Annotated in this window: 41 protein-coding genes and 2 pseudogenes (1 of these 43 running past the window's edge); 24 read left to right on the top strand and 19 right to left on the bottom strand. The window is 68.7% G+C overall.

Translation table 11 applies throughout. From position 1 onward, the window contains the following. The 3 genes from EAS64_RS00205 to EAS64_RS00195 form a co-directional block, all read right to left on the bottom strand. On the bottom strand, positions 1 to 406 hold the 5' end (the start) of the coding sequence (locus EAS64_RS00205) for an NAD(P)-dependent oxidoreductase (protein WP_145850689.1). The gene continues 470 nt to the left of window position 1, outside the view; 406 of the gene's 876 nt are visible here — the first part of the coding sequence; the start codon lies at positions 404 to 406; its stop codon lies off the left edge, out of view. Between the two features lie 20 nt (positions 407 to 426). Then, positions 427 to 927 carry a nuclear transport factor 2 family protein gene (locus EAS64_RS00200; protein WP_222848891.1) on the bottom strand — a complete coding sequence of 167 codons (501 nt, stop codon included), beginning with the start codon at positions 925 to 927 and terminating at the stop codon, positions 427 to 429. A gap of 450 nt (positions 928 to 1377) precedes the next feature. Beyond that, positions 1378 to 1707, bottom strand: a complete 330-nt coding sequence (locus EAS64_RS00195) for an antitoxin Xre/MbcA/ParS toxin-binding domain-containing protein (RefSeq protein WP_187365581.1) — start codon at positions 1705 to 1707, stop codon at positions 1378 to 1380. Between the two features lie 926 nt (positions 1708 to 2633). On the opposite strand from EAS64_RS00195, the gene EAS64_RS00190 reads away from it, so the two are divergent. The 3 genes from EAS64_RS00190 to EAS64_RS43140 all read left to right on the top strand — a co-directional run bounded on the left by EAS64_RS00190 (position 2634) and on the right by EAS64_RS43140 (position 6520). Beyond that, positions 2634 to 4775 carry a putative bifunctional diguanylate cyclase/phosphodiesterase gene (locus EAS64_RS00190; RefSeq protein ID WP_145850687.1) on the top strand — a complete coding sequence of 714 codons (2142 nt, stop codon included), beginning with the start codon at positions 2634 to 2636 and terminating at the stop codon, positions 4773 to 4775. A gap of 602 nt (positions 4776 to 5377) precedes the next feature. Beyond that, positions 5378 to 6217: an NAD(P)-dependent alcohol dehydrogenase gene (locus EAS64_RS00185; protein WP_222848890.1), complete on the top strand. Its 840-nt coding sequence runs from the start codon at positions 5378 to 5380 to the stop codon at positions 6215 to 6217. A gap of 126 nt (positions 6218 to 6343) precedes the next feature. Beyond that, a complete protein-coding gene (locus EAS64_RS43140; RefSeq protein ID WP_187365580.1) occupies positions 6344 to 6520 on the top strand; it encodes a hypothetical protein in 177 nt (58 codons plus the stop codon). 74 nt (positions 6521 to 6594) lie between these two features. Here the strand turns inward: EAS64_RS43140 and EAS64_RS00180 are convergent, their stop codons facing one another. From EAS64_RS00180 to EAS64_RS00150, 7 genes are all read right to left on the bottom strand, one after another. Then, positions 6595 to 6801 (bottom strand): hypothetical protein, encoded by a 207-nt coding sequence (locus tag EAS64_RS00180; protein ID WP_145850686.1) that lies wholly within the window; start codon positions 6799 to 6801, stop codon positions 6595 to 6597. Next, the gene (locus EAS64_RS00175; RefSeq protein ID WP_145850685.1) at positions 6798 to 7511 is read right to left on the bottom strand and encodes a DUF4386 domain-containing protein; all 714 of its coding nucleotides are present in this window, start codon (positions 7509 to 7511) and stop codon (positions 6798 to 6800) included. Before EAS64_RS00175 ends, EAS64_RS00180 begins: the two co-directional genes overlap by 4 nt. After that, positions 7508 to 8047 (bottom strand): nitroreductase/quinone reductase family protein, encoded by a 540-nt coding sequence (locus EAS64_RS00170; RefSeq protein WP_145850684.1) that lies wholly within the window; start codon positions 8045 to 8047, stop codon positions 7508 to 7510. Before EAS64_RS00170 ends, EAS64_RS00175 begins: the two co-directional genes overlap by 4 nt. Then, on the bottom strand, positions 8040 to 8555 hold the full coding sequence (locus EAS64_RS47275; RefSeq protein ID WP_145852200.1) for a flavodoxin domain-containing protein: 516 nt from the start codon (positions 8553 to 8555) through the stop codon (positions 8040 to 8042). The genes EAS64_RS00170 and EAS64_RS47275 overlap by 8 nt, the downstream gene beginning before the upstream one ends. Further along, positions 8552 to 10732 (bottom strand): MMPL family transporter, encoded by a 2181-nt coding sequence (locus EAS64_RS00160; RefSeq protein WP_187365579.1) that lies wholly within the window; start codon positions 10730 to 10732, stop codon positions 8552 to 8554. The genes EAS64_RS47275 and EAS64_RS00160 overlap by 4 nt, the downstream gene beginning before the upstream one ends. A gap of 574 nt (positions 10733 to 11306) precedes the next feature. Beyond that, entirely contained in the window at positions 11307 to 12377 is a 1071-nt protein-coding gene (locus EAS64_RS00155) for a porin PorA family protein (protein WP_145850682.1), read from the bottom strand. A gap of 151 nt (positions 12378 to 12528) precedes the next feature. After that, positions 12529 to 13932 carry a wax ester/triacylglycerol synthase domain-containing protein gene (locus EAS64_RS00150; protein ID WP_145850681.1) on the bottom strand — a complete coding sequence of 468 codons (1404 nt, stop codon included), beginning with the start codon at positions 13930 to 13932 and terminating at the stop codon, positions 12529 to 12531. 200 nt (positions 13933 to 14132) lie between these two features. Between EAS64_RS00150 and EAS64_RS00145 the strand changes: the two genes are divergently transcribed. Then, the gene (locus tag EAS64_RS00145; protein WP_145850680.1) at positions 14133 to 15884 is read left to right on the top strand and encodes a GMC family oxidoreductase N-terminal domain-containing protein; all 1752 of its coding nucleotides are present in this window, start codon (positions 14133 to 14135) and stop codon (positions 15882 to 15884) included. A 93-nt stretch (positions 15885 to 15977) separates the two neighbouring features. Beyond that, positions 15978 to 16784 carry a 4'-phosphopantetheinyl transferase family protein gene (locus EAS64_RS00140; protein WP_145850679.1) on the top strand — a complete coding sequence of 269 codons (807 nt, stop codon included), beginning with the start codon at positions 15978 to 15980 and terminating at the stop codon, positions 16782 to 16784. A gap of 7 nt (positions 16785 to 16791) precedes the next feature. Here EAS64_RS00140 and EAS64_RS00135 read toward each other — a convergent pair whose 3' ends face one another. The 3 genes from EAS64_RS00135 to EAS64_RS00125 are packed head-to-tail and all read right to left on the bottom strand — an operon-like array spanning position 16792 to position 32184. Continuing rightward, on the bottom strand, positions 16792 to 22437 hold the full coding sequence (locus EAS64_RS00135; protein ID WP_145850678.1) for an ATP-binding protein: 5646 nt from the start codon (positions 22435 to 22437) through the stop codon (positions 16792 to 16794). A 28-nt stretch (positions 22438 to 22465) separates the two neighbouring features. Beyond that, positions 22466 to 30454, bottom strand: coding sequence for a type I polyketide synthase (locus EAS64_RS00130; RefSeq protein WP_145850677.1), 7989 nt, complete (start codon positions 30452 to 30454; stop codon positions 22466 to 22468). Continuing rightward, positions 30451 to 32184 (bottom strand): acyl-CoA dehydrogenase family protein, encoded by a 1734-nt coding sequence (locus EAS64_RS00125; RefSeq protein WP_222848889.1) that lies wholly within the window; start codon positions 32182 to 32184, stop codon positions 30451 to 30453. The genes EAS64_RS00130 and EAS64_RS00125 overlap by 4 nt, the downstream gene beginning before the upstream one ends. 167 nt (positions 32185 to 32351) lie before the next feature. Here EAS64_RS00125 and EAS64_RS00120 point away from each other — a divergent pair. Beyond that, positions 32352 to 33941, top strand: a pseudogene (locus EAS64_RS00120) (long-chain-fatty-acid--CoA ligase); the annotation flags it as partial. 30 nt (positions 33942 to 33971) lie between these two features. Here EAS64_RS00120 and EAS64_RS00115 read toward each other — a convergent pair. Further along, a complete protein-coding gene (locus EAS64_RS00115) occupies positions 33972 to 34724 on the bottom strand; it encodes a MerR family transcriptional regulator (protein ID WP_145850676.1) in 753 nt (250 codons plus the stop codon). 135 nt (positions 34725 to 34859) lie between these two features. Here EAS64_RS00115 and EAS64_RS00110 point away from each other — a divergent pair, with 135 nt between their 5' ends. Next, positions 34860 to 35750: an SDR family NAD(P)-dependent oxidoreductase gene (locus EAS64_RS00110; RefSeq protein ID WP_246115472.1), complete on the top strand. Its 891-nt coding sequence runs from the start codon at positions 34860 to 34862 to the stop codon at positions 35748 to 35750. Next, the gene (locus EAS64_RS00105; protein ID WP_145850674.1) at positions 35751 to 37262 is read left to right on the top strand and encodes a flavin-containing monooxygenase; all 1512 of its coding nucleotides are present in this window, start codon (positions 35751 to 35753) and stop codon (positions 37260 to 37262) included. On the opposite strand, the gene EAS64_RS00100 is transcribed toward EAS64_RS00105, so the two are convergent. Then, positions 37213 to 38223, bottom strand: coding sequence for an NAD-dependent epimerase/dehydratase family protein (locus EAS64_RS00100; RefSeq protein WP_222848888.1), 1011 nt, complete (start codon positions 38221 to 38223; stop codon positions 37213 to 37215). The two genes, EAS64_RS00105 and EAS64_RS00100, sit on opposite strands and share 50 nt — an antisense overlap. A 198-nt stretch (positions 38224 to 38421) precedes the next feature. On the opposite strand from EAS64_RS00100, the gene EAS64_RS00095 reads away from it, so the two are divergent. After that, on the top strand, positions 38422 to 39825 hold the full coding sequence (locus EAS64_RS00095) for a WS/DGAT/MGAT family O-acyltransferase (protein ID WP_187365578.1): 1404 nt from the start codon (positions 38422 to 38424) through the stop codon (positions 39823 to 39825). 11 nt (positions 39826 to 39836) lie between these two features. Here the strand turns inward: EAS64_RS00095 and EAS64_RS00090 are convergent, their stop codons facing one another. Further along, positions 39837 to 40676, bottom strand: coding sequence for an alpha/beta fold hydrolase (locus EAS64_RS00090; protein ID WP_222848887.1), 840 nt, complete (start codon positions 40674 to 40676; stop codon positions 39837 to 39839). Positions 40677 to 40825: 149 nt separating this feature from the next. Here EAS64_RS00090 and EAS64_RS00085 point away from each other — a divergent pair, with 149 nt between their 5' ends. From EAS64_RS00085 to EAS64_RS00070, 4 genes are read left to right on the top strand one after another with little or no spacing between them, the layout of a single operon-like run. Then, positions 40826 to 41935, top strand: coding sequence for a 3-oxoacyl-ACP synthase III family protein (locus EAS64_RS00085; RefSeq protein ID WP_145850671.1), 1110 nt, complete (start codon positions 40826 to 40828; stop codon positions 41933 to 41935). Next, positions 41919 to 42842 (top strand): 3-oxoacyl-[acyl-carrier-protein] synthase III C-terminal domain-containing protein, encoded by a 924-nt coding sequence (locus EAS64_RS00080; protein WP_145850670.1) that lies wholly within the window; start codon positions 41919 to 41921, stop codon positions 42840 to 42842. The genes EAS64_RS00085 and EAS64_RS00080 overlap by 17 nt, the downstream gene beginning before the upstream one ends. 14 nt (positions 42843 to 42856) lie before the next feature. Next, positions 42857 to 43831 carry an alpha/beta fold hydrolase gene (locus EAS64_RS00075; protein WP_145850669.1) on the top strand — a complete coding sequence of 325 codons (975 nt, stop codon included), beginning with the start codon at positions 42857 to 42859 and terminating at the stop codon, positions 43829 to 43831. Further along, positions 43824 to 44315, top strand: coding sequence for an SRPBCC family protein (locus EAS64_RS00070; RefSeq protein WP_145850668.1), 492 nt, complete (start codon positions 43824 to 43826; stop codon positions 44313 to 44315). The genes EAS64_RS00075 and EAS64_RS00070 overlap by 8 nt, the downstream gene beginning before the upstream one ends. 13 nt (positions 44316 to 44328) lie before the next feature. On the opposite strand, the gene EAS64_RS00065 is transcribed toward EAS64_RS00070, so the two are convergent. Beyond that, positions 44329 to 46131: an AMP-dependent synthetase/ligase gene (locus EAS64_RS00065; protein ID WP_145850667.1), complete on the bottom strand. Its 1803-nt coding sequence runs from the start codon at positions 46129 to 46131 to the stop codon at positions 44329 to 44331. Positions 46132 to 46276: 145 nt separating this feature from the next. On the opposite strand from EAS64_RS00065, the gene EAS64_RS00060 reads away from it, so the two are divergent. The 6 genes from EAS64_RS00060 (at position 46277) to EAS64_RS00035 (ending at position 50544) form a co-directional block, all read left to right on the top strand. Then, the gene (locus EAS64_RS00060) at positions 46277 to 47134 is read left to right on the top strand and encodes an alpha/beta fold hydrolase (protein WP_145850666.1); all 858 of its coding nucleotides are present in this window, start codon (positions 46277 to 46279) and stop codon (positions 47132 to 47134) included. A gap of 106 nt (positions 47135 to 47240) precedes the next feature. After that, entirely contained in the window at positions 47241 to 47705 is a 465-nt protein-coding gene (locus EAS64_RS00055; protein ID WP_222848886.1) for an Hsp20/alpha crystallin family protein, read from the top strand. Positions 47706 to 48175: 470 nt separating this feature from the next. Then, on the top strand, positions 48176 to 48706 hold the full coding sequence (locus EAS64_RS47270) for an AAA family ATPase (RefSeq protein WP_145850665.1): 531 nt from the start codon (positions 48176 to 48178) through the stop codon (positions 48704 to 48706). Continuing rightward, a complete protein-coding gene (locus EAS64_RS00045) occupies positions 48643 to 48834 on the top strand; it encodes a hypothetical protein (RefSeq protein WP_145850664.1) in 192 nt (63 codons plus the stop codon). The genes EAS64_RS47270 and EAS64_RS00045 overlap by 64 nt, the downstream gene beginning before the upstream one ends. 86 nt (positions 48835 to 48920) lie before the next feature. Then, complete coding sequence (locus EAS64_RS45390; protein WP_145850663.1) at positions 48921 to 49499, top strand: transposase; 579 nt, start codon at positions 48921 to 48923, stop codon at positions 49497 to 49499. Positions 49500 to 49626: 127 nt separating this feature from the next. Next, positions 49627 to 50544, top strand: coding sequence for an aminoglycoside phosphotransferase family protein (locus EAS64_RS00035; protein WP_145850662.1), 918 nt, complete (start codon positions 49627 to 49629; stop codon positions 50542 to 50544). Positions 50545 to 51044: 500 nt separating this feature from the next. Here the strand turns inward: EAS64_RS00035 and EAS64_RS00030 are convergent, their stop codons facing one another. Continuing rightward, positions 51045 to 51956 carry a LysR family transcriptional regulator gene (locus EAS64_RS00030; protein ID WP_145850661.1) on the bottom strand — a complete coding sequence of 304 codons (912 nt, stop codon included), beginning with the start codon at positions 51954 to 51956 and terminating at the stop codon, positions 51045 to 51047. A 274-nt stretch (positions 51957 to 52230) separates the two neighbouring features. On the opposite strand from EAS64_RS00030, the gene EAS64_RS00025 reads away from it, so the two are divergent. From EAS64_RS00025 to EAS64_RS00015, 3 genes are all read left to right on the top strand, one after another. Beyond that, the gene (locus tag EAS64_RS00025; RefSeq protein WP_145850660.1) at positions 52231 to 52851 is read left to right on the top strand and encodes an NADPH-dependent F420 reductase; all 621 of its coding nucleotides are present in this window, start codon (positions 52231 to 52233) and stop codon (positions 52849 to 52851) included. Between the two features lie 50 nt (positions 52852 to 52901). After that, a complete protein-coding gene (locus EAS64_RS00020; protein ID WP_145850659.1) occupies positions 52902 to 53837 on the top strand; it encodes an SDR family oxidoreductase in 936 nt (311 codons plus the stop codon). A 73-nt stretch (positions 53838 to 53910) separates the two neighbouring features. Next, positions 53911 to 54579 (top strand): NADPH-dependent F420 reductase, encoded by a 669-nt coding sequence (locus tag EAS64_RS00015; protein ID WP_222848884.1) that lies wholly within the window; start codon positions 53911 to 53913, stop codon positions 54577 to 54579. Between the two features lie 649 nt (positions 54580 to 55228). Here the strand turns inward: EAS64_RS00015 and EAS64_RS00010 are convergent. Continuing rightward, complete coding sequence (locus EAS64_RS00010; protein WP_145850658.1) at positions 55229 to 56149, bottom strand: hypothetical protein; 921 nt, start codon at positions 56147 to 56149, stop codon at positions 55229 to 55231. Between the two features lie 1029 nt (positions 56150 to 57178). Between EAS64_RS00010 and EAS64_RS00005 the strand changes: the two genes are divergently transcribed. Together EAS64_RS00005 and EAS64_RS48045 are read left to right on the top strand one after the other, a co-directional pair. Then, on the top strand, positions 57179 to 57562 hold the full coding sequence (locus EAS64_RS00005; RefSeq protein ID WP_222848883.1) for a reverse transcriptase family protein: 384 nt from the start codon (positions 57179 to 57181) through the stop codon (positions 57560 to 57562). 40 nt (positions 57563 to 57602) lie between these two features. Beyond that, positions 57603 to 57671: pseudogene (locus EAS64_RS48045) on the top strand (DUF5372 family protein); the annotation flags it as partial.

Here is a 57671-nt window from a genome sequence, read left to right as displayed (position 1 = left end):
TGTCCGCACCGATCATTGTGCACACGAACGGCCCCTCGGGGACCCCGTACCGCGTCACGGTTACCGGGGCGTCGATGACATCGACGCCGCGTGCAGCGCCATCTTTGGCCAGGGCGAGGACGAGATCGGGGCTGATCGTGCTGTGGATCATCAGCATGCTGCCCTCCGGCATCACCGGCAGCAGGGCATCGGCACAGTCGCGGACCTGCTCGCCCGTCCGGACACACACGCCGACCACGTCGGCTCCGGCGCTGACCTCGGCGATGCTGTTGGCCACGTGCGCCCGGCCGCGGAACGCCTCCCGGGACGGCTCGTCGACGTCGTACACGGTCAGGTCGCCCACGCCGACCAGGCGCGATGCGAGACGGCCGCCCATGTTGCCCAGCCCGGCGAATCCGATCTTCACGGTGCCCTGCCTCCAGTCCTCTAGCTGTCTGGGGTCGCTGCCCAGCGTGGGTTCGGTATCTCGTCGACCCGCAGCCGCTGGTTGCGTTTCGAGCTGATGCGCCACTTGCCGTCGTCGCACTTGCGGTAGGTCTCGTGGTAGTGGCCGTAGCCCTTGATCCCGGTCGGCCGGTCCGGGTAAAGCACGTAGTCGAACATCGCCCACACCCCCGTGGCCTCGGTCGAGGTCACGAGGGTGATCTCGGGCATGTGGCCGTGATGCGTGGTGAACGCATTCGCGAGCTGCCGCGGCACGAGTTCGAGGTACTCCGCGTTGGTCTGCGGCGGAGCGTTGAGCTCGGCCGGCAGATGATGGACGCAGTCCTCGGTGAACAGGTCCTTCCAGCCGTCCCAGTCCTTGGTGTCCATCAGCCGGAAGTACCGCGCCTTGAGCTGCTTGATCTGCTCGATATCCCACAACTGCTTGGCGAGGTCAGCTGAGGAGTCGCCCGTCGGGGGGATCTCCGAGTTCTTCGATGTCAACGCATTCCTTTCAGTGGACGGCGCGGCGGGCCTCGCCCTGCGCCGCCGGCGCGCTGCCGTGGCAGGCAGGGCTCACGGTTCCGTTGTGAGCCTCGGACACGGGCAGCGCAAAGATTCTGCCTGGCGCCAGACCTCGCAAGACGGAAGTGAGAAGGCCCTGCAGCCGATTCCTTGGTGGGCGCTGCGGGTCGCGGCGCTCGGGGGTCCCCTGCTCATGGCCCATTGCGCTCGGCGGTAGGCGCTCTGATCTTGCAGCTCGCCGCATTGTCAGATCGCCAGCTATCGCGGCAATGGGCCAGGAGCGGCTGATCTGCGCTTACGCAGTTGGACGGCCTTTTCCGCTGTCCGCGGCCGACCGCCATCCGGGCCGTCGTTCAGGGCAGCGGACAAGGCCTGCAGGGAGGGCAGGCGCGGAACGTTGGCTCGCTACTGGAAGGTGTCGAGTGCTTCCTAAATGTTGAGCTCGGTGCGGAGCCGCGCGACGTCCATGCCTGCGAATCCGGCGGCTTCGGCCAGCCCCGCCTGGTACTCGAACTGGCGCAGCAGGGACTCGATGCGGAAGACGTCCATCTGGTCGTCGCTGGCGGCGGCCCCACGCGGGGTCAGCCCTCGCAGGGCGGGGACGGGTTCGTCCAACCAGGCCCTAGCCCAGCCTTCGGGCGCCGCGTTACCCCTGCCCGCCAGCGCAAGCAGCTGGGCCGTGCTGCCGAAAACCATCTCCTGTGCCGGGTCGACGTGCGTCTCCGACACGACCATCTGGTCCGCTCCGAGCTTGGACAAGATCCGCAGGAGACGTTCCAGCCGTTGCGGGAGTTCACCGAGACCCGTACCAGCCCGTCGGAGATGGCCAAGGCGCCGCGCACCCATCGCTGCTCTTCTGGCAGCTTGACCGGGCCCGCAGCGGCGCCGAGCTGCGCCGCCTGACCCCAAAGTCCCGCGCCCTCAAACGCCATTGCAAGACCACTCGCAAGCAGGTGGTGCGTGTCCCTCATCGATCGGGCACGGAACGCCCCGCGCTGGATGCAGGCACTCGAAATCAAATGCAAAAAGGCTTCGTTAAGCTGGAGCGGCTGACGGGAATCGAACCCGCATGACCAGCTTGGAAGGCTCTGGATCTGGCTGCGTTGAGCTGCGCCGACGCAGGTCGGCGGCGTTTTCGCTTTGTCCCTGAGTGACCGCGAATGACTCCAGTTCACCTTCCTGTCGGACATACAGCGGGCACGCTGTCCGGCCTTTGGGCGGCCCGTCGCCGCAGTTACCCGCGGTCGGCCCGGCCTCCCTTTCCGTGTCTTGCCCGCCTGCAGGGAGTCGCATCCGTGTGCGTCAAGGTACGGGTGGTCAAATGAGCGGACGCGCCCCTGGTCAGTGGTGGCCGTAGCGGAAGACCGAGAGACGCGGCTGCTGTCCGCGCCTGGCTCGCATGAGTGGCCAGGGTTCGCCCGCTGGTGCGGCTCTGCGGGGGTTCCCCGGCTGTGGTCCTCGTCCTGCCGGGCGCAGCACTCAGGATCGGTGGCGTTGATCGTCTACTGGGGTGTGGACGTGAGCGGTACGCGCCCGACGTGAGTGCTGGGCTACCGACGGTTCACGTGGCCCGGTGGGGTTGGTTGCGCGGCCGTGAATTAGTGTCCAGCCATGGGGGCAATTGTTGGGGTAGCCGAGCGGGTGGGCTGTCTGGGCCTGTCCGGCTCGTGGGAGTGCTTGCGCCGGTGAGCGCGCCGGCTGCTCCCCGCGGGCCGTTTCCTGTCAATGGCCTGGTGGCCGGCTATGTCGTGGTGGCCGTTGCGGCGGGGCTGGGCCGGTGGTGGTCGCCGGCCGGGGCGTCGCTTCTGCTCGGGCTGGCTACCGCCGTGGTCCTGGCAGCGGCGCCGGTGCTGTACCCGGTGAGGGACGCGGCGGGGTGGCTGGCGCTGGCCGCATCGGCGGTTTTGTTCACCACGGTCGATGTGATCTACCCGCTGCCGTCGGCGCCGGTGCACCTGGTCGACGTGCTGTACGTTCCGGTCTACGCCCTTTACGTGGTGGCGCTTCGCCGGATGACCCGCGGTGTCGCCAGGTCGGGGGACTTCTGGGATGCCGGGGTGCTGGCCGCGGGGCTGGTGGTGGTGCTGGTCCTCTTGACGCTGACCGGGCGGGCCTCGCGGGCCGATGCCCGGAACTTGTCACTGTTGTATCCGCTGGCCGACCTGGTAATCCTCGCCTTGTCGGTCCGGTTGACGATGGTGTCCCGTCGCCCGTCGGCGTGGCTGCTGATCGCGGCCGCGATCTGGCTTCTGGCCAGCGGCTTTGTAACGGCGTTGTCCGCGGATCCGGTGGCGGACTGGCTGTATCAGACGCTGCGCACCGGGTTCCTAGCCTGCTGGGGCCTGGCGGCGCTGTGGCCGCCGCCGCAGCGGTTTGGAGCCGACGGGGAGCTCGACCGCGGCCCGCGGGTGTGGCTGTTCGCGCTGGTCGTGCTACTGGTCCCGGCCGGGCTGCTGATCCAGGCGGCGAGGGCCGATCACACCCGGGGGATGGTGGTCGCCGTGGCCTGCGCCGCCGCGGGCATGTTCGTGGTCGCCCGCCTCGGGGCCGCGGCCCGCGCGACCGCCACCGATCCGGTGACAGGGCTGATGGTCCTTCCCGTGCTGCTGACCGACGCCCGCGCGCAGCTGGCTGCCGGGAAGGACCCGACGCTCTTCCTGGTCGAGCTGGACCAGTTCCATGTGGTGAGCGAGACGGTCGGCCGCCGGGGGGCCGATGAGGTGCTGCGGCGCATAGCACGACAGCTGGTCCGCGCGGCCGGCGACGCCCGGGTCGCCCGCGGCAGCCTGGAACGGTTCGCGGTACTCGCCGACCTGCCCGCGGCCGAGGGCGCCGGTGACCGGCTGGCGGCCGGGCTGGCCGCCGCGGTCGCCCGTCCGATGATTGTGGACGGGCAGCGGGTGCACCCGGCATATAGCCTCGGCTATGCCACCGCGGCTACCGGAGATGTCGACGATCTGATCCTCAACACTGAAGTCGCGCTGCACGCGGCCAAGAACGCCGGGCCCAGCGCCCGCATCGCTTACCACCCGGGGTTGCGTGAGACCGGGCGGCAGCAGGCGATGCTCATCGCGGACCTGCGCGAGGCCATCGGCGGAGGGCAGCTGCTGCTGGAGTACCAGCCGATCGCCGTGCTGGCCGACGGGCTGATCGTAGGGTTCGAGGCGCTGGTCCGCTGGCAGCATCCGCGGCTCGGGCGGCTGGGCCCGGACCGCTTCGTGCACCTGGCCGAGTCCGAGGGCCTGATCGGTGACCTGGGCGCCTGGGTGCTCAGCCAGGGCGTCGCCGGGGCCGTCACCCTGAACACCGCCGCCGGACGGCCGGTCTTCGTCGACATCAACGTCTCCCCTGTTCAGTTCGGCCCCCGGCTGACCCAGGACCTGCACCACGCCCTGACCGGCCATGCGGTCGACCCGGCGATGGTCGTGCTGGAGGTGACCGAGACGATGCTGGGCTCCGACCGGCAGTGGCTGGCGGGCGAGCTGGGCAAGCTGAAGGCGACCGGGGCACGGGTCGCCGTGGACGATTTCGGGACCGGCTACTCCTCACTGGCGCGGCTGCGGGACCTGCCGGTCGACATCATCAAGATCGACAGGATGTTCGTGAGCGGGCTTACGCCGGGTGCGCCTGCCCAGATGATCGCGGGGATCTTGCAGATCGCCGCATCGCTGGATATGGACGTCGTGGCCGAGGGCATCGAGCAGACCACTGAGCGCGACCTGCTGGCCGAGCTGGGCTGCCGCCTCGGACAGGGCTACCTCTACAGCCGGCCTATCGGGCTGGCCCAGGCCCAGGCCATGATCCTGGCCGGTCCGCTCATCAGGTAGCCCCAGGGGCCCTTTAATAGGTAGCTAAGCCCTCGGGTCCGGCTTCACCTGGACGTTCAATTAAGCGTCATCTCTATAGGTACTGAGCGTGACCACTCCCGGCACCTTGATGTCCTCCGCCAATCTCGCCCTCGACCCAGGGGTTGCCTTCGGCCGCGCGGGTGAGGGATAAGGCACTGCGAAGCATTGCCGCCTCGCCCGAACTGGCGCAGTCACCGCCAGCGCCCGGACGTTAAAGCGACGAATGGCCAGGTCGGAAATCACTTCCGACCTGGTCCTTTTGTCATGTGAGCGGATGACGGTGCACTGGCTCACCAGATCGGGTTTGTCGGCGCGGTAGCGGGTGCGGGAGGCTGCAGCGGTTGCCCGATCACGGCGTTCGCTCGTTGCGACGGGTGAGGCCGGACCCCGCCTGGTGACTTGTGGCCCTGTGCTGCCCGGCGGTGGCGGAACATGCTTTTGAGATGACCCGGATAAGCCAGGTAAGGGTCGAGAAAACGGCTGGCAGGGAACTCGGAAAGGCGGAAGGGGTTCACTGGGTGAAAGCGGTTGTGTGTACGAGGTACGGGCCGCCGGAGGTCCTTCGGGTCGAAGATGTGCCGATGCCGGTTCCCCGCAGGTACCAGGTCCGCATCCGGGTTGCGGCGACGGCGGTGACATCAAGCGACTGTTATGTGCGGGGCCTGAACCTGCCGGCCCGCTACCGGGTTGCCGCCCGGCTGGCACTGGGCCTGACTAGGCCGCGGCGGCGCATCCTGGGTATGGTCCTGGCCGGTGAGGTCGAGTCCGTCGGCGCGGATGTCACCATCTTCGGCAGGGGTGACCAGGTGTTCGGGTTTGACCGTCATGTTTTCGGCACCTACGCGGAATACGTGTGCTGGCCCCAGGACACGGTTCTGGCGGCAATGCCGGGCGGCCTGACGCATGAGGAGGCCGCGGCCATTCCCTATGGTGGCCTGCTGGCCTTGCACTTCCTGCGGCGTGCGGGCGTACGCGGCGGCCAGCGGGTGGCCGTGTACGGGGCTTCCGGCGCGGTCGGCACCAGCGCCGTCCAGTTGGCCAGGCACTTCGGAGCCGACGTCACCGGCGTGTGCAGCGGCGCGAACCTGGAACTGGTCAGGTCGCTGGGAGCCGCCACCGTGATCGACTACACCGCAGATGACTTCACGCAGAACCAGCGGCCCTACGACGTCATCTTCGACGCAGTCGGCAAACGGAAGAGCGCAGCCGCGCTCCGGCAGGCCCGCCGGGCGCTGGCCCCCGGCGGGACCTGCATCTCGGTCGACGACGGAACGCCGAAGCTGCTCGCCAGGGACCTGACTGTGCTGAAGGAACTGGCCGAGACGAAGGCGATCAGGCCGGTCATCGACCGGTGCTACCGGCTGGAGCAGATGGCCGAGGCGCACGCTACGTTGACGGCGGGCACAAGAAGGGCAACGTGATCGTGACGGTTAGCACATGACGCGCCGACCGGCTTCATGCCGGAGCGAATGGCCCCGGGCAGCGGGTCCTTGGCCCCTACCCGCCCGGAGCGCCCGCGGGCAGCGTGACTGTCCGGAGGTGCCGGGGTGAACGCGATCCGGCTGGTGCTGATCGTCCTTGAGGTGGTGGTGGGGCTGACGGCGATAGGGGTTGGTATCGCCCTTGCCTGCGGGCTGGAAGGCCAGCGGTTCCCGGTCGAGTGGCTCAGCGGAGCGGCGTTCAGCGGTTACCTGGTCCCCGGCCATCCGGCGCCATCGATGTAGACGAGGTGTTCTGTGCCTCTACACGCATTGGCCGGGGCCCAACGCCCGGATCTGCTGAGTTCAGGGGGCGGACCTCAGGGAGCCGGTGGCCTCAGGTGCTCATCGAAGAAAGCGACAATACGGGCTGTAGCGTCGCCCGTTGCCTGCTCGTCGAAGCCCATCCCGATCAGCGGTCCGCTGAGCAGGCTGACGACCGTGAACACCCGGGGCAGCGCCGCATCCTTACCTGCCTTACCTGCCGCGCCTGCGAAGGCGGCCAGCTTGCCGGGATGATCATTCATGAAGGAGTGACCGACGCCCGGGTAGACCTTGATGTCATTGTCGATGCCGGCGTCGCCTCGGGCCGGAATCCCTTGATGATCAGCCATACTGCCAGGACAAGCTCCTGCGCGGCGATGGGGAGGTTGAGCGCTAGCTGCGTGCCGGACATCGCAGCGGTGGACCGGTAAAGGACCAGCAGGCCGGCGGCGAGGCCGAGAGCCGTGCCGGCCAGGCCCCAGGCCGACAGCCAGCGGGGGATCAGCTGTGACCGGTAGAAGACGAGGTAGTACAGGGTGGCGCCGGTGTAGAAGGCGAGGATTCCCACACAGCTGGCGGAGTCGCGCAGGTCTCGTACGAGGTCGGCCGACGCGTTTGCGGACGCGCCGGCCGTGAGCTGGTCGGACAGGCTGACCAGGATCAGCGTGGCCGCCGCTGACAGGGCGTAGAACACGCCCTCGATGATCCGGAAGGCGACTGCGCCGAGGGCCATTCCGGCGGCATGCTGGCGCAGTACCGGGTAAAGCGTGACCGCGATGGCGGTGCTGGTGAAGGCTGCGAGGAGCTGAAACAGCGCCGTCGTCAGCAGCCGGTTCTGGTGGAGGGCCACAGTGGCCAGGAAGCCGGGTCCGTCGAGGAGAGAGCCTTGGAGCGCAGTGGCCACCAGGCTCGCGGCCGTTGCCCCGATGAGCAACAGCCCGGTGGTGGTGGCCCGGGCGTCGCGTGCTTTCATGGCGTGCCGCCCTCTGGCGAGCCGGCAAGCTCGGCTGCCGGGCCGGCAGTGTCTCCTGGCTCGAGTACGACCACGGCGGTTTCCGCTGGCCGCAGCGCGGCGTAGGCGTCGAGGTCCTTGTCGATCTCGGCCCAGCGGGACCACAGTTGCTCGCGCTCGCCTCCTTGCGCACGACGCGCCCGGACCGGTCGTGCTCCGTCGCTAGTCTGGGCGATGGCGTCGGGATGAGCCTGCAGGTTCAGCCACCACGCGGGCTCGGCCGCCCCCCACCCGTTCATTGCCATGGTGACCAGGTTGCGGCCGTCTTCGAAGTAGCCGACGACGACCGGTCGCGGCCGCCCGGTGCGCCGGCCCGTCGCGGTGAGCCGCAGCGCTCCCCAGCCGTCGGGCTTCGGCCGCCACAAGCCCAGCCGGCCGCGCGTCACGCGCACGAGCGCGCGATGGCCGTGCCAGGCCAGCACGATGAACCACCGCGGCGGCAGCCGGGGCGGCCGGTTACGCGTAGCCGACGCCCGCGCCTCACGAACCTTAGACATAACTGGAGCATGAACTTCTTGAGGAACAAGAAGTAAGGGCCGAAGGGCGCCACCTGTCAGGCCCATGGGCCTGAGCCCACTGCCTCACCTGTGCAGAACCGGATAACAGGAGCAGAGGACGCGCGCCGAAGAAGACCTGCTCGCCCCGCGGGTGCAGCAGCTTGGTAAGTTCGTCGAACTCTTTCGGCCGCGTGGCCTCCAGGACGTTCTTCCCGTCCTTGTCCACCAGTTCGGTGCCGAGCGGGCCGCTGCTGAACACCCATACCGGCCGCGCCGCGAGCTCCTTGCGGTGCCGCCGGGCAAACGTCACGGCCGGCCTCAGCCAGTGGAACATGTACGCAGCACCGCCGATGACAACCGCCTCGTACGGCTCGACGTCCTTAACATCCTCGACCGGCCGCGCCTCGGCCGGCAGTCCCGCCGCCGTGAGGGCAGCCGCGACCCGGCTGGCGATCCCGGCAGTGGCGCCGTGCCGGGTGGCGTAGGCAACAAGGACACTTCGGCTCAGGCCGGGCTGGGTGCTCCTGCGGCTCTGGGATGGTCGATAGGGGGTGCCTCGGGTGAATCCACCTGGAGGTGCGGCAGCCAGTCCAGCCAGCGCGGCAGGTACCAGCTGCGTTGACCGAGCAAGCTCAAGGTGCTCGGGAGGATGACCAAGCGGATCAACGTGGCATCCAGGATCAAGGCTACCGCCACGCCGAAGCCCATCTCCTCGAACTGCAGGAGCTGCCCGCGAGCGAAGCCGGCGAACACCGCAACGATGATCAGCGCCGCGCCGGTGATGATCCTGGCCGTGGACGCGACACCGCCCGCCACCGCCTCGCGTGTCGAGCCGCACTGGTCATAGCGCTCCTTGATCCGGCTCATCAGGAAGACCTGATAGTCCATCGAGAGGGCAAACAGCACCGAGAACATGAACAGCGGGACCCACGCATCTATGACGGGAACCTTCTGGAACCCGAAGATGCCCGCGCCGACCCCGTGAATGAACACGAGTGTGAGGAGGCCGTAGGCGGCCCCGGCAGACAGCAGGTTGAGCAGCACCGAGACGGCCGCGATCGTCAGCGACCGGAAGGCCAGCATCAGCAGAAGGAAGCTGAGTCCCAGTATGAATGCCAGCACGTACGGAGTCGGGCTGCTAACGGCATGGAAGTAGTCGGCCTCATCGGCGGTCTTTCCTCCGACGTACACCTTTGCGCCGGAACCGGCGAACGCCGATGGGATCAGCTGCTGGCGCAAGCTGAGTACAGCCGCTACGTCCTGGCTGGAGACGACGTCACCCCGGATGGGAACGGTCAGTGTGAGGATCTTGTCGTCAGGCGAGGCCTGAACGACACCGGGCCCGAAGCGCGGGTCGGCGGCGAGCACGGCTTCGAGCTTCGCGAGGTCTGACCGGGCACTGCCGGTCCCTCCCACCGAGACGATCTCGACCGGATCCTGGCTCTGGCTCGGGAAGTAACGCTGGACGGCCAGGTACCCCTGTTTGGACGGCAGGTTGTCAGGCAGCGTGGCCACTCCGCTCTGACCGGTGTGAAGGCCGAGCGCCGGTACCGCAGCCAGGACCATGAGTCCTCCCGCTAGTGCCAGGCTCACGGCTGGACGGCGCATCACCCTACTGGTCACGGCTGTCCAGATCCGGGCCTCGGCAGCGTCGGAGCGCCCGAGGTTCTTGCCCACGATGGGTAGGCGCAGCGAGTTCACCCGGTCGCCCATGAGGCTGAGCATCGCCGGCAGGAGGGTCAGCGCGACGGCGACGGATACCACGCCGACGATCACCGCTCCGGCGGCCAGGCTGCGAAGGATGGTCACCGGTACCAGGAGCATGCCGAGCAGGGCGACGACGAAAGTGCTGCCGCTGAAGAGCACGGCGCGGTTAGCGGTGGCTCCGGTCACCCGGATCGCCGCCTGCTTGCCATGGCCGTGGCCGCGTTCCTCCCGGAAGCGCGAGATCATGAGCAGCGAGTAGTCGATGCCGAGGGCCAGGCCCATCCCGGTCATCATGTTGACGATGAAGACGGAGAGGCTGAACTCGCGGGCGAGGAGCGCAGCGATACCCAGGCCGACGATGATGGAGAGCAAAGCCATGAGCACCGGCACCAAGCCGGCGACCACGGCGCCGAACACGAGCAGCAGGATGACGATGGCGATCGGCAGCCCGAAGTCCAGTTCCCCGTGCTGGAGGTCGCTCGCCGATAGCGTCGTGAAGTCATTCCCGACCGTGTGGTCGCCGTAGACGGCCACGGAGAACTCGCCGCTGCCGTTTGCCGCTTGGACGTCCCGCACCACTGGCTTTATGTCCGCGTCATTCGCGGCCCGCAGCGCGATCAGCGCCGCGTGCTGGTCGGAGGAGACGAACTGGCTTCCAGCACTCAGATCCGCCGCCACATGCGTGACGCCCGGGCTCGTCCGGACCTGAGCCACCAGATCGGCCACGGACTTCTGGAAGTTGCGGTCGCCGACAGCTGAGCTTTTCGAGCTGACCACGATCACATCGGTCGGCCTTTGGCCAGCCGAGGCACCCATCGCCTGGCCGTAGAGGGCTGCGGCCTGGCTGGACTGCGTGGTCCCCACCACATGGGCACTAGTCGACAGGCCGCTGAGCGAGGTGCCGATGAGAATCAGCGCCACCACCACGGCAGCCCCCCAGATCACAAGCACGCGGCGCGCTCGGCTGGCGCTCGCCACGGCAATTCTTTCTGTCAGGCCGGCCGGACCCCGGCTTGTCGGCGTAATAACAGCATCCGTTTTCGCGGCGGCATCGGGGCCAACGACCCGCGCAGCCCTTGGATGCGTTTGGCCTACCTCATCCGACTCACTCATCTTGGCCTCTCACGGCATGGGAACGAGCATGGCGAATCCGTTACCAGCCAACGACGGACGGGAGCGAAAGATAAGAGTCGTAGGTCACATTCTGCGATCGCAATTGTCGAGGCAGTCAAACGCGACCCGAGCCTCGACGGTGACGTTCACCATGGCCCGACGCTGGCAAACGACCACGCGGGACAAGCCGAAAACGTACCCGCAGGTCCATGCGATCGGGCACGCATGGCGAAGGCCCGCGCGCCGGCGGGAGGCTCTTCGGGGTGGGCGAGTAGGCGCCGGCCCGCCGCATCGGCCTCACCCTCGGAGCCGACCGGTCCGCCTACGTCCTGGTCATCGTGGGGGGCGGCGGACGTGACCGTGCGAGCGCGGGTCTGCGCTCGCACGGTCCTGCCTGTCGTTGACCTGAGGCGCAGGCGCCCAGGTGGGAGGGTGGCAATCAGCGGCTACCGCTTGCGGGGGCGGGGTGGCGCTCAGTGCTAGCCGTCCTGGCAGGGCGGCCCTTGCTGCCGCCCCGTATCCACAGCAAGGCGGCGAGGACCAGGAGGACGAAGCCAACCGCCGCCGCGGTGATCGGCCCGGTCACTCCCAAGGTCGTGATCGTGCTGCTGCCGCTGTTAGCGTCGTTCACGGCGTCCGACAGGCTGGCGGGGGTGGCGTGGTAGGTGTACGCCAGCACCGGCAGCACGGGGAGGATCTGGCCGTTAGGGAGCGCGATGCCGCCCATCTCGGTCTCGTTGTTGCTGACGTTCACGACCAGCCCGGTGGCGGGCGCCACGTAATAGGTGTTGGCTGACTGATAGGTGTAGGCGAGCGGAACCGAGGTGGCGTTCGGGAACGCATGAGCCAGGCTGGTCAGGACGGTCGGCGAGATAAGACCGGCCGCGCTCAGGCCCGGCAGCAAAGACACCGGCAGCGACTTGGGCAGGCTCGCCAGCAGCTGCGGGTTCTTGATCGGAGTCGGAGCGACGGTCGCCTGGTACTCGTAGGTGTTGATGCCACCCTGCTGCGCCTGCTTGACGTACCTCAGGGTGGTGGTGGTGTTCGTCTGGTAGACCCACCCGGTATAGTTCTGCTGCTTCGCGCCGAACGGCCAGCTCACCGCCAGGCCCGTGGCGGGAATCACGCTCCAGCTGCCTGGGTGACTGCTTGTGGCCTCGAGGGTCTGCCTGTCGAGCGCGTAAGGCGAGACGGTCTGCCCCACGGTGCTGCCGGCCACCGTGATGTTCCTGGTGTCCTGCACGAGGGCGGTGTTGCCCGACGTCTGCTGCACCTTGACGGTCTCGGAGATTGTCGCGGGCAGGCCTGTCTTGATGGCGCCGGCCAGGTTGCCGGTCGCCAGCGCCGCCGGGTTGAACAACGTGCGGATCGTGGCGTCGTAGGTCCGCGTCTTGTTGAAATCGCTCGGCACGCGTGCGATGTACGACGGCGTGATCCACCAGGCCATCAGGCCGGCGGAGATGAGCAGGACCAGCCCGATCACACCACTTGAGATTGCGGTCTTGCGCATGATGACTCCTGTCACGCATGCCGCCCAGGTCGCCCCGTTGCCGTTCTGGTCCAGACGGCACGCTTAGTGCCACCTGCCGGGGTCATGTCCCCGTGCTAGGTGAGAGAGCTGATGATGTTCGCCAGTAATGTGAAATTTCACCCCCCTTGCCTCATGGCTGCGCCGGAACCGGCTCGGCGGCGCTCGGGACCGTAACCTCGGCGAGGCTTTCCTGAAGGCAGGCCAGCAGTACGTCCGGGTCTGGCACCGCGGCGGTGTCGATGTTGATGCCGATATGGCAGGTGCCGGCGTACGACAGCAGCGTCGTGTTGAGTGAGGCCCCGATGGTGGGCCCGAACGCGAACAAGCCGGTGATCTTGCCGCCGGCCAGGTAGACCGGAGCCTGGGGGCCGGTTACGTTGCTTGCCAGGAAGTCGACGTGCTTGAGTATCCCGCCCACATAGCCGACCGGCAGCATGTTGAGCGCCCCCGCGATCATGCCGGTAACGGGAAGAGACGGCTCCCTGCGTGCCGCTTCGATGACGCGGTGCAGGGCGCGCATCCGGACGCCAGGCTCTAGTTCCCCGACCGGCAGAATCAGCCGCTGCAGGGTGATCCTGTTTCCCCAGCCCGTGTCGTCCTCGGTCCTGAGACTGACCGGAACGACGGCCCGCAGGGACTCGGCGGACGTGCCGTGGCGCTCGTGGTATCTGCGCAGTCCCCCCGTCACCACCGTCAGGTAGGCGTCGTTGACGGTCCCGTCGGCCGCCTTGGCCGCCGCCTTCATGGCATCAAGGGAGACCTCCATCACGGCGAGATGGCGTGCCGTCGCCCGCTCCCGCATCAGGGGTGACATGGCACCAGAACTCGGCCCTGCTGTCCGGTAGACGGAGCGGGCCATCGCGACAGCGCCGCGGGCGAGGCCGGCCGGGTCGCGTGCGGAGCGGAGCAGAGCCGGGATGGCTGCCTCGGCTCCGCGCCAGGCCAAGCGCGTGAGCTGCGCGGTCATCAGGCCCGCGGCGTCGGCGACAAGGGTGAGGTGGTCCACCTTCTCGCCTAGCGGTGCCGGCGGCATCTTGCCCAGGGCGCGGGGCTTGCGCTTCGGGTCGGCCATGGCCGCCAGCAGGCGCATCCCGCTTACGCCGTCTGACAGAGAATGGTGGACCTTGACGATGAGCGCCGCCGCTCCGTTTTCGAGGCCTTCGACCAGGGTGAGTTCCCACAGCGGACGAGCGCGATCGAAGGTATCCATCGCCGGCCCGTGTGCGAGCCGGAGAACCGCGTCCCAGGTCCGGGGCTCGGGAGCGGGGACGCGGCGCATGTGCCAGGTCAGGTCGAAGTGGGGATCGTAGGTCCACCGGGGGGCGACGGCGGGGACCGGGCTGTCGATGACGCGCTGGCGCAGCGAGGGCATGAGCCGGGATGTCCGCTCGACGCGCGCCACGAGCGCATCCCAGTCGGGCGGGCGGTCGAGCAAGACGGCCACCACGATGGACGGCCTGAGCACGGGATCGCGCTCCATGTGCCAGGAGAACGCGTCGCTCGCGCCCATATACGCGCCGCTAGGTGTCGTCATCTTCCGAACATATGGCGGGACCGCTGGCCCTGGCAGGGCCCGAGGTCCCGAGGTCCGTGGGCACAAGACCCCTGGCGGCTCGACGTCCGTAGGTTACTAGGGGGTAGCATTCGCTGGTCCGGCCTTCTAGGCTGGCAGGGGACGACGGTCACGGATGCCGGCTGCGGCCCCGGCCGTGGTCCCGGGGGGCTGAAGATGCGATGAGTGGTCTTGATTATGACGTTCTGGTGATCGGGTCAGGCTTCGGCGGCAGTGTCGCAGCCCTGCGGCTGACGGAAAAGGGATACCGGGTCGGCGTGCTTGAGGCTGGCCGCAGGTTCGATGATCCAGCCGAGCCCCTCCCCGGACAGCGTCATAGCGCTCTGCCGAAGACGTCGTGGCGGGTTTCCAGGTACATGTGGGCACCGCAGTTCGGCATGACCGGCATCCAGCGCATCCATCTGCTGCGCGGTGAGAAGGACTCACGGGTGCTAATCCTGGCCGGGGCCGGGGTCGGCGGCGGTTCGCTCAACTACGCGAACACGCTGTACCGGCCGGCGGAGCCCTTCTACGACGACCCGCAGTGGAGCGGCATCGCGGACTGGCGCAGCGAGCTCGCACCGTATTACGACCAGGCCGAACGGATGCTCGGCGTGGTGCCCAACACGACCATGACCCCGGCGGACCTGGCGATGAAGAAGGTCGCCGACCGGATGGGGCGTGCCGACACGTTCCATCTGGCCCGGGTCGGCGTGTATTTCGGCGATGGCCAGGGAACTGATGGCCAGGGAACCGGGGCCACGGACCCCTATTTCGGCGGTGCGGGGCCGCTGCGGGCCGCCTGTACCGAGTGCGGCGCGTGCATGACCGGCTGCCGCAACGGCGCGAAGAACATGCTGACCGAGAACTACCTCTACCTCGCCGAACGGGCAGGCGCGCGGATCATGCCCATGACGACGGTGACCGCGGTTCACCCCCGCCCGGACGGGTTCACGGTCGAGGTCAAGCGCACCGGAAGCCCGCGCCGCCAGCGGCGCGCGCTGTCGGCCGGGCAGGTCGTGTTCGCCGCGGGCACCTGGGGTACCCAGAAGCTGCTGCACAAGATGAAGGCGACTGGTTCCCTGCCGCTGCTGTCCGACCGGCTTGGCGCGGTGACCCGCACCAACTCCGAGGCCATCCTCGGTGCGGAGCGACTGCGGCTCAAGGGTGCTGATTACACCCGCGGCGTGGCGATCACCTCGTCGTTCTTCCCGGACGAAGACACCCATATCGAACCGGTTCGGTACGGCCACGGCTGCAATGAAATGGGAGCGCTGCGCACGTTGCTGATCGACGGTGGCGGGCGTACACCGCGTTGGGCGAAATTCCTGCGCCAGGTGGCCGCCCATCCGCTAGAACTCGGCAAGGTGGTGAACCTCCGGCACTGGTCGCAGCGGACGGTCATCGCGCTGGTCATGCAGAGCCGCAACAACTCGATCACCGTCCGGGCCAACCGCGGGCGGTTCGGCTGGGGCATGCGCTCAGGGCGTGGCCACGGCGAGCCGAACCCGGTCTGGATTCCCAGCGCACACCGCGCCACGCGGCTGCTCGCCGAGGAAATCGGCGGCACCGCCTTCGGCACCTGGACCGACCTGTTCAACATCCCGATGACCGCGCACTTCCTCGGCGGCGCCGCGATCGGGGACTCGGCCGCCACCGGCGTGATCGACCCTTACCACCGCGTCTACGGGTACCAGGGACTGCACATCGTCGACGGCTCGGCGGTCTCGGCCAATCTCGGCGTGAACCCGGCACTCACGATCACCGCCCAAGCCGAGCGGGCCATGGCGATGTGGCCTAACCGCGGCGACGCCGACTCGCGGCCCGCCCCGGGCGCCTCCTACCAGAAGGTAGCGCCCGTCCCGCCGCGCAATCCAGCCGTGCCCGCCGGTGCGCCGGCCGCGCTGCGGCTGTCACCGCCGCTGAAGGCCTGACCCCTGCCCCCGTTCGGGATAAAAGCATAGAGTCCATCCGAACGGATCCGTGGTGTCTGTGCTCGAGCCAACCGAACAGTCAAGGCGGACGCGATGTCCATGACGCCGGGAACCGGGCGTGATCGCGAGGCCAGCCAGGCGCTTGCTACCTGGTGGCTCGCGCGCGGCGAGGATCAGCTGCCTGCCGCAGGCGACTGGCTCAGCGCAGCCGAGCGCGGCCGGGCTGACGCGCTCCGCTACGCCAAGCGGCGAACCGACTTCCTGCTCGGCCGGTGGACGCTCAAGCTCGCGGTGGCGCGGGTACTCGGCTGGCCGGACGATCCGGCCGTGCTTGCCAGGATCGAGGGCAGGAACGCGCCGAGCGGCGCCCCCCGGCTCTACATCGACGGCCGGCAGGCGGGCCGCGGCGTGTCGCTCACCGACCGGGCGGGGTGTGCCGTCTGCCTGGTAGCGGACCGCGCGGCCGCGCTCGGCTGTGATGTTGAGATCGTCGAGCCGCGCAGCGACGCCTTCGTCCGCGATTACCTGACGGAAGCGGAGCAGCGGCTGGTGGACAGCGCAGGCCCGGCCAGGGACATGGCGGCCAACCTCATCTGGTCGGCCAAGGAAAGCGCGCTCAAGGTGCTGGAGACCGGGCTGCGCCGGGACACTCGTTCGGTCGAGGTGGCTGTGGCCGAGCTGAGCCCGCCGGAGCGCACCTGGTCCGAGCTCCGCGTTCGCACCGCCGAGGGCGAGGTCTTCCCCGGCTGGTGGCGGCGGAGCGGTGCGTTCCTGGTGACCGCCTGCTGGCCGCCCGGCGGCCCATCGCCAGGCGGCTCCCCGCCCGCCGGGCTTGAGGCACAGTCTCCGGTGGACACCATGCTCCCGTCGCACCGCTGGATCGACCGGCCGGTCAGCTAGCCCTGGATCAGCTCGCCGTGCGCATGTCAGGCACTTCGGGTGTTACCCCGGCAGCCAGCCGGCGTTCCACGGCGCGGATGACGAATGGCCGTAGCTGCTCAGGAGCGATGATGTGGTCAACGGACCCAACGCGCAGCGCGCGCCTGATGTCGTGGATGCCGTCGAACTCGTCGGCGACCTGCTTCAGCTTCTCGGCCCTGACGGTCTGGGTGACCTCGGCCAGCTGATGGTGCGCCTCCGCGAACGCCTTGCCCTTCGCGGTCGTGAGCAGCGTCCGCAGGCTCGTGACCCGGGGATCCTCCTCTGTCCTTGCCGACACCTGGCGGGAGAGAACGACGCCGGCCGCCGGCGCCCCGCCGATCACCGAAGCGTAGGAACCGGCCACCGCGGCCGTTTCCATGTCATCGTGCAGCCGCTTGGAGAAGACCACGAACGCGCCGCCGTGGTAACGCGAGACCACCACGAAGACGATTGGCCCGCGGAAGTTGGTCACCGCGCGGCCGATCTCCGCGCCGTATTCCAGCTGCCACTTGCGCATGCTCTCCGGCGAGCCGTCGAAGCCGCTGAGATTGGCCAGCACGACAACGGGCCGGTTGCCGCTTGCCGCGTTGATGGCACGGGCGACCTTGCGCGACGACTGCGGGAAGAGTGTCCCCGAAGTCCACGACGAGGGGCCGTCGGCGGGAACGAACCCGGCTCTGGCCACGTTGCGTGACTCAAGGCCGATGAGGCACACCGGGAACCCTCCGACTCGCGCCTCCCACACGATCGCGCCTTCGGCGTTGCGCCACGGGGCCCACCGCTCGAACGGCACGTCGTCGGCATCGCTGACGGCCCGCATCACCGAGCGCATGTCGAACGGCTTCTTGCGGTCGCCGTTCAGCTCGGCGGAGAAGATGTCGCCCACGGTAGCGAAGTCCGACCCCTCGACCTGCTTGTGCGGGAACGGGCGCACGTCGCGTTCTGACGGGTCGTTCGTCGGCGCCCGGCGGGGATGACGCTCGCCGGGGACGATGTATGTGTGCGCGTAGTGCCGCAGCAGCAGCGCACAGGCCGCCGCCAGGGTCGGCGCCCAGTACTGCGCTTGTCCGTTGGGCCCCATGATCCGCTCGAACCCGCCGATGCCGAAGTTGTCCTCAGCGGACACGCCACCGGAGTAGTCCAGGGATTTCTTGCCGGTGAGCACCATGGCGCTGGCGGGCGTCATGATGAGGATGCCGTGCGTGTGCATGAGCATGGTCGCTTCGGCGTCCCAGTACGGCTGGGCGCCGACGTTGATCCCGGTGACGACAATGTTGACCTCACCGCCTGACTGGGTGAACTCGACCAGGCCGCGCAGCACCGCGGCGATCCAGTCCATGTTCTCGGTCCCGCTGTCCCACGCGATCTTGGCGCCAGACGATAGCGCGAACCATTCGACGGGCACCCGCATCCGCCGGGCGAGGGACAGCGCCGCCAGAATGCGGCGGCACTCCGGCTCCGCCAGGCTGCCGAGTCCCTCTGTCGGGTCGCCGAGAATCGCCACCCGGCGGATCCCCTCGGGCACCAGGGACGTGTAGCTGGTGATGACGCCGGTGACGATCCCCGCGGAGTTGCGGCCGTAGGGCCGGCTGACCGGCACGAGCTCATCGGCGCCGGCGCCGCTGCCGTCCGGGGTTCGCTCCTCGCTGAGGTCGTACTCGGTGAAGTCGCCGGCCGGGAAATCCGCGGGCGCACCCTGGGGCGGTGTGAGCATACGGATGAGCTCGTAGGGATAGGGCACCCCGAGCCGCTTGGCCCGCTGGGCACGCCGCTGGTACTCGGTATGCGGCTGGATGGGCTGGTCCGATGGCTCGCGGACGCGCACGGTGACAGCCTTGTCCGCCACGTTCTCTACATCGAGGATGGCCGTCCGCGGCTCGCCGGTCGCCTCGTCCGGCATCCGGACCCGTACCGCGACCTTCTCCAGCCCGAGGTCGGCGGCCTGCGCCGCCATCTGGTGCGCCAGGTCTTGCCAGGTTGCGGTGGGGATGTTCCACACCGGGCGGACGTAGAGGAGCACCCTGTTCCGCAGCGGGCGCAGTCGCTGCGACTGGCCGCGGAGCGCGCCGCGGATGTCGGCGAAGGTCTGGGACAGGATGCCTTCAAGCATCGGGTACCCGATGCTCTCGCCGGCCGAGTCGCGGGCGGCGGTGAGGTCGCGCACCTCGGCGATGGCGATCAGCCGCTCGTCCTTCGGATTGGCGCGGGCGACGGCGTGGAACAGGTACACATCCTCCGCGCCGCTTGGCAGCCTGCGCAGCGAGAAATTGGACAGCCGCCACAGGTCGAGACGCTCAGCGATCATCGGGTGCATGTTCCTGAGCAGTGCGTCCTCGGTGAATCCGGCTGGACCCTGCGAGAACGTAAATGTCTGAGTGCGCTGGTAATCCGCGGTGGTCTCGGTGCCTCGGGCGGCACTCGTCATGGCGACGGTCAGACGGCGCAGGTCGCGGCCGAAGGACGTACCGGAGAGCATACGGGCAAGTTCAGCGGCCATCTGCTCGTCAGGGAGCAGGGACTCGTCGCGCCATGACTCAACGTCGACGACGACGGGCTGGTCGGGGGCGACCTCGGTCAGGTGCACGGCAACCCCACGGGCGAACGCCGGCAGGTCCGCGATGGGCACGTACGCGGTGACCAGGTGCACCGGCGGGCCGTCCTGCCCGGGCTCATGGTAGTCCGCGAGGCACGTGAGATGGCCTCCGAACATCTGGCACCGTATCCGCATGAGATCGCGTATCCGGTAGAACCGGCGGGTGCGCACCACGAGCAGCCGGGCTCTGGCTGTCGCGTCCGCGTCGCGGTACCAGTCCCGGATCCTGGCGCGCATCGGCAGTGGGAACCAGACGACTTGGTCCGCGAGGTCGCGCTGCCGGTCGGGCGCGGGCTGGCCGCACAGCTCGTCCAGGCTGGTCTCAATCTCCGCGTACGCCTTCGCCCGGGTGCGGTTGATCACTGGCCCGTCGACATAGCAGAAGCGGACGTCCCTGGCCAGGTCGCAGACATCGGGGTAGCGCCCTTGCGTTGAGCTGATCAGCCGGGCGAGCACGAGGAGCCGGTCGTCGGTTATCGCGTCCGCCAGCGGGTCGTGGCCGCGGCGCCAGCGGTCCAGGATGGCGATCACGATGGGGGCGGCGGCCGGCATCCTGTCCGCCGACCGGGTGATCCGCAGCAGTGCTTGCTCGAGTTCAGGTGTGCGGGTCAGCGACTGGATGCCATAGCGGGCGAGCGTAGCTCGCAGCTGCCGCAGGAAATGACCGGGCACCCCGCTGCGCTCCGGATCGAGGAACGACAGGTAGGTGAGCAGGTACTCGTGCGAGCTCCGGGGATGCTCTTCCTCCTGCTCGTCTTCGGGGACCGGCCGGGACAATGCCGCCGCGTCCGCGAAGATCTCCAGGAGTTCCTGGTCACTGCGTATCCTGCCGTCATCGTCGGACGGAACGTCCGTCAGTTGCTTGCCTCGCTCCCGGTTGAGCTCATGAGCGTCGCCGTCTTCGATGTCGTAGCCGAGCAGGTAGGCCCGGAGAAGATTGTCGATGTCGGCTACGTCATGGCCCACGGACGGTGTCGCCAGGTCGGCGAACTCGGCCGCCGTTCCGCTGCGCCCGCCAGACCCATTCTGCCCGCGAGACTCCGACCGCCCGGCGGCCGCTCGCAGCGCGACAAGCGGCGCCCCCGCCTCCACCTGCGTATTCACCTGAGCGTAGACAGACCTGACCATGCCATCGTGCGGTGCGACAATGGTGGTTTCCATCTTCATGCTTTCGACGACGGCGAGCGGATCACCGGCCCGGACGATGTCGCCGGTGGTGACGGACACGGCGACGACGAACGCCGGGGACGGGCAGCGGACCTGCCCGCCGTCGTCACGAGTGATGACGTGCGCGACGCCGGCGACCTCGATGAGCAGCCGGGAACCCTGGCTCGCGGCGACGACCTTGTACCGCCTGCCGCGGCAGGTGACCGCCCGCTCGAAGCGGCCGAGTCGCTGGACACCGACGTCGATCAGGGCCGTGCCGGCCGCGACACGATAGTCGCTGTGCCCCAGGCGGTACACGTGCATCTGGTAGGAGCCGCCGCGCGCCCGCAGTCGCACCCGGTGCCCGACCTGGTCGGGGAGTTCGGGACGGCCGCGTGCCGCCGAGGCCACGAAGTTGGCCTGCACCGCGGCCTGGTCCGTGTCGGCGCCCTCGATCGCCGCGGCCAGCAGCGCGATCGGGTCATCGGCGGGCAGATGGCCGCCCGCCTCGGTCAGCCGGTCTAGCCAGTGGGTGTCGTAACGGCCCGCGACGATGTCCGGGTTACCCACCAGAGATAGCAGGAACGCCTTGTTGGTCATCCCGCCGTCGATGACCACCAGGGATTGCGCTAGCGCGCGCTTCAGGCGGCTCAGCGCCTCCGCCCTGTCGTGCCCGCACGCGATGATCTTGGCGATCATCGAGTCGAACTCCGGCGCGACGTCGTCCCCCTCGGCTACTCCGGTATCGACCCGGATTCCGGGCCCGGAGGGCAGCCGCAGCGCGGACACCCGGCCCGGCGTCGGCGCGAAGTCGTGCTCCGGGTCCTCGGCGTTGAGCCTGGCTTCGATCGCGTAGCCGGTGACCGGTGGCGGGGCCGGCGGCAGCCTGCCGCCCCGCGCGATGTGCAGCTGGAGTTTGACGAGGTCGATGCCGGTTGTCGCCTCGGTGACCGGATGCTCGACCTGCAACCTGGTATTGACCTCCATCAGCAGGAACTGCTGCGTCGCCGGGTCGACAAGGAATTCGACGGTCCCCGCGCTGCGGTACCCGACGGCGGCGCAGAGTCGCACGGCGGCGTCGCGCAGCGCGGCCGCGGTGGCCGGGCGGACCGCGGTCGAACCCGACTCCTCGAGGACCTTCTGATTACGCCGCTGGATGCTGCAGTCCCGGATGCCTGCCGCCCACACGGTGCCGTGCCCGTCCGCTATCACCTGCACTTCGATGTGCCGCGCGCCGCCGAGTTTGCGTTCGACGAACATGGTGGGGTCGCCGAACGCCGCTTCCGCCTCACGCCGCGCGGAGGCGAACGCCGCGGGCATCGCGCTCTCCGACTCCACCAGCCGGATGCCCCGGCCGCCGCCTCCCGAGGCCGCCTTCACGAGGACCGGGTACCCGAGAACCCCCGCTGCGATCAGCGCGCTCTCGCTGTCATGCACCGGGCCGCCGCTCCATGGCACGACGGGTATCCCGAGCCGCTCCGCGAGCTGCTTGGCTCGCACTTTGTCGCCGAGCAGCCTGATGACGTCGCTTGGCGGGCCGACGAACGTGATCCCCGCCGCCTCGCACCGCGCGGCGAAATCGGCCGACTCGGCGACGAAACCCCAGCCCACCCAGACGGAGTCGGCGCGGGCCGTGGCGAGCGCGGCCATCACGGTGCCGATGTCCACGTACGCGCTGTGCCGGGTGCCGTCGGGGCCGGCGGTCAGGGCCGCGCCGAGCGGGACGGCCTCATCGGCCTGCCGCACGAACAGCGACATCGCGTCGGGGTCGGTGTACAGCGCGATCGTGGTTACCGGCTCGCCGAAGTCCTCGCCGAGCTCGCCGACGGCGGCCAGGCATCGCATGGCAGGCTCGCCCCGGTTGACGATGGCAAGGCGTCGGATGCCAGGCATACTGTGTCCTTCGCCGGCCGCTCGCCGGTCAGGTTCGCATTGCATCGCGGATTGGCTGCTGTAGATCGGCCGGCAGCGGGTTCTCGAGGCCGAAGGTCCGGTAGCCGTTGACGCGCAGTATCACGTCGCCGTCGCCGTCAAGCACGTGACAGTCGAAGCTGCCGTCGGCGGCGGGATGGGCGACAGCGAACAGCTCTGCCTCGGGAACGGGCTGGTGCGCCATGCTGACAAGATCCGCGTGAGCGGGCAGCGCAAGGTGCCCGTCGTGGCCGATCTCCCACAGGCCAGCGGTCTGGAAGCACGCCTCCGCCAGCCGCGGCTCGGTGGCCGTGTGCCCGGTCTCTGGCGTGTTCCCTGCCGGCATGTGCCGGGCGAGACGGGCGACCGCGTCGGCACCCCGGTGCCAGGCCTCGCGGACCACCTGGTAGGCCGGCCCGTGGAAGAACACGTGGTAAATGTCGTCCTGGGTGACCGCCGCTGCCTCGTGGGCTCCGGGCGCCTCGGCTCGCGCTTGCTCCACGGTGTGCTCCACAGCGGCCGAGGTCAGCCTGACCTGGCCGGTGAAGTGCGTCGTGACGCGCGGCGCCTGCTCGCCGGCCAGCACCCGGCTGGCGCTCAGCGTGCAGTCCGCCACGAGCTCGGTGCCATCGGGCCGGATCACCGCGGTCACGGTGATCGTGCGCGGCTCGTCCCGGTAGAACTTCAGCGGGGCGATGAAGTCCACCTGCTCGACGGCGGCCACCCGCATGCCGGGAACGGCGAGGCCGGCCAGGGCCGCGAACGCCTCGATGCCCATTACCCCAGGCAGCACCGGCGTGCCGTCGATCCGGTGGTCGTGCAGGAAGGGCTGTGCCGCGGGATCAAGCGTGGTCTGCGCGCTGAACCCGGAGTAGATCCCCATCCCGCTGATCGCGCCGATCATCGGGCCTGCGGAGCCAGCGTCGATCACGGCGGGGTCGAGCCCGCCGGTGATGTCGTTCTCGGCGGTGAGCATCCCGAGCTGTCCGCCGACCACAACCTCGCCGCTGAACGGCCCGGCGGCCAGTTCCCGCCCGATCCACGGGATGCCCGCCTCAGGTGCCAGCATCTCGATGCCCGCCATGGCCATCACCGTCGGGATCGAACCCCTGGTCGCCATGCCGAGGCCGCCCCACGCCGTCCAGTCGACGGCTATCGCCCTGGTGTCAGGGCGGGTGGCGCGGAAGCTGGACATGATCTTGCACAGCAGGTCGTTGGCGGCGGCGTAGTCGGTCTGCCCCGCGTTGCCGAACCTGCCCGCCACCGAGCTGAACGCCACCACCGCGCCCAGTGGCATGTCCCCGGCCGCGTGCAGCAGGTTGAACAGGCCGTCGCTCTTGACGTCGAAGACCAGGTCGTACTCGCGCGGCTCCTTGTCCGCAATGGCGCGGCTGATGTCAAGCCCGGCGGCGTGCAGGAGCACGTCCACCCGCCCGTGCCGGTCGCGTATGCCGGCCATGACGTCCGCGACCGCGCCGGGTTCGGTCAGGTCGGCCGCGTGGTAGTAGGCCTTGCCGCCTGCGGCGTGTACTGCCTGGATGGCGATCAGGGCCGAGTGCAGCCGTTCGCAGCGGGCCAGTTCCCGCTCGATCAGCACCGGTGTCGGCCGGGTGCCGCTGGCGGCGAGACGGTCGGCGATCGTCTTCTTCAGCCCATCCCGGTCGGCCGCGAACTGGATCAGGTCAGGGTCGGCCGGATCCGGCTCGGGTGTCAGGTCGATGAGGTGGAAGGTGCCGCCGCTGGCCTTGGCCAGGTCCGCGACGATGGCCGATACGATCGCCCCGGCCGCTCCGGTCACCGCGAACACCGTCTGGCTGCCGAGCGTCATTCCGCCGCTGCCGTCGCCGAACGGGACTTCCCGCAGGCCCACCGTCCAGCGGCGGCCGTCGGCCCGGCCGATCTCGACCGCTCCCGGGTCGCAGAGGGTCTCTTCGATCAGCGCGTCAGCGAGCGCGCCAGTCTGCTTGGTGTCCGGCTTCCTGATGGCCGGCTTCCTGGTCTCCGGGAAGTCGACCGCCTTGGCCAGCGCATCTGGCCGCTCGCGCCAGTACGCCTTGACGAAGCCGGTCACCGCGCCACCGAGGGGCGCCGTCGCTCCGTCGTTGTCGTATCCGTGGTAACCGCCCATCCGGGTCCCGGCCACCAGGAACGTGCCGCGCGGTCCGAGCTGGCCGGCCTGCTCGAGCCGCCGGACCACCGCGTACAGGTTCTTGACCCGGCGGCGCAGCGCCGCACGCCAGCCGGCCAGGTCGAGTTCGCTGAGGGCGGGTTCGGCGTCGAGGGCGGCCAGCCAGTACAGGCCCTGCACCGGGCCTTCGGCCAGCCAGCCCGCCAGCCGCGAGTCTAGATCGTCAGCCGGGCAGCCCGGCTCGATGACCAGGGCGCTGACGCCGAGCGAGCCGAGCCGCCTGGCAAGTGCCTTGCCGACGCCGCCCTCGTCGGCCATCACGATGACCCGGCTGGACTGGCCGAGCGTCACGGCGGTGGGCTTGCACCACTGCGCTGGTGGCCGCAGTACCGGCACGGGGATGCGGCGCGGCAGGCGCTGCGCCGCCGCTGGGTCACCAGCGAAGGCGGGCGCCGTCTTGAGCGGCGGCGCCGGCGCCGCTTCGGTCTGCATGCCGCCTGCCACGGGCTCGGCGGGCTCGGGCTCGACGAGCTCGGGCTCGGTTGCCACGGGCTCGGCTGGCACGGGCTCGGCTGGCACGGGCTCGGCTGCCACGGGCTCGCCTGCCACGGGCTCGGCGGGCACGTGGTCGCGGACGAAGCCGATCACGTGCGTGAGGGTGGGGAACTCGCGCAGCCTGAGGTTGTCCTGGCGGGGGATCGAGAACCGTTCCCTGACCGCCGCGAACACCTCGGCCTGCTTGACCGTGTCCACGCCCAGGTCGGCCTCGAGGTCCAGGTCGAGATCCAGCAGGTCACGCGGGTACCCGGTCAGCCCGGCCACGACATCGAGGACAGCCTCGGTGACCGGGTCAGGTGCCTGGGCCTCGGGCGTCCGCTCCACTGGGCCGGCGGCCGACGGCTGCGACGGCGCGGCGACCGCAGCCGCCGCCTCGCGTGCGGGTGCCGCCTGGGCGGCCGGCATGATCACCGGGGGCTGCCTGGTGGCGTCGTCCGCGACCCTGAGCCTGCGCTGTACGACCTCCAGCTGTGCGTCGTCGCGGCCGGTCATCTTGTCCAGCCACGAGTGCCATGCTCGCTCGTCCGCGATGCGGTAGGCGAAGCCCAGTTCGCTCGGCGCCTGGTGCAAGCCATCTGGCGGCTCGATCCAGTGCATCAGCGTCATCGAGACCTGTGAGCCGAATCCGGCGGCGAGGCGAAGCGCGTACTTGACCGGGTACGCGCCGCCGCGCGACAGGTTCAGCAGGCCAAGCTCCGGATCGGGCTCGCGGTAGTTCGGCACCGGCGGGACGATCCCCGTTTCCAGCGCCTTGACGGCGACGACTTCCTCGATCCCGGCGCCCATGGCATGCCCGGTGAAGCCCTTGGTGTTCGCGATGACCACCGAGTCGGCGGCCGGTCCGAACGCCGTCCGGAGCGCGCTGATCTCGGCCGATGCGCTACCGCCGCGGGCCGGCGTGTACGTCTCGTGCGAAACGAACATGGTCTGGTCAGCGATCCTCGCGCGGTCGACGCCCCGCCGCTCGGCCTGGCAGATGAGCTGCTCCATCACCTGCGAGATGTGCTCGACATCGAGGCGGGTTCCGTGGAAGGCACTGTTGGCGGTGACCGCCGCCAGGATTTCGCAGATCGGCCGGATGCCGCGCTCGCGCGCCGCGGCGGCGGACTCCACGACCAGGGCAGCGGCGCCTGAGCCGATGATCATTCCGTGCCTGCGCCGGTCGAAGGGCAGGGCCGCGTCCTCGACCACCGCGTCGGTGGCCGCCGCCCCACTGGCCAGGAAACCCGATCCGACCCAGGGCAGCAGGGTGTCCGAGGCGACGTCGTCCGCGGAAATCACGACGACGCGCCGGCAGCGTCCCGCCCTGATCCAGTCCTCGGCCACGCACAGTGCCTGGGAAGTGCTCGCGCAGGCCGCGTTTACCTGCGTGTTCGGACCGCGGGCGCCGATCAGCTCGGCGAACTGCGAGTGTCCCATGGACAGGACACGGAACAGGAAGCGGCGATCGAAGGTGAACGGCTCGGCCTGCAGCAGGTGCCGCAATTCGGCGGTGCGCCTGTCCACCTCGGCCACGGCCTGGTCCTGCGCGCTCATCCGGGCCCGGATGTCCTCGAGCACGCCGAGTTCGTGCCTGCGGGCGCGGTCCTCGTGGTAGTGGTTGAGGTCGGTCGCGAGAGACTCGTAACCGGGGAACGCGGACGCGAAGATCACTCCGGTGTCGTCGCGCATGTCGGCGGGCAGCCCCCAACGATCAGGCAGCCTGGTCCCGAGCGTCGTGGTGTGGTAGTGCCGCACCAGCGGGATGCCCGCGTCGCGCAGCGCGTCCACGCCGACGCCAATGGCCAGCCGGGTGCACTGGTCTAGCGCGGCATCCCGGTCGGCGTCGACGCCGAACTCCGCGGCGAGGTCGAAGCTCCCGTACCGGCCGGCCAGCTTGATGACGTCGCCCTCGCTCTCGATCGCCTCGAAGACCGGGTCGCCGGTCTCGCTCTTGACCAGCCGGGTGATGTGCTTGTCGACCATCTCACGCCGCACCTGGCGCGGGACGACATCGATGAACTGCTGGCCGGAAAGGATGCGCGCGACGTTCTCGTCGTCAAACACCCGCTCGGTGCCGGGCAGGCCAAGCGCGGCGCCGGTGATGACCACCGCTTCGGACAGCGTCGGCTCCGCGCCGTCCGGTGCGGCTGGCGGCGGCGTGACCGGCCGGACGGCGGCGACGCTGGCTGGCTGCGCGGGGTCGGCTGGCTGCGTGGCGCTGGCGAGGATAGCGCGGCCGCGGTCGATGAGATCGGCGACCAGGCGGCCGAGTTCGGCGTAGCGGTCTTCCGGCATAGCTGCTCCCGGTGAGGTAAGTGAGGTAACTGGAGCGTCGGCTGGCACCCGCACGGACGTCTGCTCACGAGCTGCCGCGGGCCGCGCCTGATAGCCAAGGCCCGCGGCGTACAGCCCGCAGAGCGCGACGTTGAACGACGGTACGTCGCCGTACTTGGGGTGGTTGGTGAACAGCGCGACAACGTCGTCGTGCGCCGAGCCGAGCACGTCCTCGGCGAACCCGGCTAGCGCCCGCTTCGGCCCGACCTCGACGAAGACCCGGGCACCGGCCTCGTACAGCGTGCCGAGGCCCTTGACGAACTGGACGGGCGAGGCCACCTGACGTGCCAGGATGTCCAGCATGTGGTCCTGCAGGCCGGGGCCGCTCGCGGGGTAGAACTCGCCGTCGACGTTGGCCACGACCGGCAACTGCGGAGCGCGCAGTGGCAGCCCGGCCAGGGTCTGCCGGAGCGGCTCGCTCACCGGTGCGACGATCGCCGTGTGGAACGCGTGGCTGACCGGGATGCGCGCGGCCGAGTACCCGGCCGCAGTGAACGCCTCGATGGCCCGCTCGACCGCCTCGGTCGCGCCGCCGATCACGGCCTGGTGCGTGCTGTTGATGTTGGCGACGACCACGTAGCCGTCGACGGACGCGACGATCCGCTCGATGTCGGCCAGCGGGGCCATCACGGCCGCCATCGCCCCGTGATCGGGCACGTTGAGGCTTGCCATCCCCCGGCCGCGGGCGCTGACGGCCTCGAGCGCCGCCGCGAACGACAGGGCGCCCGCCGCGACCAGCGCACCGTACTCGCCGAGGCTGTGCCCCATCACCAGGTCGGGCTCGATGCCGTACGCGGCCAGCATGCGGGTGAGCGCGAGGTCGGCGGCGAGCACGGCCGGCTGGGTGATCTCGGTCTGGAGCAACTGCCCCTCGGCCCGCGCCACCGCCGCCGGGTCGTCGCCGTCGACGAAGATGTAGGAAGTCAGCGGCTTGCCGAGCAGGGGCGTCATGATCTCGTCGGCCTCGGCGAACGTCTGCGCCACGATGGGCTCGTTGTCCCGGAGCTCGCGGAGCATGTTGACGTACTGCGACCCCTGGCCCGTGTACAGGAACGCGGTCTTGGGCGCAGGGCCATGGCCGATGAACACACCGCGCGAGCGCAGCATCTTGCGCAGCTCAGGGGCACCCCCGGTCAGCGCCTGGACGGCCTTGCCCGCCTTATCCGCCAGCTCGGCGGCCGCACCGTAGTCGATGGCGACCCGTACCGGAGCGGCGGCAAGCGCCGGGTCGGGAGGCGCCAGGGCCGGAGCCCGGCCGGCCGCCGCCTCATCCCGTATCCGGGCGAGCTGAGCGGCCACGTCAGGTTCGCTGTCGCCGCCGACCACGAGAGCACCGCGCAGCGGCTTCCTCGCGCATGCGGCGATGCGCGCACGGTCTTGAACGCTACCCGGCCCGGGAGAGTCATGGCGTGCGGGTCCGGCGGAGAGCCGCCCTCGTTCGGGATATTGATCCTGGGCTTCTTGGGTGGGTGAGGCTAGCGGGTCAGGTTCCGCCGTCTTCACATCGGCGCCAGCGAACCTCCGCGGGTTCCCGCTCTCGTACCTGCCAGGGATGTACTCCTCGACCGCCGCGTGGAAGTTGGTGCCGCCGAACCCGAAGGCGCTGACACCAGCCCGGCGCACACCGCCGGGCGGCTCCGGCCACTCCCGCAGCTCGCCGTTCACCCGGAACGCAGAGCTGGCCCAGTCGACGTTCGGGTTCGGCTCCCGGAAGTTCAGGCTTGGCGGAAGTACCTTCTCATGCAAGGCCATGACCTGCTTGAACAAGCCAGCGGCGCCCGCCGCCCCCTTCAGGTGGCCGATGTTCGACTTCACCGAGCCGAGCGCGATCGAGCCCGGCGCCAGTTCGCCCGCCGGGAAGACGTAGCCGAGGCTCTCCAGTTCGGCGGCGTCACCGACCCGGGTCGACGTGCCGTGCGCCTCGACACAGGAGACAGTGCCCGGGTCCACGCCCGCGTTGCGCCAGGCCCGCGCGATGGCCAGCCGCTGCCCGGCCGGATTCGGTGCGGTGATCCCCTTGCCCTTGCCGTCGCTTGCCCCGCCGACGCCGAGCAGCACCGCGTAGATCCGGTCACCGTCACGCTCGGCGTCGGCCAGCCGCTTGAGCACGAACAGGGCCGCTCCCTCGCCCATCACGAACCCGTCGGCGCCGGCGTCGAACGGCCGGGTCCCGGTGGCGGAGAGCGCCCCGATCTTGCAGAACTTGACGAAGGTCGAGGCCCCCATGTTCCGGTCTACCCCGCCGGCGACGGCCGCGTCGTACTGCCCGGCCGCCAGGCCCTCGGCGGCCGCGCTGAGCCCGGCTAGCCCGGACGCGCAGGCGGCGTCGGTGGTGAAGCTCGGGCCACGGAAGTTGAACAGGTTCGCTATCCGCCCGGCGGTGATGTTCGCCAGCTCGCCCGGCATCGTGTCCTCGGTGATGTCGGGGGACAGGCTCAGGAACGACTGGCTCGTCTCGGCCATGATCGCGGTCCTGGTGCTTGCGGGCAGCGACGAGAACGCGGCCGACCGGGCAAGCTGGCGGGTGAACTCGGGCAACTGAACCCGCAGCACCGACGCGTAGTGCTTCTCGCCGCCCATCGCGTTGCCGATGATCACGGCGACGCGCTCGGGATCGACGTTCCAGCCGGGCCACCCCGCGTCGATCAGGGCCTCGCGCGCCGCGGCCACCGCCCACTTCTGGGTGTCATCCATCTGGTCGCTGACCTTGGGCGGCAGCGGCAAGCGCCAGCCGATCGGATCCCAGGGGAATTCACGGACCCATCCCCCGATCCGTGAGTAGGTCTTGTCCGGAGCACGCGGGTCCTGGTCGTAGTAGAGGTCCGGGTCCCAGCGGTCCTTCGGGACGTCGGTGATGCTGTAGCGCCCGCCGGTTATGTTGGCCCAGAAGTCCGCCGCCGTCGGCGCCTCCGGCATGATCGCGCCCATGCCCACGATGGCGATGGGCTGGTGTCCCGGCCCGCCCGGCCGGGCGGCGTCCTGCGGAGTCGTGGTCATTTCATCAGGTCCTTCACGTCAGAGCGCCCGTACAGGGCATCGGCAACCCGGTCCATGTCGCCTATCAGCCCTTCTTGCACCGCGAACGCGGCGTCGAGCCAGCGGCCGCCCGGCAGCGGGCCGCCGCCGACGGCCCGTGCGCCGGCGGCTCCGGTCACCCAGCGCAGCCCGTCGCACGCCACCTTCTGTGCGGCGTCGCGGGCGAACACCCGGCTCATGGCGGCAAGCGCGCTGCCGTCGAACCGGTGGCTGGCCTTCGCCGGCAGCTCGCCGTCGAGCGCCGCAGCGACACGGCCGGCGAAGCAGCCGGCGCCTTCGGCCGCGGCGATCAGTTCGCCGAGGCGCAGCAGCACATGCTGGTTCCTGGTAAGGCGGCCAGCGCGGCAGGCTTCGAGCACGCCCGCCAGTGCCTCGCAGGCCACGGCCGCGGTGCCGGCGCCGACATCGGGGTGCCTTGTGTCGAGGGCGCGAAGCCCCGCCGCGCTCTCCAGGTAGTAACGGCCGGCCGTCTTCAGGTGCTGCTGCCACCGGTCGCGGGCGATCGTCATCTCCATGATCTCGGAGGTGCCTTCGTAGATCGTGGTGATGCGGACGTCCCGCCTGATCTTCTCCACCAGGTACTCGCGGGTGTACCCGTACCCGCCGTGCGCTTGGATCGCGGCGTCGGCGGCGAGGTTCCCCGCCTCGGTAGCCAGGTATTTCGCGATCGCGCCTTCGGTATTGAGCGCCCCGTCCGCGCCCTCGCCCGTGTCGATGCGCGCGGCGACGAACTCGATGAACGCCCGGGCGGCTTCCAGCCGGACGGCGTGCGGGACGATGAGTTTGTGGGTGTAGCCCTGCTTCTCCGATAGCGGCGTGCCGCCCTGGATCCGCGTGGTGGAGTACGTGATGGCGCGGTCAAGCGCGGACCATCCCGCGCCGAGGCCGAACGCCGCGACCATCAGCCTCGTGTAGCCGAACACCTTCTGGGCCTGGATGAGGCCCTGCCCCTCCACGCCGCCGACGAGGTTGCCTACGGGCACGAAAGCGTCATCAAGGAACAGGGCGGCGGTGTTGGACAGCCGGATCCCGTGCTTGTCCTCGGGACGGTTCTGGGTGAACCCCTCGGTGCCACGGTCAAGGACGAACCAGGACGGCCCGCCAGGGGCACTGGCCAGGATCGTGTACTTGTCGGCGATGCCGCCGTTGCTGATCCACTGCTTACGGCCGTTCAGCCGGTATCCGGAGACCGTCCCGCCGGCCAGCACGGGAGTCGCGGTTGTCTTCAGCGCGGCGAGGTCGCTGCCCGCGTCGGGCTCCGTCGCACCGTAGGCGTACAGGATGCCGCGTTCGGCGATCTCGCTGAGCCACTGGCTCTTCTGCTCTGGCGTGGCACCGACAAATATCGGGTCGCTGCCCAGGAACGTGGCGAGCACGCTGGTGGCGATCCCAACGTCGAGGCCGGCCATCTGCTCGCAGACCCGGTAGACGTCGATCGCCCCGCCGCCCATCCCGCCGTATTCCTCGGGGATGAACAGCAACTGGATGCCTAGCTGGTCGCCGCACATGGCCCGGACCATGTCAACGGGGCACTCATCGTCGCGGTCGAGCTGGAGAAGCCGTTCGTCGGGGAGGGCGTCGCGGACGAAGTCCCTGACGGTCTCCAGCATCATGGCGAGCGTCTCGGTGTCGAGGCCTGCCCCTGCCGCGAGGGCATCTTGGCTGGCTAGCGGCATCATCGAACTACTCATTCCGCACCCTCTCCCATGGAGAGTTCGCCGTGTTCTTCTGTCTCCTTCGACCGTTAGGTAACGGCCGGGTTGCTTGGTAGAGCCGAAGGTCCTCCGTGCCATGACATCGGCTAGCTACTGGGCGGTAAGCACCCGGTTCAGGCCGATTTGGGCATGAGACAGGACCAATGGCCATTGACTGGCCGGGCGGTCGGCCTCAACGCTTAACGGGTCGGGGCGGAACACCACTGACGGCACGCCAAGCCGCAAGACGCCAGCCGGTCTCTTGCGAAATTCGTCAGAGGGGAAGCATCATGACGAACCTCGCCACCACACTCGTCAACACCTCGCGTTGCTATCCGGACCGGACCGCGGTGCGCTCGGACGAACGCGCGCTGCGCTACCGCGACCTGGACGAGCTCAGCGCCCGGGTCACCTGCTGGCTGCTCGGCCGCGGGATCACGGCCGGCGACCGCGTCGCCTTGATGGCACCGAACACACCCGAGTTCGCCGAGCTCTATTACGGCATCCTCCGGGCCGGGGCCGTCGTGGTCCCGATGAATCCGCTGTTCAAGGCCCGTGAGGTGGGCTACCACCTGTCCGACTCGGGCGCCGCCCTCGCGCTCGCCTGGCATGGCGTAGCCGACCAGGCCGCCGCGGGCGCCAAAGACGCGGGCACGGAGCTCGTGGTCATCGAGCCCGAGGGCCTCGCCGATACGCTCGCCCGCTGCGACCCGGCCCCGGCGGTCGCGGACCGGGCAGCCGCCGACACCGCCGTGATCCTGTACACGTCGGGTACCACCGGGCAGCCGAAGGGCGCCGAGCTGACCCACGCCAACCTGCTCAGCAACATCGAGGTCACCAGGACCACGCTGCTGAACCTGCGACCGGAAGACGTGGTGATGGGAGCGCTGCCGCTCTTCCATTCCTTCGGCCAGACGGTCGGGATGGGGTGCGCCGTCGCCACTGGCGCGTGCCTGACCCTGCTGCCCAGGTTCGACCCTGGCCGTGCGCTCGAGATCATCAAGCAGGACCAGGTGACCGTGCTACCCGGTGTCCCGACGATGTACGCCGCCCTCTTGCACGGCGCGAGCGGCAGCGCCGAGGACGCGGCCAGCCTGCGGCTGTGCGTGTCCGGCGGCTCGGCCATGCCGGTCGAGCTGATGCGCGCGTTCGAGAAGCACTTCGGCTGCATGGTCCTTGAGGGCTACGGGCTTTCTGAGACATCGCCGGTGGCGTCCTTCAACCATCCGGACCGGGAACGCAAGCCCGGCACGATCGGGCAGCCCATCGCCGGCGTCGAGATGCGGGTGCAGAGCGAAGGGGGCGACCCGCTGCCGCCCGGTGAGATCGGGGAGATCGCGATCCGCGGCAATAACGTGATGAAGGGGTACTGGCGGCGGCCGCAGGACACCGCGGAAGCGATGGCGGGCGGCTGGTTCCGGACGGGGGACCTCGGCCGGGTGGATCAGGAAGGCTACTTCTCGATCGTGGACCGCAAGAAGGACATGATCATCCGGGGCGGTCTCAACGTCTACCCGCGTGAGGTCGAGGAAGTGCTCTACGAGCACCCGGCGGTCGCGGAGGCCGCGGTCATCGGCGTGCCCGACGAGATGCTCGGCGAGGAAGTCGCGGCGGTGGTGACGCTCAAGCCGGGCGCGTCAGCCGACCCTGGCCAACTGCGTGAGCACGTCAAGAGCCAGCTCGCCGCGTACAAGTACCCGCGTCACGTGTGGATCGTGGACGTACTGCCGTACGGCGGCAGCGGCAAGATCCTCAAGCGGGCCATCGTGGTCCCGCCGCTGCCGTTATCCGGCCTCGGTGCGCCCCTGTGGATCGAGCACCTGGGCCAGGTGGTCGCTCAGGGCTTCTTGGACGTGCTGGGACATGGCCTGGGCGAGCATCGCGTCAAGCACGATCTGGGCCAGCGGCCGCAGCCGCCGGATGATGGCCGCCACCTCGGCGATGTCCTTACCCTGTAGCCTGCCGTCCCCCAGGTGGGCGGCGACCACGTGCGCCGCCACGGTGGCGGCCATGTCGCGCGCGGTCGCGTCCACGTGCACGCGGAGCCGTTCGGCCAAGTCGAGCACGGCAGGCAGCGTCATGCCCGCCGCCACCATCTCGGCACCCGCGCTCAGCAGCCTGGGGCTGGGCACCCGGTAGTGCTCGCCGTCCGGCTCCAATATGCCCAGAGCCACGGCCCTGGCCCGGTTCTCCTCGGTGTCTTCTTCGGCGAAAGTCTCCCGCAACTGCTCAGCGGTCAGGTGGCCGGGAATTTCGTCGGACCACGGGTGGCCAACGGCCGACTCGAGGTCGAGCACCTCGGCAAGGTTGCCGCCGCGTTCCCAGACAGCCAGCATTTCACCGATGTTGGCGAACGTGAAGCCGCGTTTGAGCAGCTGGCCGATGAGCCGCAAGCGGGCCAGGTGCGCATCCGTGTAAATGCCCACCCGCCCGTCGCGGCGGGGCGGGGCAAGCAGCCCGCGATCCTGGTAGACGCGGACGTTGCGGACGGTGGTCTGCGCCAGCCGTGCCAGCTCGTCGATGCGGTACTCGTCCATGCTCTCCTAGCTGCATCTCTTCGTCACTGCGGGCGAGCTGTCAAACGTTACCCCGTTGTATTGAGACAATGATCATTGTAACGTTGGCCTTTGCCTGGACGGCTACCGGATCTAACGTAGTGAAAGGTGAGCGCTGTGCCTCGTGAGACCCTCCGCAGCCTCGCCGCGCGTTCGGCCTACGCCGGGCGCGCGGTGATCGTCACGGGCGCCGCGGGCGCGTTCGGCTCGGCGACGCTCCGCGTGCTTCGTTTCCTTGGCGCCGATGCGATCGGCATCGACCGCGTGCCGGGAGCGGGGGTCGTGACCTGCGATGTCACGGACGACGAGCAGGTCCGCGCGGCGGTCACCGAGGCGGTGGCGCGGCTGGGCCGCCTGGACACGCTCATCCACTATGCCGGCGTGGGACCAGTGACGGACGTCGGGCAGTCGCCGGACGCGGAGGTCAGGGAGGCCCTGGAGGTCAACCTGCTCGGCACCTGGCGGGTAACGGCCGCCGCCCTGCCCGCCCTGCTCGACGCCCGTGGCCGGGTCATTGTCACCGCTTCCTTGCTGGCAGGCGTGACCATGCCGTTCAGTGCCGCCTACACGGTCTCCAAGCGAGCCCTGACCGCCTACGCGGACGTGCTTCGCATGGAGTACGGCACCCACCTTGGCGTGACGACCGTCTACCCTGGGTACGTCGACACGGCTATCCATGACCGCTCGCGCGCCGCGAGAGTGGCGCTCGAGGGGCTAGTGCCAGCCGAAAGCGTCCGTGACACGGTACTCACCGTCGTGCGGGCCGGCGCTGAGCGCAGCGCGCCACGCGACGTAGCGTCAACCCGGGCAGGCATGGCTGCGTTGCGGCTTGCCAGGCACGCGCCCGGTCTCCTCGACCGCGGGTTGGCGGCGCGCCTGCGCCACCTGGTCCGGACGCAGGAGTTCGAAGGCGCCGACCTAGCCGTCGGCCTGCGCCAGCGGCACAGCCTGATGCCAACCCGCCTGGCAGGGTCCGCGGGCGGGGCGCCGCGGATATGCGAGCAGTGAATGCCTGACGCTACGGTCGCGATCATAGGTTCCGGGTTCGGCGGCATCGGAATGGCCGTGTCACTCATGCGCGCCGGCATCACTGACGTGGTGCTGCTTGAACGGGCTGCCGACCTCGGCGGAACCTGGCGGGACAACTCCTACCCCGGAGCCGCCTGCGACGTACCGTCACATCTGTACAGCTTCTCGTTCGCGCCCAACCCCGACTGGAGCCGCAGCTTCTCCCCCCAGCCCGAGATCTGGAAATACCTGCGCCGGGTGGCCGCCGAGGAGAGGGTCACCGGAAAGGTCCGGTTCGGCGAGGAGGTCACCAGCGCCCGCTGGGACCCGGCTGCTCGCCTGTGGCGCGTCGAGACCACCAGGAGCACGCTAACGGCGCGGTTCCTGGTATCCGCGGCGGGACCGCTGAGCGACCCGATGATCCCCGACCTCCCGGGGCTCGACACCTTCGCGGGCACCGTGTTCCACTCCGCGACCTGGGATCATGACTACGATCTGACCGGCAGGAACGTGGCGGTCATTGGCACAGGCGCCTCGGCGATCCAGTTCGTGCCGCGGATACAGCCGCTGGTGGGCCAGCTCACCGTCTTCCAGCGCACTCCCGCGTGGATCATGCCACGCCACGACCGTCAGATCTCCCGATTGGAGCGCTGGCTGTTCCGGCATCTGCCGCCGACACAGCAGATCGCCCGCGCGGCCATCTACTGCGGGCGGGAGGCCTACGCACTCGGCTTCGTCAAGAATCCGGCCATCTTGCATACGGCGGAGGCCATGGCCCTGCGCCACCTGCAGCGCCAAGTCGCCGATCCGGACCTGCTGGCCAGGCTCACCCCGTCCTACCGGATGGGCTGCAAGCGGATCCTCCTCTCCAACGACTACTATCCGACCCTTACCCAGCCGAACGTCTCCCTGGTCACCGAGGGCATCAAAGAGATCCGCGAGAAGTCGGTGCTGACCAGTGATGGCATCGCGCACCACGTCGACACGCTCATCTTCGGCACCGGCTTCCACGTCACCGACTTCCCGCTCGCACGCCGGATCTTCGGCCCCGACGGCGTCAGCCTGGCGAGTCGCTGGTCCGCCACGCCCGCGCAGACCGCGTTTCGCGGCACGACAACGGTCGGCTTCCCGAACCTGTTCGTGCTAACCGGCCCGAACACCGGACTTGGTCACACCTCACAGGTCTTCATGATCGAGGCGCAAATCCGGTACGTCCGCGGCGCGCTCATCCACGCCCGGCGGCTCGAGGCCGACCGCATCGAGGTGCGCCCCGAGGCTCAGGCGGCCTACGACCGGATGGTGCAGCGGAAAATGCGCAAGACAGTGTGGGTCACCGGCGGCTGCAAGAGCTGGTACCTGGACGCCGAGGGCCGCAACGTCACCCTCTGGCCAGACTTCACCTGGATCTACGCCTGGCAGGCGCGACGGTTCGACCCGTCCAATTACGACCTTGCCACGTCGCTTACTTCCGGTACTGGCGCAGAGTATCCCGCAACGTCTCGAGCGCGGTGAACTTCGGGACCCAGCCGAGTTCCTCTTTCGCCCGGGTGGTGTCCATGATCGCCGGATGGCTGGCCGCCTCAACCCACTGCGCGACGGGCGGGAGGAAAGGCAACGTTGCGAGGGCCCGGGCCGCGGCCTGAGTCAGGCGAGGCGGGACAGGGAACGACCGGACGCCCAGCTCGCGAGCGACAGTGCTGGCGGTGACGATCCCGTCGGCCGCGATGTTGTAGGTGCCCGGCGGGCCAGCAGCGACAACACACTGCAACAGCGCCTGCCCCACGTCCGCTTCGTCCACGAGTTGCACCGGCAGTTCCGGAACCGGCACAGGGAACGGCATCCGTCCGGCCCACCCGACTGAACCGCGGGCCAGTCTTCCCATGAGGCCGCTTGGCAGGCTCTTCGCACCGACGGCATGTGGCCCAAGCACGATGGACGGACGCAGCAGGTACAGGGCGGGTCCGTCAGTCGTCGTCGTGGCCCTGTCCTGCAGCAGGTGTTCAAGCCTGGCCTTCTCCTGGGCATAGAACAGCCGGGCCGCGGGGCGTGTCGGCCAGTCCTCGGTCATCCCGATGGGGTTGTCCCGGTGGAAGCCGTAAGCGGCCACCGAGGACGCGAAGACGAACCGGCGCGCGCCCATCGCCGCGGCGGCGTCGAAGGCGTTGAGCGTGCCGCCGATGTTGACTGACTCTATAGTCTCACCGGGCACGGCGCCGGTCACCTGGAACGCCAGGTGCACTACGACGTCAGCATGACGAAACGCCTCGCGCAGCATCTCAGCGTCGCGGACGTCGCCGCGCAGGTACTTCGTCTTCATCCAGCCGTGCGCTGCGGGATCGAACGGGTGCCGTGCGACGCCTGTCACGTGCGCCACCCGGGCGTCGGCCTCGAGTAGGGGCATAAGGCCGAGGCCCAGGGTGCCGGTCAGGCCAGTCACGGCAACCGTCAGATTCGTCCGTGCCTCCGTTGCCACCAGCCATCCCCTCCCCGAGTCTGCAGTTTCGCAAAGGATACGGCGGCGGGTGCTGCGCGATCCGGGTCGGAAGTCCCTGATTTCCGGGACGAGCGCCCAGTTCGGGTGATGCTCCTCGCGGCTTACGCTGTTCGGGAGCGGGCGCCCGGTGTTGTCAACACGGTCAGGGTCGCGGCAGATGAAGTGAAGAGGGACATCATGGACAGGCTAAAGCCATTGGACGCCATGTTCATCGATGCGGAGGACGAGGACGAGAACACGTCGATGGCGATCGCGTCGATTGCCGTGTTCCAGGGTCCGGTGCCGTCCCATCAGGAGGTCATGGCGCTAGTCGAGGACCGGCTGCCATTCCTGTCCCGCTATCGCCAGAAGCTGCACACCGTACCGTTCCGCCTTGGGCGGCCGGTCTGGGTCGACGACCCTGACTTCGATCTCGGGTATCACATCCGGCGCACCGCCCTGCCAGAACCCGGAGAATACCGGCAGCTCGCCGACTTGATGGCGCGCGTGATGTCGCGCCGGCTCGACCGCGATCATCCGCTCTGGGAGTACTGGGTGGTGGAAGGTCTCGCCAGGGATCGCTGGGCACTGCTCTCCAAGGTGCACCACTGCATGATCGACGGGATTGGCGCCACTGACCTGTACCGCGTGCTCCTGGAGCAGCCGTCCGAGCCGGTGCAGCCGTCCGAGGACCCGCCGGCGGGCCAGCCGCCCTCGGCGATCTCGCTCGCCGCCCAGGCCGCCGCGGAAATGATGCAACTGCCTCTGCGGCAGGCCGGCGCGTTGCGCGCCGCTATGGCCGACCCCGGCCGCACCATGCAGCAGGCAGCCGGCGGGGCAAGGGCCGTCGCGAGGTTCGCGCCGTCTCTCTGGCCCGCCGTGCGGTCCTCGCTGAGCGGGGGCATCGGCCAGCAACGGCGGTATGCCTGGACCCAGACGTCCCTGGAAGATATCAAGACGATCAAACGCGAGTTCGGCGGGACGGTGAACGACGTCGTGCTCGCCGCGATCAGCGGCGGCTTCCGAGCGCTTCTGCTGGAACGGGGCGAAGAGCCCGAGCCGCACGAGGTTCCGTCGCTTGTTCCGGTTTCCGTCCGGGCTCCGGGGGACGAGAGGGGCTTCGGTAACCAGGTTTCTGCGACGGTGACAAATCTTCCCGTGCACATCGCCGACCCGCTGGAACGGCTCGCCGCCGTCCGGACCGAACAGGATTCGCTGAAGGCGAGCCACGAGGCGATGATCGGCCAGGCGCTATTCGCCCTAGGGCGATACAGCGTGTACCCGCTGACGTCCTGGCTGGTGAGAAAGGCATTCTGGCTGCCGCAGCGGGAAATCGTCACGGTCACCACCAACGTGCCTGGCCCCCGTCAGCCGCTCTACTGGATGGGACGCCGGCTTGAGGAGATCATCCCTTACGTTCCCATCGCGAGCACGGTCCGCATCAGCATCTCGATCTTCAGCTACGACGGCAATGTTACGTTCGGTATCACCGGCGACTATGCGGCGAATCCGGACCTGGACGTGCTGGCCCGGGGCATTGATCACGGCATATCCGAGTTGCTGCTAGCGGCCAGGCAGCACGCGGCCTTGGCGGCAAGCTGAGGTCGTCCCGGCTAGCTCGCGAGGCGCTGCGGCTGGGCTTCTGCCCACGCGCTGTCTAGGAACCCGGCTATTTCTGCGGTCAGCCGGGCAGGGCGCACCCACAGCTCGGCGAATGTGCGGGTGCGGATGAGCCGCGCGTCGGGAAGCTGGCGCGCGAGCCTCTTCGCGTCGGCGAACGCGTGGATGAGGTCGATTCCGTGCCCGAGTATGAGTGCCGGCGCGGTGATGGCGTTTCGCTGTTCGACGGTCGGTGCGATGGGTCCCATCAGCACGCCACGCAGGATGGCGGAGATTTCCTCTGGGTCCGATCCGATGGTACCGATCAGTGAGTCGAGCGGGCCGATACCCGACGAGGGCAGCCGGGAGACAACCCGGGAGATCAGCCGCAACGGGTGCTGAGCGTAGCGCGCGTGCAGCATGAGCGGGACGAAGGTGAGCGCGGCCGCAGGGGCGGCGGTCTCGAGTACCGGCATCTCCAGGACCAGGCCGCGAACCCTCTCGGGTGCCTGCGTGGCAGTGATCAGGCTTACGTTGGTCCCTAGCGAAATCCCGCCGAGTACCGCCTGATCCACGCCGAGCTCGTCAAGCAGGGCAACCACATGCCGGGCGTAAAGGTCCATGCGGTGAGCGCTGGGTTGCACGGGCTTGTCGCTCTGGCCGTGCCCGAGCAGGTCGAGCAGGACGACGCGGTTGCCCCTGGCAGCCAGCGCCCGGGCAAGGCCGCGGCTCAGCTTGCTGTCGAAGAGGATCGGGTTCAGCCAAACGAGTACCCGGTCCCCTGTGCCGTAGACCTCGTAATGCAGCCGGTACTGGCCGACGGTGAGCGTATGCGCCACGCGCAGCACCGGCACCGGCCGCGTCTCGTCCCTCGCTGGCCGGGGCCGAAGGGCCTTTATTGAAGACATACGTCCCTAGACAGCACTCGTTGTAAGACACACCTTTAGTTATGAGGATAGCGCCATGTCAGGGGCGGTAGAAGGCCGATCATGCGGAGACCTCGATGGGCGAGACCGGGAACGAGCAACAAGGACACTGGCTGACTCTTGAGTCGGCTGCGTCGGGTGGTCCCTGGGGGTGCCGCATCGACAGCGTAGGCGTGAAGCTACCCGCCAAGCGCCTGACCAGCAAAGATCTGATGAGCAAGACCAGCCACAAGACACACATCCAGCTCGAGCGACTCACCGGCATTCACGAACGCCATGTCGTCGGCCCTGGCGAGAACTCACTCACCCTGGCCACCGGGGCGGCGCGCGACTGCCTGTCTCACTCCCGGCATCAGGCGTCCGATATCGAGATGCTGATCAGCACCAGCATCACGCGCTCCAAGGGCGAGTTCGCACAATCTTTCGAGCCTTCGCTAAGCCTGGCCATCAAGCAGGCGATCGGTGCCACGCAGGCGGTTAACTTCGACATCTCGAATGCATGCGCAGGCATGCTGACCGGGGTATTCCTCCTTCAGGACTTCGTCGCACGCGGTGAGATCAGCTGCGGCATGGTGGTGTCTGGCGAGTACATCTCGCATCTGAGCTGGAACGCGGCCCGCCAGATCCGCTCTCTGTTCAGTAAGCAGCTCGCGTCGTTGACGCTCGGCGACGCAGGCGCCGCGGTGATCGTGGAGCGGGCACCCAGCGGTACCGGCATCGACGTCATCGGCTTCACCACCCTCGCGGAACACAGCCGCCTGTGCCTTGCCTTCCCCAGCACTCAGGGGCCAGGAGCGCAGATGTACACCAGGTCAAGGAAGCTGCAACGGGTGGCGGTCGACGACATGGCGCCGCTCGTCGCCGAGGCGATCGGCGAGGCCGGGATTTCCCTGGCCGACATCGACTACCTGATTCCCCATCAAACCTCGGCCCGGGCCATCCGGGCGGGCACCAGGGAATTCGCCCAGCGGCTCGGCGCCAAACCGAAGCACATGGTCATAAACCTTGAGGAGTACGGCAACACGTCATCGACGACGCTCTTCCTGGCGCTGCACAAGTACCTGGAGGAACAGCGGATCCAGAAGGGCGACCGGGTGATGCTGCTCGCGCTCGCCTCTGGCATCGAGATCGGCATGGCGATCTTCACGATCGACAGTCTGGTGGACGGCTATGGGCACACACATTGAGGCCGTCTGGGCGCAGGTCGGCAACGGACGACGAAAGGCAACCGCGCGCCGTCTCGCCGACGCCGCTGCCCGCAGTTGCTTCGCGCTAGCCGGCTGCAAGCCCAGCGACATAGACATGCTGATCAACGTTGGCATGTACCGCGAAGACAACATGGGCGAGCCAGCGCTCGCCGCCCTGATACAGGAGGACATCGGGGCCAACCTGCGCCAGCCGCCGACCGGGGGGACCGGCACCTTCTCCTTCGACCTCCTCAACGGAGGCTGTGGCGCGATCACCGCCATTCAGGTCGAATCCGGCCTGCTTAAGTCAGGTGTCATCCGGCTCGGCGCCGTCGTGTCCAGCGACGTGCAGCCGCATCTCAGCAGTTCGCCAGGCGTGTCCCTGCGGCCATCCGGTGGCGCGGTTCTCCTCGACTGGCGCGAGGACTTCGCCGGGTTCACCGACTTTGCCGCGGAGACGTTTCCTGAGTACCAAGACCTGTTCACCAGCGGACTGGTATGGCAGGAACGGCACGGGGTCCGCGTTCTGCGGCAGGACGCCGGGCACAACGGGATGGTCGTCACCGTACAACCGGGGTACCATGCCCGCCTGGCCGACTGCGCCGAGGAGGCGACCCGCCGCTTCCTGCGCCGTCTTGGCCTGGGTGTCGCGGACATCGACCTGCTGATCCCCGCCCCCTCTGCCCCGGAATTCCTTGACCCGTTGCTTGCGCGACTCGGCATCCCGGGCGACCGGGTCGCCTACACTCCGGAGGACCTGGAGGGTACCTATACCACCGGGCCCATCGCCGCCCTGCAGGCGGCCGTCAAGTCGGGCCGGCTGGACGAGGCGCGCAGCACCCTGTTCCTCGCTGCCGGGCCAGGGATCACGGTCGCCCTCGCCCTGTACCGCCAGACGGCGGCTTGAGCGGGAGAGGCGATATGAGCAGCACCGCGCGGATCGGGGTCGTATCCGGTCGGCCGCCGCGCCGCGGAACCCCGGGGGCGCCGGTGCCCCCGGACCTTCCGCCAGGCCAGGTGATCAACTTGCCGGGCCGCGGCGAGGTGTTCGTCCGCGACTCCGGCGGCACGTCCGAGAGCCCCGCGGTGCTCCTGTTGCACGGGTGGACAGCCAGTGCGGACATCAATTTCTTCACCGTCTACGCCAGCCTGGCGGAGTCCTACCGGGTAATCGCGCTTGACCAGCGCGGCCATGGCCGTGGCATGCGGTCGATGGAGCCGTTCAGCCTCGAGGACTGCGCCGACGACGCCGCCGCGCTCTTGGACCAACTCGGCGTCGGCCGCGCCATCGTGGTCGGGTACTCGATGGGCGGCCCGGTCGGACTGCTGCTTGCGCGGCAGCACCCAGGGCGGGTGGCGGCTCTCGTCTTGCAGGCCACCGCGCTCGAGTGGCGCCATAACGTCCACGAGAGGGCGGTGTGGCGCCTGCTCCCCGCGCTCGATGTTGGCCTGCGGCTCGGCGCCGGCGCAGGCTTCGTCGCGTGGGTCATCCGCGTGGCAGCCCGTGAGGCTCCCGAACTTGGCGACTACCGGCCCTGGCTGGCCGCGGAGTTCCAGCGCGCGACGGCGCACGACCTAGTGGCCGCGGGACGCGCGCTCAGTCGATATGACGCCCGCCCGTGGGCGGGGCAGCTGGACATCCCCGCAGTGGTGCTCGTCACCACCAGGGACAGCCTGGTCCGGGCGGCTAAGCAGCGCGAGCTGGCGAAGGTGCTGCGCGCCAGCCTGCTCGAGATCGACGCGGATCACGACCTGCCGCTTGCGGGCGGCGGCGAATACGCGCGCCTGACCCGGCTGTCGGTCGACAAGCTGGCGGCGGCAAGCTGTTTCGCGCCGCCCGTGACGGCCGGACATCGACGGCGGCTCTTCGGTCGCGGCAGGGAGCGAAATGACTAGGTATGACGTTTCTAACGAGGCGATCATCGCGGCGACGCCGGCCGAAATTGTTGACGCCTTCCTGGAGGAGGCGGCTGGCCGCAGCCAGTGGTGGCAGCCCTTTGTGCGGATGAGCCGGCGCGGGGCCAGGCCCCTCCCCGAGATCGGGGCAGCGGTGGACATCGCCGTCACAGGCGGGGGCCGGCTAGACCAGCGATGGTTGACCACGCGGTTTTCCGAACGGGTGACCGCTTTCGATCCGGACCGGCGGCTCGTCCTGGAGGTTTTCGACGGTGACTTCCGCGGCACCGAGGAATGGACGCTGGAGCCGGTCGACGCCGAGCACACGCGGATCGCGACGCGCTGGAGGACCGACCCGCAGGGCGCGGTGCGGCTGGCGGCCAGGTTCGTCGACGTACCCGGCAGCTACTCAAAGGTTATGCACGAGGGGTTCTGCGCGATCGAGCGCTTTGCCGCTAGGAGAAGGGCCGAGTCCCAGGCGTAGACCACGCGTCGCACTAGGCATACAAAGATGCGATCTGAGCCGCGTACTGCTCCATGATGATGCCGCGGCGCACCTTGAACGTCGGCGTTAGCTGTCCAGCCGCCTCGGTGAGATCGCTGTCGAGTATGGCGAACTTCTTGATCGCCTCAGCCTGCGACACGGCCTTGTTGGCCTCATCGACGGCGGCCTGGATCTCCGCCCGCAGGGCGGGGTCGTCACGAAGTTCGGCGATGGTCGCCGCTTCCGGCCTGCCGTTGTCTGCCTTCCACTGGGCGACCGACTCCGGGTCCGCGGCCACCAGCGCTGCGATGAAAGGCTTCGCGTCCCCCACGACCAGGCACTGACTGACCAGCCAGTGGGCGCGCAGCCGGTCTTCGAGCACAGCGGGCGCGACGTTCTTGCCGGCCGCGGTGATGATGAGGTCCTTCTTACGCCCGGTAATCGTCAGGAATCCCTCGTCGTCCAGGGCGCCGATGTCGCCGGTGTGCAGCCAGCCGTCGGCGTCGATCATCGCCTTGGTGGCGGTCTCGTTGTTCCAGTAGCCCTGGAAGACCATGTGGCCTTTGATGAGGACCTCGCCACCCGCCGCGATCCTGATCGTGGCGCCGGGGATTGGCCGGCCCACTGTGCCGGCCTTCTGCGCATCGAGCGTGTTCGTGCTGGCCGCGGGGCTGGTCTCGGTCAGGCCGTAACCCTCGAGGACGGTGATGCCGCAGCCGCGATAGAAGTGCCCGAGGCGGGTACCGAGCGGGGCGGCCGCGCTCCACGCGTACTGCACCCTGCCGCCGAGCGCCGCGCGCAGTTTGCCGTAGACGAGCCGGTCGAACAGGAGGTGCCTCAAGCGGAGCACTGGACCGGGACCGCCGGCATCCAGCGCCTGGCTGTACCCGATGGCAGTTGCCTCCGCGTTCGCGAAGATCTTGCCGTGCCCTTCGGCAGTGGCTCGGCGCCTGGCGCTGTCGTAAGCCTTCTCCCACACCCGCGGCACGGACAGGACCGCAGTGGGCCGGAATGCCGCCAGCTCGGCCACGGCATCGGCCATATCGGCCAACCCAAGGACGGTGCGCGAGTAGATGGCGCCGTACTGGATGAGCTGGGCATAGCTGTGTGCCAGGGGCAGGAACAGCAGGCTCGAGGCATGCTCGTTGAAGACCCTAGGAAAGCCATCGTTCTGCATGCAGTTACGGGCGTTGGCGACGATGTTGCCGTGGCTCAGCACGCAGCCCTTCGGACGGCCGGTCGTGCCAGAGGTGTAGACGATCTCGGCAGGGTCGTCCGCCCCGCGGGTTCGGCGACGTTCCTCGACTTGCTCCCGTGTGACACGGGCACCGCGCGTTGTGAGGTCAGCAAGCCCGCCGAGCCGGCTGCCGTCGATCTGCCACGCGTGGGCGAGTGCCGGGAGCTTGGCTTGCACCGCGGCGATCATCTCCGCGTGATCGTCGGTCTCGACGATGGCGGCGGTGGTGCCGGAGTCGCTCAGGATCCACTCGACCTGCTCAAGCGAGGAGGTGGGGTAGATCGGCACGATGACGCCGCCGGCGGTCAGGATCGCGTAGTCAAGGAGCGTCCACTCGAATCGCGTGCGCGACATCAGCGCCACCCTCATCCCCGGCTGGATGCCGACGGCGATGAGGCCAGCGGCGATGTCGCGTACCTCGGCGGCGAAATCGCGCCAGGTCACAGGTGCCCAGCTGCCGTTCGTCCGGCGCCTTAGGCCCACCTGGTCAGGCCAGTTCTCGGCATTCCAGAAGACATCATCGGTGATGTTGTCATCGGGCTTAATGACGTATGCCGCGGATACGGAAATTTCCTGCATTGCGACCGCCTCGCCTGCGAGAGCGCAGCCTTCTCTTCACCCAAGACTCACTGTGATGGAGCAGAGTGGCCAGGGCAGAAGGTCCTTAAAGTAGAGTCCCGCACGTCCCTGGAGATCCGCGGCCTCGCAGGGTAATGCTCACACCATGGGTATCGATTTCACGCCAGACCCGTCCCTGTACCCGTTCGAATCGCACTGGTTCAAGAGCCGCGCCGGCGAGATGCATTACGTGGACGAGGGCGCGGGGCCGCCGATCTTGTTCTGTCACGGCAACCCGACCTGGAGCTTCCTGTACCGGAAGGTCATCACGTTGCTGCGGGGAAGCTTCCGCTGCATCGCGGTTGACTACCTGGGGTTCGGTCTCTCCGAACGCCCCGAGGACTACGGTTATACGGCCGATGAGCACGTCCGCTGCGTCGGCGAACTGGTGGATCATCTGCAGCTCGACGGGTTCATCACGATGGGCCAGGACTGGGGCGGCCCGGTCAGCTTGGGTGTCGCCACCGAGCGCCCGGAGCGTATCCGCGGCGTCATCCTCGGCGATACATGGTTCTGGCCCGCCGACCTCAGGATGACGGCGTTCTGCAAGGTGGCGTCCACGTCATGGATGCGGCGCCAGATCTTGGAGAAGAACATCTTCGTCGAGCGGATCCTGCCATGGGGGATGGAGCACCGCCTGACGCCCGGTGAAATGGACCACTACCGCAAGGTGCAGCCGTCACCGAGCGCCCGCAGAGGTGTCGCCGAGTTGCCCCGGCAGCTCCTGGCCGCGCGCCCGCTGTTGCAGCGCCTGGCCACTGACGTGCCCGCCACGCTCGGGGCCAAGCCGGCACTGCTGGTGTGGGGAAGGAAGGACCCCGCGTTCCGGCCCGCTCACCTCCTGCCCCGCATGCGGGCCGCCTTCCCCGACAACATCACCGTGGTGTTGCCACACGCCAGGCATTACATCCAAGAAGACGCTCCGGAGGAGATCGCCCAGGCAATCACCGAGCGCTTCCATTGATGCCATGGTCACCTGACTCGGTGCCACTGGGCAGGATGAACTGGGGATCAACGGCCCTACCCCCTCGTCGGATCACGGCGTTACCTGAAGGGTGGAGGTGAGGACCATGGCAGGTCTGATGAGGCGCGAGTCTCTTGGGGAAGCGACCGAAGTTATCGGCCGCTTCGACCGGCTGTTCGATGAGTGGATGCGGATGATGCCGTTCCGGCCCATGCTGTTCCCGCACTGGCGGGAGGCCGGGAACCTCATTCCGGTCGAGGAGTTCCGGGAGAACGGGACGCTGGTGATGCGCGCCGATCTGCCCGGTATCGACCCGGACAAGGATGTCGAGGTGACCGTCTCGGACGGGATGCTGCGCATCGAGGCCGAGCGCCACGCGGACGAGAAGGGAGAGGAGAAGGACTACGTGCGGCAGGAACTGCGTTACGGGCCGCTGTCCCGCTCAATTGCGCTGCCCGTAGGCGTGGCCGAGGCCGACGTCACGGCGAGCTACAAGGACGGGGTTCTGGAGGTCCGCCTCCCGGTGCTCCAGCGCGAGACGACCGCGAAGATTACGGTCAGCAAATCCTGACCCGACTAGGATGCGCCCGCCAGGACGCAAAGCCTGCCTCGTGACGAGGGAGAACTACGACAGCGCGCATGCATCCTGAAATGCCAAGTCAGGCTGTGAAACGACAAAAGACCCGGTTTCGGAAATGGCTTCCGACCTGGCCTTTTGTCGTGAGAGCGGATGACGGGAATCACCGGGGAGTCTGGCGATCTGCGCTACCAGGTCCGCGGCAACCTGAGAATCACGCAATCCCTGGCCATTACCGAGCAGACCGGCCAGCGAGGCGGCGAGCCTGGGACGCCAGCGGCTACGTCTTGTCATGCCCCACAACTTGCCGGAGGCCCTCACGGTCAAGACCGCAGCCGTGCTGCGCTCGGCGGATCTCGTCTGGATGGAAACGCCGGCACGGCGGCATCCGCTTCGCCACCGCCGCGCAGCTGCACATGGAAGACCGGATGACGGCGCAGGCGTCCGCGCAGGGTGCGTAGCGCATGACCCGCGAAGCGGCCGCCTGCGCGCTCGGACCTCGTGCGGCTCGAGGCCGCCCTGAACGGACGTGCCAGCGCCGCGCACGACGCGCCGCGCACCGGCAGCGGGCTGCGCGAAGACCAGGCCGCCGCGGCGCCCGCGGCCCCGCCCCCATCCGGCCGTGCACGCTGCTGGTGATCGACGAGGCATCGATGATGCCCGGCCCGGACCTCGCCGACCTGATCGCCCTGGCTGAGACGAACGGTGCGAAGCTGATCATCGCCGGGGACACCGCGCAGCTGCAGGCGGTACAGAACGGGGGCGGTATGTCCCGCTTGTCGTCCGTCTCGGCCATGTCCGGCTGGCTGAGCCGGTCCGGTTCCGCGCCTCCTGGGAACAGGCCGCCAGCCTGCGGCTGCGCGACGGCGACAGCACTGTGCTCGCCGACTACGACCAGCATGCCCGGATCAGCGGGGGAGACCCCGAGCAGATGCTGGACGCCGCCGCGGCCGCCTACACCTCCCTCACCACGCAGGGTACGGACGTGCTGTTGATGGCGTCCGACCATCACCTGCGCCGGGAACTGTCACGCCGCATCCGCGACGACCTGATCCGCCTCGGCTGCGTCGACTCTGGCCCTGCGGTCCGCATTGCCGGCGGGGGCCCAAGCCAGCCGCGGTGACCTGATTATCTGCACCCGCAACGACCACGGGGTCGAGGCCGGCGAGCCCGGCCGGACCCTGGCCAACGGGGACATGCTCAGCATCGATGTTCGGCGTCGGGCCGTTCATCGCCGCCACGGTGACCGGCGAGGCCGGTGCCGTCTCCCGGTTCGCCGGCCGGGACAACTTCGCCTCCTATAACGGCACTGCGCCGGTCGAGGTGTCCTCGGGCAGGCGGAAAGTCTGCCGGCTGTCCCTGCGCGGGAACCGGCGGCTGAACCACGCCGCGCACATGACCGCCGTCACCCGGGTCCGCTACCCGCACAGCCAGGGCCGCGCCTACTACGACAAGAAGATCGCCGAGGGCAAGACGGCCAAGGAGGCGCTGCGCGCCCTGAATCGGCAGGTCAGCGATGCCTTCTACAAGCACCTCAAGGCTGACGCCGCCCGTGCGAAGGGCCCGGGAGGGCAAGCGGGGAACGACTCGCCCGCCAGCGCGGCCGGCTCACACCCCAAGACGCCGGCTCTTCGGCCGGGCCACTCCCGGACCAAAACCGACCCTACGCCACGGCGACCGCAAAGGAATAACCGCACTTCACAGGCCCCACTTGACACAAAGAGGAGTCGTTCTGAACGATTGGCGGCTGCTCGGCGATCACCAGTTGAGGTGCGCAGATCCGCGTGATCTGCTGGCTCGGCTGCTCCTGCGTTATGCTTGCGCGCTAGCCGCGGTAACCCCCGCGCAGTTCACTCATGCGGCCGTGGTTTCACACAGGTTCCGCGGTTCTGTATCTGCCTGCCAGGATGTCTTGTTGACTAACACACCGGATCTCGGTCCCGTGCCGCAGCGGATCGCCGCCGACGCGGGGCAGGTACGCCGTCTGATCGAACTGCAGTTTCCCCAGTGGACCGGTCTCCCGGTTCAACCCGTTGCCAACGGCGGCTGGGACAACTGGACGTTCCACCTTGGCGCCGGAATGCTGGTGCGCCTGCCCAGCGCGTCCGAGTATGCACTGGCAGTCGGCAAGGAACACCGGTGGCTGCCGGTGCTCGCTCCCCAGCTCCCGCTGCCGATTCCGGTGCCGCTGGCGAAGGGCGAGCCCGGCGCGGGCTACCCGTACTCGTGGTCGATCTATCCATGGCTCGACGGCGAGCCAGCCAGCGCGGACCGTATCGCCGATCCGGTCCGGTTCGCCGTTGACCTGGCCGGGTTCCTAACGGCCTTGCGCAGCATCGACCCCGCTGACGGTCCCCGCCCGGGCAAGCACAACTGGTTTCGCGGCGGCACCCTGCGCACCTACGACGGGCAGACCCAGAATGCGCTCGCGGAACTGGACGGCCACATCGATACCGGCTTGGCGCGCCAGATCTGGGAAAACGCCCTCGACGCACGCTGGGACGGTGTGGAGAGCTGGTTCCACGGAGACATCGCGGAGGGAAATCTCCTACTCAACGACGGGCAGTTGGCGGCGGTCATCGACTTCGGCACCTGCGGCGTCGGCGACCCGGCCTGCGACCTGGCAATCGCATGGACACTACTGACCGCCGAGGGCCGCCAGACGTTCCGGGAGCGGCTGCCGGTGGGGCCGACGGAGTGGGCGCGCGGGCGTGGCTGGGCCCTCTGGAAGACCCTCGCCACCTACGCCTACACGTTGGGCAACGAGAAGGAGGCCACGAGCGCACGACACGTGCTCAGAGAGATCTTCTCGGAGTACGCCCGAAATGGTTGATCTGCGCTCAACGCGATCGACCGCAGCGACTCAGGGTTGCGAGCAAATATTCGGCAGGGCGTGTCTGGCCCAGCGGCGCTCGCCTAACGCTGTGTGATCGATCCCGCTCCAGGAGCGAGCGCGCAGTTCCGCCGTTATGGGCGGTGCGAGCGCTCCGGGTACGCAGCGGCCACACGTGCCGAACCGGATGTTCTGTACGTGCACGCCGGGCCTGTCCATGCCTTCGCAGACGCTGTTTCGATTCGTGTTGCCGTCCATTCGCGCGGATTCTCCGCGTGCCCGGTGAGATTGAGATCGAGGAGTGGAAGTGTCTCGCGGAAGTGATCGACGAGGTCTTCGACGACTTCAACGAGAGCATTTTTTCATTATTTAGAGGCGGCCGCGCGAAGGTGTCGATTCTCACTGTGGGCCAGCATCGCCTCCCTCCCCTGAGCACAATGCGTTCGCAATTGCTGTGGCCGGGTGCCCTCTGCTGGCGCTGCTGTTGTCAGACGAACTGCTCAGCCGTGCTTTGAAACGGCACCGTTTCCAAGCTGCCACATTTCATAGTTGCCGCATTCTGCCGTGATCTCGGCCGTCTCCTGAGCCGCGCTGAAGAAGTCGTCGGCCAGCGGCGAGGTGCGCGTTGCCGCTGTGGCGAGGCACACCTGGTCGGGTGCCAGGTCCGGGATGGGCACGTAGCTGATGTCCGGATGTGAGTAGAACACGGTTGCCGAGCGGGCCAGGAACGAGATGCCCCGGCCGGCCGCGACGTGCTCGAGCGTCTCGTCCACCCCGCGCACCAGGTACCCGGCGTTAGGGTGCGGGCGCCTGGTGGGCTGCGTGCTCGTGTCGCCATGCCAGACGAGCGGCTCGCCGGCCAGGTCGGCCTCGGTGACCTGATCCTTGCCGGCCAGCCGGTGGCCGGCGGGCAGCACCGCCACCCGCGGCTCGGTGTACAGCGGGGTGACGCGCAGGCCGGCCTCGTCGATGGGCAGCCGCACGCAGCCGACGTCGATGCGGCCGTCGAGCAGCATCGTGGCCTGGTCGTCCCCTTCGATCCGCTGCACGTCCACGATCACGTCCGGGTGCCGGGTGGCGAACAGCCGTACCGCCGGGGTGACCGCGATGCCTGCCCGGAAGCCGACCATGAGCCGCTGGCTGCCGCGCGCGGCCGCGGTCACCCGGCGGCGAACCGCGTGCGCGGAGGCCAGCAGCGGGCCGGCGTCGGTCAGCAGCTGCCTGCCGGCGTCGGTCAGCGCCACGCCGTGGCTGTCCCTTGTGAACAGCGGGGCGCCGAGATCGTGTTCCAGCGCGCGGATCTGCCGGCTGAGCGCCGGCTGCGCGATGTGCAGGTCATCGGCAGCGCGGCCGAAGTGCAGCCTGTCGGCGACGGCGACGAAGTAGCGCAGCTTGCGCAGGTCCAGATCCATGGAGCCTCCCGGTCCGGCGATGCCTTCAGGGTATCGCCACGGCCGAAAGAGGTCTTGGACACCCGCTCAGGCCAATGGCATCGTTAATAGGTACCTGATGGTGCCAGGGCGAATTCGGTACAAGAATTCGATAGCAGGGCCCAGACCCAGGATGAGCACATCAGGAATTTAGCGCCGTCCACCGCGTCATTCGGCGGCTCCAACAACACGACCGTTAACGAACGACGACGGGGCGGGCACGGCGTCCTGTCCAGCTCTAGAAAGCAGGCACACCATGAGCAGCATCAGCATTATCGGCCTGGGGGGCATGGCCCGCGCCATAGGCGCCCGCGCGGTCGAGGGCGGCAACGGCGTCGAGGTCATCGGCCGCGACGCGGCCAAGGCCAAGGACCTGGCCGCCGCGCTCGGCGGCGGCGCCACGGCCGGGACACTCGGCGCCGCCCCGGCCGGCGACATCGTCATCCTCGCCGTGCCGTACGCCAGCGCCGTGCCGGTCGTCGCCCAGTACGGGGACGCGCTGGCCGGCAAGGTCATCATCGACATCTCCAACACCTTCAACGCCGACGCCACCGCGCTGGTCACCCCTGACGGCACTTCCGGCGCGCAGGAGATCGCCAAGGCCGCCCCGGCGAGCGCGCACGTCGTAAAGGCGTTCAACACCGTCTTCGGCCACGTCCTGGCCCAGGGCCGCCCGCTGGACGTGCTCATCGCAGGCGACGACGCGGACGCCAAGGCGAGCGTGTCGGCGTTCACCGAGAGCCTCGGGCTGCGCCCGCTGGACACAGGAGACCTGGCGATGGCGCACTGGCTGGAGGGAGTGGGCCCGCTGCTGATGGGCCTGGCCCGCCACGGCGCAGGGTTCAACATCGACCTCGGCGTCAACGTCGCTGGCTGAGCGCGCCCGCACCACCCCTTCCCGCCGTATCACTCACAAGGAGCAGCAGCATGCGCGTTTTCGTCACGGGCGGGACCGGCCATACCGGTTCCTACATCATCCCCGAGCTCATCGCCGCCGGGCACGAGGTCACCGGCCTGGCCCGGTCGGACACGGCGGCGGCGGCGGTGTCCGCGCTCGGCGCGAAGGTGCGCCGCGGCGACCTCCAGGATCTCGTAGGGCTCATGGAGGCGGCCGCGGACTCCGACGGCGTCATCCACGTCGCGCACAGGCAGGACCTGCTTCCGTTTGGCGGGATGGACGCCGTGTCCGCCGCGGAGCTCCCGGTCATGCTCGCGTACGGCGAGGCACTCGCGGGAACCGGAAAGCCGCTGGTCGCGGCGGGGAGCATAGGCTCGTCCGGGAAGCTGGGCCGGCCGGCCACCGAGGAGGACCCGGCCCTTCCCGTCGGCGATGAGCACAAGGGCACCCTCCGGGTTCGCAATGTCGTGGAAACCGCCGTAATCGACCTCGCCGAGCGGGGTGTGCGGTCCTCGGTCGTGCGGATTGCCAATATCGCGCACAGCACGACCGATCGGGCCGGCTTCCTCCCCACGCTGATCGCGCTCGCGAAGCAGAGGGGCGCCGCCGGCTACCCCGGAGACGGCGCGAACCTGTGGAACGCCGTGCACGTCCGCGATGTCGCCTCCTTGTTCCGCCTGGCGCTGGAGAAGGGCCCGGCCGGCAGGTACTGGCACGCGGTTGCGGATGGGGGCGTCCCGCTCCGCGAGATCGCGGAGGCCATCGGCAGCCGCCTGGGCCTGCCCGCCGTGAGCATTCCCGCGGACGAACTGATGCTGCCGGGATACTTCGGGTTCCTCGCGAACATAGTCACGCAGAGCTACCCGGCGTCCAGCCTCATCACCCGCCGGACCCTCGGCTGGGAACCCACTCAGCCCGGCCTGCTCGCCGATCTGGACAACGGCCACTACTTCCCCGCCAGCTGACGGCAGGGACCCCGGATCGCAACGGATCCGGCGAATGGCAAGGGTGCGGCTCCTCTGGAGGGACGCTGAGAATATGACGACTGTGGGATTCATCGGAAGCGGACAGATCGGCAGTACCATCGCGCGGCTCGCCATCGAGGCCGGGCACCAGGTCGTGCTCAGCAACTCGCGCGGTCCCGGAACGCTCGCGGACACGGCCGCGGAACTGGGGCCGCAGGCGTTCGCGGCGACGAGCGGGGAGGCAGCGGCAGCCGGTGACATCGTCGTGGTCACGGTGCCGGTCAAGGCCTTCCCCGACGTGCCCGCCGCGCCACTGGCCGGGAAGACGGTCATCGACACGTGCAACTACGGCCCAGAGCGCGACGGGCACATCCCCGACCTCGACGGCAAGTCGCTCACCTCGAGCGAGCTGCTGCTGCGGTACATCCCGGACGCCATGCTCGTGAAAGCGTTCAACAACATCTTCTACAAGCACCTGCTGTCACTCGCCCGCCCGGCGGGGGCGGCCGACCGCTCCTGCCTGCCGATCGCCGGGGACTCCGCGCCGGCGAAGGCGGCAGTGACCGAATTCATCGACTCCCTCGGGTACAGCGTGGTGGACGCGGGACCGCTGGCCGATAGCTGGCGGCAGGCGACGGGCACGCCGGTATGGGGCACCCCGTACGGGCCGTACTCGGACGAGAAGGGCCAGCCGGCCGGCGAGGACGCCATCCGCGCGGCACTGGCCACCGCAACGCGGTAACCGCAAGCTGGCGCGGACCGCGGTACGGTCCGGCCGTGTTCTGGCCCCGCCCGGCAGGCGTCGGGCGGGGCCATAACGCAGAACTCGCTGCCGTCCGGATCCGCCAGGATGTGCCATGTCCAGCCGTTCTCGCGAACCGGACGCCCGCAGGCACGGCCGCTCCCAAGCCGGCGACCCCGCGGGCCTCGCCGGTTAGCTCCCGGGTGCGCAAGGCCAGGTGAAGACGGTTCTCCGCGACCTTTCATGCCGGCGGTGCGCTGCAGGAGGATCTGACGCACAGCGCGTGACGCATAACCCGCGCATCTGCGCTCATCTCAATGGTGAGGATGTCGCGGACTCGCGTTTCCAGATTCGGCGATCCGATCGCATGCACCGCTCGACAGCGAACTACGCGCGGTGAGCGATACTGGCCCGCGCCCGAGGAGTTAGCACCGTTTGTTGCGTGTGTCCGGAGTCAGCCGTTGGGGTCGCGAACAGCGCGGAAATGACTGTGCAGAATGGATTGTCTGCGCTCCGCCAGCAGCGTCTCACATGCCGAGGATAGGGAGCCCGAAGCGGCGCTCGGTGTCACGCGAAAGGAAGCTCGCGTCGTGCTCCACCACCGCTTGATCTGCGGCATATCGGCGAATTTGTAATTACCCGGGCCGAGCTACTTGCGGGTCCAGGTCTTGCCGTTCCAGTGCATGGTGATGGTGTCCTGAACTGGCGCGGTGCTGGTGCACTTGGCGGCACAGTAACTCCCGACGGCCCACGCGTCGCTTGACCGATCGGTGCTGGCGCTATCGAAGTCGGTCGCCAGGGGTGCGCGCACCGAAACGCTGGACCAGCTGCGGCCATTCCAGTGCAAGAACCCGGCAGGCCCGACCCCCCAGCCGCTGGACGCCGAACTAAACGCCAGCGCCTGCGGGAACGCGGTGCCGATGTTGACCTTCGACCATTTCTTGCCGTTCCAATGCAGCAGGAGTGCGCCGCCGCGGTTGTGTGAAAGCGTCACCTGGCCTACCGCCCACGCATTCTTCGGCGAGACCGCATCGACGGCCGTTAGCGTCAAGGAATTCGTTACCGGCAGCGGGGCTAGGGACCATTTCTTGCCGTTCCAGTGCAGCGTGAAACCGTGGTACGTGGGTGTCGATGTGTTGCAGGCGGACGCACAGTACTGGCCTACCGTCCACGCGTCAGACGACGAATCCGCGCTCACGCTGAACAGCAGGTCCAGGGTCTTGCTCGGGCGCGGGGTCGGGATTTTGCTCCACGCCGAGCCGTTCCAGTGGATGATCTCGGTGTGTGTCCCATTGGACCCGAAGCCGTATCCGGCGGCCCAGACGTTCTTGGCGGAACTCGCCGAGATCGATGACACATTGGCGAAGTCGGTGAAATTTGTGTTCACCTGAGACCAGGTCTTGCCGTTCCAGTGCAGCAGCAGCGGGCCACTGGTGGTGAGGCTCGAGTAATACCCGACCGCCCAGATATCGCTGGGCGATATGGCCGTCAATCCTTCGAGCAGATCCGACACTCCCGGGTTCGGGCTCGGCACCCGCGACCACGTCTTTCCGTTCCAGTGCACGATCATGCTGCGAGTGGTTTGAGCGGTCGTGTACGAACAGTGCGCGACGCAGTATGTTCCGACAGTCCACGCGTTTGACGGAGTAAGGGCCGCGACGCCGGTCAAGGTGTTGAACTTACCGGGATTAGGCGTCTGCGGTGCCGCCGCACCGGAGGTCGCGGCGTGCGCCACTCCAACGGCAGCGGACGCGAGGAGCATTCCCGACATCGCTGCTACGCCGACGGCTCTGCGGAACAAGAGAGCGTTCTTTCTGTTCATGGGCCGCGCCCCCTAGTGCTCTTTCTAGATAATCCGCGCCTAAAAGTTAGCGCGGCACATGCTAAGTGTCAACGGGCACGGGAAACCCGGTTGGAGTTGACTGTTCTTCGGGACGGCGGGAGTTATTAAGTTCGTATTTGTGCACAATGGTCACGCGGCAGGGAATGAGTGCGTTAACCTCGATCTTTCGTGCGCCCAGCGGAATGGGAGGTGAGACCGTGACGTAAGCCACGGTGGATCTTCGTGTTCGTAAGCTCGTCGTCGCTTGCCGGTGTGAGTCCGGTCCGGGTAGCTGCCAGGAGGCCCGGTAGCAGGCTGGCGGCTTGGCCGGGAAACGGGCCGGGTCGGAGCCCAGCGTCAAAAGCCCTCATGGGGGAGCGACGGTGCGGTCCGTAGCATTAAGCGAAGCCTGCGGCGTCGTTAGAGGTCTCGCCCTCGGGCGGGAGCAGGGAGTGCCGAGCCCCCGAATCCAGGGTGAAGGCCATGGAAGCGGTGAAGAGCCTGGAAGCGCAGCCGCGAAGGACTCCCCGGCGTATGGGGCGCGGAACGTGCCGATAGTGACGGCGGGAACTGGGGAGGCCCTCCCCGGCCCGGTGACCTGCGGATTTTGCTGCCGGAGCGTGGCGTCCTATAACCGGTGACCCCGGGAAGTGGACCGCTGGCCGGGTGGGCGTCGGAGGCGGCCGTAGTACCGGTTGAGCCGGGCGGACAGCATAACCGCCGGTGAGGGAAGGGCCGCTGCTTCGTCGGTGCGCAGCGTCTTCAAGGAGGGGCCCGGTGAGTGCCGTTCAGGCTAGTCCCGCCGCTTCGGGACCGGCCGGGAGTATCCCGGTCGATCTGGTCCGTGCTTTGCAGCATGCGCTTTACCGGGCGGCCAAGGCCGATCCCGGGCGGAGATTCCACGCGCTGCACGACAAGATCATGCGCAGTGATGTCCTGTGGCGTGCGTGGGTTGCGGTGCGCCGGAACAACGGCGCGCCGGGCATCGACAAGATGACCCTGGCCCAGGTCGAGGAGTACGGGATAACCCGGCTGCTCGGCGAGCTGGCCAGCGAGCTGCGGGAGAGGAGATACCGGCCGATGCCTGCCCGGCGGGTGCTGATACCCAAGCCCGGGACGGACGAGACGAGGCCGCTATCGATTCCGACGGGCACGGCATAGTGCCGGGTTTCCCAGTGATCTTTCGGGTTTCGTAGTTGTCACGCACCCGTTCCACCCGCTGAAGGGCGAGCGGCTGGAGGTTCTTTACTCCAAGCGCCGCGGGCCGGAC

The sequence above is a fragment of the Trebonia kvetii genome, assembly GCF_007827045.1.
Classification (GTDB): domain Bacteria; phylum Actinomycetota; class Actinomycetes; order Streptosporangiales; family Streptosporangiaceae; genus Trebonia; species Trebonia kvetii.
The sequence above is the reverse complement of the archived record's forward strand: the minus strand, read 5'-3'. Positions and strand labels throughout refer to the sequence as shown.

Bases quoted from the DNA above. Each gene is read 5' to 3' on its own strand.
- EAS64_RS00020 (WP_145850659.1), top strand. From the start codon at position 52,902: ATGCGCGTTTTCGTCACGGGCGGGACCGGCCATACCGGTTCCTACATC.
- EAS64_RS00055 (WP_222848886.1), top strand. From the start codon at position 47,241: ATGGCAGGTCTGATGAGGCGCGAGTCTCTTGGGGAAGCGACCGAAGTT.
- EAS64_RS00080 (WP_145850670.1), top strand. From the start codon at position 41,919: ATGGGCACACACATTGAGGCCGTCTGGGCGCAGGTCGGCAACGGACGA.
- EAS64_RS00135 (WP_145850678.1), bottom strand. From the start codon at position 22,437: ATGCCTGGCATCCGACGCCTTGCCATCGTCAACCGGGGCGAGCCTGCC.
- EAS64_RS00045 (WP_145850664.1), top strand. From the start codon at position 48,643: ATGCTGGACGCCGCCGCGGCCGCCTACACCTCCCTCACCACGCAGGGT.
- EAS64_RS00095 (WP_187365578.1), top strand. From the start codon at position 38,422: ATGGACAGGCTAAAGCCATTGGACGCCATGTTCATCGATGCGGAGGAC.
- EAS64_RS00125 (WP_222848889.1), bottom strand. From the start codon at position 32,184: ATGAGTAGTTCGATGATGCCGCTAGCCAGCCAAGATGCCCTCGCGGCA.
- EAS64_RS00060 (WP_145850666.1), top strand. From the start codon at position 46,277: ATGGGTATCGATTTCACGCCAGACCCGTCCCTGTACCCGTTCGAATCG.
- EAS64_RS00175 (WP_145850685.1), bottom strand. From the start codon at position 7,511: ATGAAAGCACGCGACGCCCGGGCCACCACCACCGGGCTGTTGCTCATC.
- EAS64_RS00130 (WP_145850677.1), bottom strand. From the start codon at position 30,454: ATGACCACGACTCCGCAGGACGCCGCCCGGCCGGGCGGGCCGGGACAC.
- EAS64_RS00105 (WP_145850674.1), top strand. From the start codon at position 35,751: ATGCCTGACGCTACGGTCGCGATCATAGGTTCCGGGTTCGGCGGCATC.
- EAS64_RS00025 (WP_145850660.1), top strand. From the start codon at position 52,231: ATGAGCAGCATCAGCATTATCGGCCTGGGGGGCATGGCCCGCGCCATA.
- EAS64_RS47270 (WP_145850665.1), top strand. From the start codon at position 48,176: ATGACCCGCGAAGCGGCCGCCTGCGCGCTCGGACCTCGTGCGGCTCGA.
- EAS64_RS00015 (WP_222848884.1), top strand. From the start codon at position 53,911: ATGACGACTGTGGGATTCATCGGAAGCGGACAGATCGGCAGTACCATC.
- EAS64_RS00170 (WP_145850684.1), bottom strand. From the start codon at position 8,047: ATGTCTAAGGTTCGTGAGGCGCGGGCGTCGGCTACGCGTAACCGGCCG.
- EAS64_RS45390 (WP_145850663.1), top strand. From the start codon at position 48,921: ATGTTCGGCGTCGGGCCGTTCATCGCCGCCACGGTGACCGGCGAGGCC.
- EAS64_RS00010 (WP_145850658.1), bottom strand. From the start codon at position 56,149: ATGATCGTGCACTGGAACGGAAAGACGTGGTCGCGGGTGCCGAGCCCG.
- EAS64_RS00185 (WP_222848890.1), top strand. From the start codon at position 5,378: ATGCCGGTTCCCCGCAGGTACCAGGTCCGCATCCGGGTTGCGGCGACG.
- EAS64_RS00150 (WP_145850681.1), bottom strand. From the start codon at position 13,932: ATGACGACACCTAGCGGCGCGTATATGGGCGCGAGCGACGCGTTCTCC.
- EAS64_RS00180 (WP_145850686.1), bottom strand. From the start codon at position 6,801: ATGAATGATCATCCCGGCAAGCTGGCCGCCTTCGCAGGCGCGGCAGGT.
- EAS64_RS00075 (WP_145850669.1), top strand. From the start codon at position 42,857: ATGAGCAGCACCGCGCGGATCGGGGTCGTATCCGGTCGGCCGCCGCGC.
- EAS64_RS00085 (WP_145850671.1), top strand. From the start codon at position 40,826: ATGGGCGAGACCGGGAACGAGCAACAAGGACACTGGCTGACTCTTGAG.
- EAS64_RS00145 (WP_145850680.1), top strand. From the start codon at position 14,133: ATGAGTGGTCTTGATTATGACGTTCTGGTGATCGGGTCAGGCTTCGGC.
- EAS64_RS00115 (WP_145850676.1), bottom strand. From the start codon at position 34,724: ATGGACGAGTACCGCATCGACGAGCTGGCACGGCTGGCGCAGACCACC.
- EAS64_RS00140 (WP_145850679.1), top strand. From the start codon at position 15,978: ATGTCCATGACGCCGGGAACCGGGCGTGATCGCGAGGCCAGCCAGGCG.
- EAS64_RS00070 (WP_145850668.1), top strand. From the start codon at position 43,824: ATGACTAGGTATGACGTTTCTAACGAGGCGATCATCGCGGCGACGCCG.
- EAS64_RS00155 (WP_145850682.1), bottom strand. From the start codon at position 12,377: ATGCGCAAGACCGCAATCTCAAGTGGTGTGATCGGGCTGGTCCTGCTC.
- EAS64_RS00065 (WP_145850667.1), bottom strand. From the start codon at position 46,131: ATGCAGGAAATTTCCGTATCCGCGGCATACGTCATTAAGCCCGATGAC.
- EAS64_RS00030 (WP_145850661.1), bottom strand. From the start codon at position 51,956: ATGGATCTGGACCTGCGCAAGCTGCGCTACTTCGTCGCCGTCGCCGAC.